This is a genomic window from Gordonia malaquae NBRC 108250, from assembly GCF_000344135.1.
Taxonomy (GTDB): Bacteria; Actinomycetota; Actinomycetes; order Mycobacteriales; family Mycobacteriaceae; genus Gordonia; species Gordonia malaquae.
In genome coordinates this window covers 55,669-101,607 of record NZ_BAOP01000018.1, presented here as the reverse complement: position 1 = coordinate 101,607, position 45,939 = coordinate 55,669, and the positions used below count along the sequence as shown (strand labels likewise).

Annotated in this window: 44 protein-coding genes (1 of these 44 only partly in view); 15 read left to right on the top strand and 29 right to left on the bottom strand. The window is 66.9% G+C overall.

From position 1 onward, the window contains the following. Positions 1–62: 62 nt before the first annotated feature. The 6 genes from mnhG to GM1_RS13390 are packed head-to-tail and all read right to left on the bottom strand — an operon-like array spanning position 63 to position 6,618. Positions 63–389, bottom strand: a complete 327-nt coding sequence (gene mnhG, locus GM1_RS13415) for a monovalent cation/H(+) antiporter subunit G (protein WP_008379617.1) — start codon at positions 387–389, stop codon at positions 63–65. Then, positions 386–646: a monovalent cation/H+ antiporter complex subunit F gene (locus tag GM1_RS13410; RefSeq protein WP_008379615.1), complete on the bottom strand. Its 261-nt coding sequence runs from the start codon at positions 644–646 to the stop codon at positions 386–388. Before GM1_RS13410 ends, mnhG begins: the two co-directional genes overlap by 4 nt. After that, a complete protein-coding gene (locus GM1_RS13405; protein WP_040520115.1) occupies positions 643–1,458 on the bottom strand; it encodes a Na+/H+ antiporter subunit E in 816 nt (271 codons plus the stop codon). The genes GM1_RS13410 and GM1_RS13405 overlap by 4 nt, the downstream gene beginning before the upstream one ends. Further along, positions 1,455–3,077: a Na+/H+ antiporter subunit D gene (locus GM1_RS13400; RefSeq protein ID WP_008379612.1), complete on the bottom strand. Its 1,623-nt coding sequence runs from the start codon at positions 3,075–3,077 to the stop codon at positions 1,455–1,457. Before GM1_RS13400 ends, GM1_RS13405 begins: the two co-directional genes overlap by 4 nt. Further along, positions 3,074–3,742, bottom strand: a complete 669-nt coding sequence (locus tag GM1_RS13395) for a Na(+)/H(+) antiporter subunit C (protein WP_008379610.1) — start codon at positions 3,740–3,742, stop codon at positions 3,074–3,076. The genes GM1_RS13400 and GM1_RS13395 overlap by 4 nt, the downstream gene beginning before the upstream one ends. After that, positions 3,739–6,618, bottom strand: a complete 2,880-nt coding sequence (locus tag GM1_RS13390; RefSeq protein ID WP_008379608.1) for a Na+/H+ antiporter subunit A — start codon at positions 6,616–6,618, stop codon at positions 3,739–3,741. The genes GM1_RS13395 and GM1_RS13390 overlap by 4 nt, the downstream gene beginning before the upstream one ends. A gap of 80 nt (positions 6,619–6,698) precedes the next feature. Here GM1_RS13390 and GM1_RS13385 point away from each other — a divergent pair, with 80 nt between their 5' ends. Next, positions 6,699–7,121, top strand: coding sequence for a hypothetical protein (locus tag GM1_RS13385; protein WP_008379607.1), 423 nt, complete (start codon positions 6,699–6,701; stop codon positions 7,119–7,121). Positions 7,122–7,494: 373 nt separating this feature from the next. On the opposite strand, the gene GM1_RS13380 is transcribed toward GM1_RS13385, so the two are convergent. The 8 genes from GM1_RS13380 to GM1_RS13345 form a co-directional block, all read right to left on the bottom strand. Next, positions 7,495–8,418, bottom strand: a complete 924-nt coding sequence (locus GM1_RS13380; RefSeq protein WP_008379606.1) for a type IV toxin-antitoxin system AbiEi family antitoxin domain-containing protein — start codon at positions 8,416–8,418, stop codon at positions 7,495–7,497. Between the two features lie 440 nt (positions 8,419–8,858). Then, on the bottom strand, positions 8,859–9,293 hold the full coding sequence (locus GM1_RS13375; RefSeq protein ID WP_008379605.1) for a hypothetical protein: 435 nt from the start codon (positions 9,291–9,293) through the stop codon (positions 8,859–8,861). Between the two features lie 109 nt (positions 9,294–9,402). Continuing rightward, positions 9,403–11,673 (bottom strand): AAA family ATPase, encoded by a 2,271-nt coding sequence (locus GM1_RS13370; RefSeq protein WP_008379603.1) that lies wholly within the window; start codon positions 11,671–11,673, stop codon positions 9,403–9,405. A 3-nt stretch (positions 11,674–11,676) separates the two neighbouring features. Then, on the bottom strand, positions 11,677–12,705 hold the full coding sequence (locus tag GM1_RS13365) for a CDP-alcohol phosphatidyltransferase family protein (RefSeq protein WP_081604283.1): 1,029 nt from the start codon (positions 12,703–12,705) through the stop codon (positions 11,677–11,679). Then, positions 12,705–13,412: a phosphatidylserine decarboxylase gene (locus tag GM1_RS13360; RefSeq protein WP_008379600.1), complete on the bottom strand. Its 708-nt coding sequence runs from the start codon at positions 13,410–13,412 to the stop codon at positions 12,705–12,707. Before GM1_RS13360 ends, GM1_RS13365 begins: the two co-directional genes overlap by 1 nt. A gap of 80 nt (positions 13,413–13,492) precedes the next feature. Beyond that, entirely contained in the window at positions 13,493–13,954 is a 462-nt protein-coding gene (locus GM1_RS13355; RefSeq protein WP_008379599.1) for an SRPBCC family protein, read from the bottom strand. A 122-nt stretch (positions 13,955–14,076) separates the two neighbouring features. Beyond that, a complete protein-coding gene (locus GM1_RS13350) occupies positions 14,077–15,192 on the bottom strand; it encodes an acyl-CoA dehydrogenase family protein (protein ID WP_008379598.1) in 1,116 nt (371 codons plus the stop codon). Between the two features lie 27 nt (positions 15,193–15,219). Beyond that, positions 15,220–16,416, bottom strand: coding sequence for an acyl-CoA dehydrogenase family protein (locus GM1_RS13345; RefSeq protein WP_008379597.1), 1,197 nt, complete (start codon positions 16,414–16,416; stop codon positions 15,220–15,222). Positions 16,417–16,481: 65 nt separating this feature from the next. On the opposite strand from GM1_RS13345, the gene GM1_RS13340 reads away from it, so the two are divergent. Together GM1_RS13340 and GM1_RS13335 are read left to right on the top strand one after the other, a co-directional pair. Further along, entirely contained in the window at positions 16,482–17,888 is a 1,407-nt protein-coding gene (locus GM1_RS13340; RefSeq protein ID WP_008379595.1) for an amidase, read from the top strand. Between the two features lie 358 nt (positions 17,889–18,246). After that, positions 18,247–19,752: an MFS transporter gene (locus tag GM1_RS13335; RefSeq protein WP_008379593.1), complete on the top strand. Its 1,506-nt coding sequence runs from the start codon at positions 18,247–18,249 to the stop codon at positions 19,750–19,752. A 66-nt stretch (positions 19,753–19,818) separates the two neighbouring features. On the opposite strand, the gene GM1_RS13330 is transcribed toward GM1_RS13335, so the two are convergent. The 11 genes from GM1_RS13330 to GM1_RS13280 all read right to left on the bottom strand — a co-directional run bounded on the left by GM1_RS13330 (position 19,819) and on the right by GM1_RS13280 (position 29,871). Beyond that, positions 19,819–21,444 (bottom strand): monocarboxylic acid transporter, encoded by a 1,626-nt coding sequence (locus GM1_RS13330; protein ID WP_008379592.1) that lies wholly within the window; start codon positions 21,442–21,444, stop codon positions 19,819–19,821. Then, complete coding sequence (locus GM1_RS13325; RefSeq protein ID WP_008379591.1) at positions 21,441–21,806, bottom strand: DUF485 domain-containing protein; 366 nt, start codon at positions 21,804–21,806, stop codon at positions 21,441–21,443. The genes GM1_RS13330 and GM1_RS13325 overlap by 4 nt, the downstream gene beginning before the upstream one ends. Before the next feature lie 275 nt (positions 21,807–22,081). After that, on the bottom strand, positions 22,082–23,761 hold the full coding sequence (locus tag GM1_RS13320; RefSeq protein WP_008379590.1) for a sodium/solute symporter: 1,680 nt from the start codon (positions 23,759–23,761) through the stop codon (positions 22,082–22,084). Next, positions 23,758–24,081 carry a hypothetical protein gene (locus GM1_RS13315; RefSeq protein ID WP_373278346.1) on the bottom strand — a complete coding sequence of 108 codons (324 nt, stop codon included), beginning with the start codon at positions 24,079–24,081 and terminating at the stop codon, positions 23,758–23,760. The genes GM1_RS13320 and GM1_RS13315 overlap by 4 nt, the downstream gene beginning before the upstream one ends. 58 nt (positions 24,082–24,139) lie before the next feature. Then, positions 24,140–24,925: a LytR/AlgR family response regulator transcription factor gene (locus GM1_RS13310; RefSeq protein ID WP_008379588.1), complete on the bottom strand. Its 786-nt coding sequence runs from the start codon at positions 24,923–24,925 to the stop codon at positions 24,140–24,142. Next, positions 24,922–26,160, bottom strand: a complete 1,239-nt coding sequence (locus GM1_RS13305; RefSeq protein ID WP_008379587.1) for a sensor histidine kinase — start codon at positions 26,158–26,160, stop codon at positions 24,922–24,924. The genes GM1_RS13310 and GM1_RS13305 overlap by 4 nt, the downstream gene beginning before the upstream one ends. A 28-nt stretch (positions 26,161–26,188) precedes the next feature. Beyond that, complete coding sequence (locus GM1_RS13300; protein WP_008379586.1) at positions 26,189–27,775, bottom strand: polyamine aminopropyltransferase; 1,587 nt, start codon at positions 27,773–27,775, stop codon at positions 26,189–26,191. Beyond that, positions 27,772–28,197, bottom strand: a complete 426-nt coding sequence (locus tag GM1_RS13295) for a DUF350 domain-containing protein (protein ID WP_008379585.1) — start codon at positions 28,195–28,197, stop codon at positions 27,772–27,774. Before GM1_RS13295 ends, GM1_RS13300 begins: the two co-directional genes overlap by 4 nt. Before the next feature lie 47 nt (positions 28,198–28,244). Beyond that, on the bottom strand, positions 28,245–28,739 hold the full coding sequence (locus GM1_RS13290; RefSeq protein ID WP_008379584.1) for a DUF4247 domain-containing protein: 495 nt from the start codon (positions 28,737–28,739) through the stop codon (positions 28,245–28,247). Further along, positions 28,736–29,242, bottom strand: a complete 507-nt coding sequence (locus GM1_RS13285; RefSeq protein ID WP_008379583.1) for a DUF2617 family protein — start codon at positions 29,240–29,242, stop codon at positions 28,736–28,738. The genes GM1_RS13290 and GM1_RS13285 overlap by 4 nt, the downstream gene beginning before the upstream one ends. After that, positions 29,239–29,871: a DUF4178 domain-containing protein gene (locus GM1_RS13280; RefSeq protein ID WP_008379582.1), complete on the bottom strand. Its 633-nt coding sequence runs from the start codon at positions 29,869–29,871 to the stop codon at positions 29,239–29,241. Before GM1_RS13280 ends, GM1_RS13285 begins: the two co-directional genes overlap by 4 nt. Before the next feature lie 119 nt (positions 29,872–29,990). Between GM1_RS13280 and phoA the strand changes: the two genes are divergently transcribed. From phoA to GM1_RS13265, 3 genes are all read left to right on the top strand, one after another. After that, entirely contained in the window at positions 29,991–31,478 is a 1,488-nt protein-coding gene (gene phoA / locus GM1_RS13275) for an alkaline phosphatase (protein ID WP_040520112.1), read from the top strand. Positions 31,479–31,684: 206 nt separating this feature from the next. Further along, entirely contained in the window at positions 31,685–33,310 is a 1,626-nt protein-coding gene (gene groL / locus GM1_RS13270) for a chaperonin GroEL (RefSeq protein ID WP_008379580.1), read from the top strand. A 221-nt stretch (positions 33,311–33,531) separates the two neighbouring features. After that, positions 33,532–34,368: a serine protein kinase RIO gene (locus GM1_RS13265; RefSeq protein ID WP_008379579.1), complete on the top strand. Its 837-nt coding sequence runs from the start codon at positions 33,532–33,534 to the stop codon at positions 34,366–34,368. Between the two features lie 100 nt (positions 34,369–34,468). On the opposite strand, the gene GM1_RS13260 is transcribed toward GM1_RS13265, so the two are convergent. Next, complete coding sequence (locus GM1_RS13260; protein WP_008379578.1) at positions 34,469–35,755, bottom strand: amidohydrolase; 1,287 nt, start codon at positions 35,753–35,755, stop codon at positions 34,469–34,471. Positions 35,756–35,813: 58 nt separating this feature from the next. Here GM1_RS13260 and GM1_RS13255 point away from each other — a divergent pair, with 58 nt between their 5' ends. The 5 genes from GM1_RS13255 (at position 35,814) to GM1_RS13235 (ending at position 40,043) form a co-directional block, all read left to right on the top strand. Beyond that, complete coding sequence (locus GM1_RS13255) at positions 35,814–36,653, top strand: tyrosine-protein phosphatase (RefSeq protein ID WP_008379577.1); 840 nt, start codon at positions 35,814–35,816, stop codon at positions 36,651–36,653. Continuing rightward, complete coding sequence (locus tag GM1_RS13250) at positions 36,650–37,213, top strand: TetR/AcrR family transcriptional regulator (protein ID WP_008379576.1); 564 nt, start codon at positions 36,650–36,652, stop codon at positions 37,211–37,213. The genes GM1_RS13255 and GM1_RS13250 overlap by 4 nt, the downstream gene beginning before the upstream one ends. A 52-nt stretch (positions 37,214–37,265) precedes the next feature. Beyond that, a complete protein-coding gene (locus tag GM1_RS13245) occupies positions 37,266–37,700 on the top strand; it encodes an SRPBCC family protein (RefSeq protein ID WP_008379575.1) in 435 nt (144 codons plus the stop codon). Between the two features lie 95 nt (positions 37,701–37,795). Beyond that, entirely contained in the window at positions 37,796–38,176 is a 381-nt protein-coding gene (locus GM1_RS13240) for a PPOX class F420-dependent oxidoreductase (protein WP_008379572.1), read from the top strand. Positions 38,177–38,246: 70 nt separating this feature from the next. Beyond that, entirely contained in the window at positions 38,247–40,043 is a 1,797-nt protein-coding gene (locus GM1_RS13235) for a hypothetical protein (RefSeq protein ID WP_008379570.1), read from the top strand. A gap of 35 nt (positions 40,044–40,078) precedes the next feature. Here the strand turns inward: GM1_RS13235 and GM1_RS13230 are convergent, their stop codons facing one another. Beyond that, complete coding sequence (locus tag GM1_RS13230) at positions 40,079–41,275, bottom strand: M20 family metallopeptidase (protein ID WP_008379568.1); 1,197 nt, start codon at positions 41,273–41,275, stop codon at positions 40,079–40,081. Between the two features lie 67 nt (positions 41,276–41,342). Between GM1_RS13230 and GM1_RS13225 the strand changes: the two genes are divergently transcribed. From GM1_RS13225 to GM1_RS13215, 3 genes are read left to right on the top strand one after another with little or no spacing between them, the layout of a single operon-like run. Then, positions 41,343–42,299, top strand: coding sequence for a TtfA family protein (locus GM1_RS13225; protein ID WP_008379567.1), 957 nt, complete (start codon positions 41,343–41,345; stop codon positions 42,297–42,299). Between the two features lie 29 nt (positions 42,300–42,328). Then, the gene (pyrE, locus tag GM1_RS13220) at positions 42,329–42,868 is read left to right on the top strand and encodes an orotate phosphoribosyltransferase (protein ID WP_008379565.1); all 540 of its coding nucleotides are present in this window, start codon (positions 42,329–42,331) and stop codon (positions 42,866–42,868) included. After that, positions 42,861–43,598, top strand: coding sequence for a TrmH family RNA methyltransferase (locus GM1_RS13215; protein ID WP_008379564.1), 738 nt, complete (start codon positions 42,861–42,863; stop codon positions 43,596–43,598). The genes pyrE and GM1_RS13215 overlap by 8 nt, the downstream gene beginning before the upstream one ends. Here GM1_RS13215 and GM1_RS13210 read toward each other — a convergent pair. Together GM1_RS13210 and GM1_RS13205 are read right to left on the bottom strand one after the other, a co-directional pair. Beyond that, positions 43,586–44,026, bottom strand: coding sequence for a nitroreductase family deazaflavin-dependent oxidoreductase (locus GM1_RS13210; RefSeq protein WP_008379562.1), 441 nt, complete (start codon positions 44,024–44,026; stop codon positions 43,586–43,588). The two genes, GM1_RS13215 and GM1_RS13210, sit on opposite strands and share 13 nt — an antisense overlap. A gap of 190 nt (positions 44,027–44,216) precedes the next feature. Beyond that, entirely contained in the window at positions 44,217–44,858 is a 642-nt protein-coding gene (locus GM1_RS13205; protein ID WP_008379561.1) for a TetR/AcrR family transcriptional regulator, read from the bottom strand. Positions 44,859–44,943: 85 nt separating this feature from the next. Between GM1_RS13205 and GM1_RS13200 the strand changes: the two genes are divergently transcribed. Beyond that, a protein-coding gene (locus tag GM1_RS13200) for a GMC oxidoreductase (protein WP_040520107.1) crosses the window boundary here: on the top strand, positions 44,944–45,939 show its 5' portion. It continues 603 nt past the right edge of the window; 996 of the gene's 1,599 nt are visible here — the first part of the coding sequence; its start codon is at positions 44,944–44,946; its stop codon lies off the right edge, out of view.

The following is a 45,939-nucleotide window of genomic DNA, read 5'->3' as shown; positions in this document are numbered from 1 at the left end:
AGAGTCTCCGTTCGCTCAACGAGCAGGGAGGCTCGGTTCGTCGTTCATGGAGCAGCGGAGGCTTATTTGGTGCCGCGGAGCTGCGACTCGTCGAGGAGCTGCTCGTCGATGCGCTGTTCGCGGTATACGAGGCGTCCGACGCGCTGAGCGATCACCGGAGCCGTGAGCAGGGTGAACAGTCCGGTCAGGATCAGCATTCCGCTGTCCGGGTGACCGCGCAGCTGGATGAGCGTGCCGATGAGCACGAGGATCATGCCGAACGTCTGAGGTTTGGTCGCGGCGTGCATGCGGCTCAATGTGTCGGGGAACCGGGCGATGCCGATCGCCGCGGTCAGCGCGACGAGCGAGCCGAACAGAATGAACACTGCGGAGAGGATGTCGCGGATCATTCGTCGTCCCTTCTGCGGAAGCGGGCCACCGCGATCGAGCCGATGAAGCTCACCAGGCTGAGCACCACGATGCCGGCAGCGATCGTGGTGTCACCGGTGGCCGCGACCCAGACTGCGAGTCCGGAGATCAGAATCGCGACGATCGCGTCGACGCCCACCAGGCGATCGAGGGTCGTCGGGCCGCGCAGGGTCCGATACGTGGTCAGGACGACGGAGATCAGCAGCATCGTGGCGGCGACTCCCCAGACGTATGTCACTTGTCGTCCTTCCGTCGACGCCGCATGCCGCGCGACGGCCTGTCGCGTTCGGCTTCCTCGGCGACGCGTTGGCGGTCGCTGAACGGGACGTGGTGGTAGTCGTCGTCGATGCCGTGGAACGGGCTGGGGTGCCATTCCGAGTCGCGCTCGAACGCCTTGATGAACTGGCGTTCCACGTACGCGGTCTGCTTGAAGAACGCGTCGATGTACTTCTGCTTGCTCACGTCGAAGATGTGGACGTACAGCATGCGTCGAAGATGATCGATCTCGACGACCATCGTGCCAGGCACGAGGTTGATGTAATTGACGGCCAGCGTCAGGACCAGGTCGGACTTGATGGCGACATGGACGCGGACCACCGCGCCGAGCGGCGGCGGCCCGGGTTTGACGGCGGCCCACGCGACCTGGGCGCTCGACTGCACGAAGTTCACCATCAGCGACAGCAGCAGGCGGATCGCCGCGAGCGGATGCAATCGACCTTCCACTGGGACGCGGGGGAGTGGGAGCACGGTCATCACGACCAACCCGAACACCAATCCGACGATGATGTTGCCCCAGGTGATGTCGCCCCAGAGGAGAACCCACACGAACGCCAGCCAGAACAGGCTCCACAGCCGCATCGCGAACTCGCGGAGGTCGCCGCCGGCCCACACGGGGAACTTCAGATGCGCGGAGAGCCACACGTACAGCTTGACGATCGGCCAGGCGAACCACAGCAGTGCCGAACGCCAGAGCCGACCGAAGAACGACGGGATCGCCCTCTTGCCGCGCGGTTTCACGTGGGGTCGGTCCGGGAACGGTGTGTTGCTCACGGCGCACCCTCCCCCGTCGATCCGCCCAGCACGGCACCGATATAGTCGGCGCGGTCGAGGACGGCGTGCGCGGCGCTGCCGGTGAATTCGAAGATGGGCCCGGCCCAGACAGTCAAGGCGATGCCGCACGCGACCATCGCCGCGGTCGGGACGACCATGGTCACCGGCATGCGGCCGACGTCCTCACGATCGTGGATCAGCACGTCGGTGCCTTCTTCGACGAGTGCCGACGGAGTGCTCGCCGCCATCTCGCCCTCCGGGGCGTCGGCGCGGGCTCGCCAGAAGCCCTTCGTCCAAATGCGGGCCATCACGTACAGGGTCAGCAGGCTGGTGATCACCGAACCGGCGATCAGGACCCACGACAGGACCGAACCCTGCGCGGCGCCTGCCTCCAGCAGTGCCACCTTGCCGAGGAAACCGGAGAACGGTGGGATGCCGCCGAGGTTGAGCGCGGGGATCAGGAACAGCACCGCGAGCAGCGGGCTGGCGATGAGTCCGCCGAGACGGCGCAGGGACGACGAGCCCGCCTGCCGTTCGATCAGTCCCACGACGAGGAACAGGGTCGTCTGCACGAGGATGTGGTGCGCGACGTAGTAGATGGCGGCCGACGTCGACTCCACTGACCCGACAGCGATGCCGAAGATCATGTAGCCGATGTGGCTGACCAGAGTGAACGACAAGAGACGTTTGATGTCCGCCTGGGCGATCGCACCGAATATGCCGACGAGCATCGTCAGGAGGCCGGCGATCATCAGGACGGTGTCCATCGTTCCGCCGGGGAACAACAGGGAGTGCGCCCGGACGATCGCGTACACGCCGACCTTGGTCAGAAGGCCCGCGAACACGGCGGTGACCGGTGCCGGCGCCGTCGGGTAGGAGTCGGGCAACCACGTCGACAGCGGGAACACGGCGGCCTTGATGCCGAACGCCACCAACAACACCGCGTAGAGCGCATTGCGGGTGCCGTCGGGCACGTCGTCCAACCGAACCGCCATCTCGGCGAGATTCAGCGTTCCGGTGGTCGTGTACGCGAAGGCGATGCCAGCGAGGAAGATCAACGACGACACCATCGACACCATCACGTACGACGCTCCCGCGCGGACGCGTTCGGCGCTGGCACCGAGTGTGAGGAGCACGAACGATGCCGCGAGGAGCACTTCGAACGAGACGTACAGGTTGAACAGGTCGCCTGCGAGGAACGCGTTGCAGACGCCGGCCGTGAGGATCAGGTAGGTCGGCAGGAAGATCGACACCGGCTGCTCGGTTGTGCCGTCCCGGATGCCCTGCCCGATCGCGTAGACGACGACGCACAGGAGCACTGTCGTCGACACGACGAGCATCAGGGCGGCGAGCCGGTCCACGACGAGAGTGATGCCGAGCGGTGAGTCGCCGCCGTCGCGTCCGCCCCAACCGCCGATGTTGACCGCGAACGTGCCGTGCACGCTTGTCAGATACAGCATCATCGCCGACGCGACGAGGGCGATCGTGATGGCGCCGACGGTCACCGGGCGTTGGAAGTTCGGACTGCGGCCCCGCAGCAGGGTCAGCGCTGCGCCGAGCATGGGGGCGAGGGTCGGGAGGACGATGAGCACACCGATCCAGGAGGCCTGCGGGATCATCGATCACCTCCGCCGGTGGTCTCGTCGTCGGAATCCTCGGGCATATCGTCGCCGTCCTCGGTGAGGTGTGCGAGGAGGTCGGCGTCCTCGGGCATGAGGTCGGTCTCGATGACGCCGAGGTGCACCTTCTCGAACTCCTCGGCGGTCAGCGGATTGCCGTGGTCGTCGAAGAAGTCGCCCGCGACGGTGTCCGCACCCGTGAGCGGGTCGTCGGAGCGGTCGCGGTCCGGGAATGTCTGGAGCGTGCTTGTTGCGATCTTCAGGTCTTCCGGGTCGTCCTGGACATCGTCGTCGACTGTCACTGCACCCTCGGTGGACGTCGGTTCCACGTCGGGGGCTGCGGTCTCGGGGCCGCGGCGGTTGATGACGAACAGGCGGTACGTCAGGGCCAACACGAACGCGGCGACACCCATGGTGATGACGATGGCGGTCAGCACCATGCCCTGCGCCAGGGGATCGGCGTCGGCGGTCTGGCCTGCCGACGAACGTCCGCGGATCGGCGGGTTCCCGGGCGGGCCGGAGAGGGTCACGATCAGCAGATTGATGCCGTTGCCGACCAGCATGAGGCCGAACAGCATGCGGATCAGGCTGCGTTCCATCAGCAGGTATACGCCGCACGCGGCGAGGACGCCCGCGATGACCAGGAGTCCGAGGTTCACGCTCACTTGACTGCCTCCGACGGCTCGGGGGCGGGGGCGTCCTCGGGTGTCTCCAAGCGAGCGCCGAGGCTGCGGAGCACGTCCAGAACCAGTCCGACGACGATCAGGTAGATGCCGAGGTCGAAGAACAGTGCGGTCACGATGTGGATGCTCCCGAACACCGGCAGTTCGAGATCGACCACTGCCGACGACAAGGCGGGCGCCCCGAGGAACAGTGAGGTGACAGCGGTCGTCGCCGAGACCAGCAGACCTGCACCGAGGATGGTCCCCGCTTCGACGGGCAGTGCTTCGCCGAGTTCGTAACGTCCACCCGCGAGGTAACGGAGGACCAACGCGAGGCCCATGACGAGTCCGCCCGCGAATCCGCCGCCGGGAGCGTTGTGGCCTGCGAAGAACAGATAGATCGACAGGATCACCAGTGTCGGGAACACGACGCGGGTGGTCGCTTCGAGGACCATCGTCCGGTGGCGAGGATCGCGGAACTCGCTACCGCGGAGCCAGGTGGTGCGGTCGGACACGACGTCGTCGTCGCTCAGACCGGCCTGGAGTCGGGCCGCGTCGGTGACGCGGGGAACGGCGCCGAAACGGCGGCTCCGGAACACCATCGACGCGACGCCTGTCGCGGCGACGATCAGCACGGACACTTCGCCGAGGGTGTCCCACGCGCGGATGTCGACGAGCAGGACGTTCACCGTGTTCGAACCGTTGCCGAATGTGTAGGCCGCATCGCCGAGGCGGAGCTGGAGGGGTTCGGTGGAGCGTGCGGCTGCGGCGAACAAACCGATCATGACCAGCATCGCCCCGAATGCGAGACCGATCAGGGCGCGGCCGGGCTTGAATCCGGTGGTGTGGCGGGATGCCGGTTCGGAGGGCAGTTTGCGCAGCACCAGCACGAACACGACAAGCGTGACGCTCTCCACCAGGAACTGGGTGAGGGCGAGGTCGGGTGCACCGTACATCGCGAAGAGCGCGCCGCAGCCGTAGCCGGTGAGACCGACCACGAGGGTCGCCGCGAGACGGTTGCGCAGGACGGTCACGGAGATGGCGGCCGCCGTCATCAGGACGCCGACCACCGCCTGCTCGACGTTGTCGAATCCGCGGACCTGCAACGCGTCACGATTGCCGAGGGCCAAAGCGATGACGGGCAACAGGACCGCGGTCGACAGGATCACGGCCTGGGTCAGGGGGAGGGAACCGCGCTGCGTGTACCGCGTCACGAAGAGCGACAGGGTGTCCGCACCGCGCAGAGTGGCGTCGTACACGCGGTCGGCGTTCAGCGGCGGCGGGTTCTTGAACACCTTCCGGCGACGCTTCCGCAAGAACAGGAACAGCGATGTTCCGCAGACCACGACGATGATCGAGAAGACGATCGGCAGTCCGAACCCGTGCCACATCGCGAGGTGTTCGAGTTCGTGACCGTAGTCGGGCAGTGTCTCGGCGTAGGGAACGAACTGTTCGCCGATCCAGCCTGCGGCGAACGCTGCGGCGACACCGGCGGCGGCCAGGATCGCGGGCGGCGCGAGGAACGCGGCATTCGGCGGATGAAGCGCGGCGACCGGCCTGGTCGGGAACGTGCGGACCTTGCGGCCGAACGCTCCCCACAGGAAACGCGTCGTGTACGCGAAGGTGATGATCGAGCCGACGAGCAGCGTGATGTCGACCGTGTAGGCGGCCCAGGTGTCGAGGGCGCCGGTGTTCCAGATGGCGCCGAACGCCGTCTCTTTGCCGACGAAGCCGAACGTGAACGGAAGTCCCGCCATGCTCGCGCCTGCGACTGCTGCGATGGCGGCGAGCGCCGGGAGACGGTGACCGAGGCGGGCGAGGAGTCGGATGTCGCGGGTGCCGGTGGAGTGGTCGATGATGCCGACGACCATGAACAGGCACGCTTTGAACAGCGCGTGCGCGATCACCATCGAGAGGCCTGCCATGGCCACGCCGGCGTCGCCGATCCCGACGAGGACCATGATGAAGCCGAGTTGGGACACAGTGCCGAACGCGAGGATCAGTTTCAGGTCGCGCTCACGGAGTGATCGCCAGCCGCCGAGCAGCATGGTGAGTGCGCCGAGGCCTATCACCAGCACCTGCCAGCTCAGCCGGTCGGAGAACGCCGGGGCCAGGCGAGCGACGAGGTACACGCCTGCTTTGACCATCGCCGCGGCGTGCAGGTACGCGCTGACCGGCGTGGGCGCGGCCATCGCGCCGGGGAGCCAGAAGTGGAACGGGACGATCGCCGATTTCGAGATCGCGCCGATCAGGATCAAAACGACGGCGACGTCGACGAACACTCCGCCTGCGGGCGGGTTCGCGAGAAGGTCGGAGAGCAGGTAGCTGCCGGTCCGTTCACCGAGCATGATGATGCCGACGAGCATCGCCAGGCCGCCGAACGTCGTCACCAGGAGTGCCTGCGTCGCCGCGCGACGCGACGTCGCGCGGACCATGTTGAAGCCGACGAGCATGAACGACAGGACCGTCGTAGCTTCCCAGAACACGTACAGGACCAGCGTGTTGTCGCTGACCACGAGCCCGAACATGGCGGCGGCGAATGCGACGATCTCACCGCCGAACGTCTCGACGCGGCGTCGCATGGTGTCGAAGTAGTTGGCGCAGTACACCAGGACGAGCGAGCCGACGCCGAGGATGAGCACCGAGAGGATCGCCGACAGCGTGTCGAAACGGACGTCGATGTCCATCTGCAGTGCGGGGACCCAGGTCAGGGTTTCAGTGCGAGGCTCCGCATGGGCTTCCGGCCAGTTCGCGATCACCCAGACGAGAGCGGCTGCGGGCATCAGCGCGAGGACGTAGAACCCTCGGGTTCCGCACAATTTCATGATCGGTGGTGAAACGAGCGCGCCTATTGCCAGCGCGATCATCACTGCGATCAAGGGGCCACTCCGTCGGTCAAAGGGGGCGGGCGGGGTGTCGGAACTCTGGTTCTGCTGCGCCCTACTCTACCGTTTCGACCATGACCGTCTTGTTCCGAGTATGTGCCGCGCTTCTCGCCGTTGTCGCAGGCGTCGCAGTTCTGACCGCTTGTGGGAGCGACGACACCACGTCGGACCGCGCCGGTGTGGAGCTTCCCGCCGACTTCCCGTCGGGCGACGTCCCCCTCGTCGACGGCGCACTTCTGGACGCGACCGGTAAGGACGGGACCTGGCGCGTCACGGTCCAGGCGGGCGCCGCCGACGGCAACGCGCTCGTCAACGCCACCAAGAAACTCACCGACGACGGTTTTGTCGAGTCGAGCCGGACCGGCGACACCGCCAACCAGACGGTCACGCTGTCCCGAGCTGTGGACGGCGGCACCCTCTGGGTGAATGTCGGCATCTCCGCAGACGCCTCATCCGGCCCGTCGACGGTCTTCTACCAAGTGGCCAAGACGAAGTAACTCTCCGCGGCCTTCGCTTGCGAACGCTGCCTTCGTCGACACAGATCGACGCTTCGTCGACAAACGCGGCCCTTGTGAAGGCCGCGTTCGTCAGTGAGGGTCGCGGCGAGCGCTTCGGCGGTTTGTTCCCGGCGTTTGATCCCTTCGGGATCAGTCAAAAGATGCTTTGACCAGATGCCAGCCGGACAAGGAGCGCTCGACCGGCAACCTCCGCTGTCCCCAGCATCTTTGAACCGAAGCCCGCCACCGCGCACCTCACGGCGGAGGCGCTCTCGCGACCCTCACCGACAAACGCGGCCTTCAGGAAGGCCGCGTTTGTGAACGAAGCGTCGGTCTGTGTCGAGGAACGCAGCGTTCGTCGTCGAACGTCGCGTTAGAGGTCGATGCCGAGGCGGGAGTAGTGAGCTCGGACGATGGATGTGACGCGGTGTGCGGTGAGGTCGGACCAGATCCATCGTGCGACGTCGAGTCCGAGGTCGCGGAGTTCGTCTTCGCGGATCTTCTCGCGGATCACGACGTCTTCCGGATCCTCGCCGTCGCGCATGTCTCGGCGGTATTTGACGAGGCCGTCGAACTCGGCGACGAAGACGTCGCGTACGCCGAAGTCGCAGCGGGCGGTCCGGCCTGATCGGAGCTGATATTCGACTTGGAGATCGGGGAGACGGAGATCGTCCTCGATCATCTGTGCACGGCTCCACGATTCGCCTGGCGATTCGGACCGTCCATCTGCGAAGCGCAATGCACGCCGGGCCAGGGACACGCCCCTGCGTGGAGTGGAGAAGGCGCGCTGCAAACTGTCGTCGGTGAGCCCGTGGGCGAGCCCTCCGTCGAGAACTGTCAGGGACTGAGCGAAGCGGGATGACGCGAGCGCGACGTCGACAACTGTCCGCTCGAGGCTGGTGACCAGCACGCCGTCGATCTCCACGACCTCGTCGTCGGAGAGGATCCCCGGATGCACGATTCTTCGTGCTCGCGTGTATCCGCCGCCCGAGAGTCCGTTTGTCAGATGCACGTGGACGGTGTCGGGATAGAGGAGCTCAAGTCCGTGGACGGCGGCCGCGGAATCGTGGCTGAGCACCAGACGTCCCGGTCCAGTCGCGGCGGCGATGCATCGTTTCCGGTACAGGAGTGCGGTCGGTTGTGCACTCTCGGAGAGCACTACGCCCGGCAGATACTGCCCGCGTCCGACGACCTGCAGCTCACCCGATCTGACTGCCTCGGTGATCCGACGTTCCGGTATCCCGGCGTCCAACGCCGACGCTCGATTGACGATCCCGTACCTGTTCACCGGCCACATGCCCGTAGTGAACTACGTGAACACGAAAAATGCACCCACGTTGTCCACAGGCTTGTCGCTCTGTGCCTCCCGCGGCCTTCGGCGACAAACGCTGCGTTCCTCGACACAAACCGACGCTTCGTCGACAAACGCGGCCCTTGTGAAGGCCGCGTTTGTCGGTGAGGGTCGCGGCGCGTGGTTCGGCTGTCGCCTCCGGTGTTCGATCCCTTCGGGATCCACTTCAAAAGACGCATTGACCAGATGCCAGCGGGACAAGGAGCGCTCAGCCGGCCACGTCCGCTGTCCCCAGCGTCTTTGAACCGAAGCCCGTCGCGGCGCACCTCACGGCTGAAGCGGTCGCCGCGACCCTCACTGACAAACGCGGCCTTCAGGAAGGCCGCGTTTGTCGATGAAGCGTCGATCTACGTCGACGAAAGCAGCATCTGTCGGCGAAGGCCGCGCTAGGCGGACGGGGTGGAGGGGGTCGCGGGAGTGTCGGTCTGATCGGGTGCGCCCTCCTGCGGACGCATCCGGAAGTTCGGGACCTCGCCCTGGCCCGGGAACTGTTGGAGGCCGGGGAACTGGCCCTGCTGATCCGATTGATCCCCGAACCGCATCACCTCGATCCGACCGTGACGACGCTCGAACTTGTCCCCGGAGTGGTCGCCGACGAGGAAACCCGCGCCGAACGACAGTCCGACGACTGCGAGGGCTCCGACCACGGAGCCCGCGATCAGAAACCGTCGCTGGACCGGGACCACAACCGGCTGCTTCGACGGGGCGGGCGGCACTGCGGGAGCTGCCGGTTCGGGTTGCCCGATGGGCTGGGTCGGCGCGGCCGCGGCGTCGGGTTCGGCGGCCGGGCTGTCGGGAGTCTGGTCCTGGGCGTCGCTCATCGTGATTCCTTCGTGTCGTGCGGCACGACTGCCGCTGTCGATTACGAGAGAACCCGCACAACCTGGCAGGAAGCTGGAGATCCCGTGCCAGTGCCCTGGAAGCCAGAGGCTAGCTGCGACGACGCTCGGCGTACGCCTCGAGTTCGGCCACCTGGTCGGGATCGAGGGACGGGCGGACCGCCGCTCGTGCGACGTCGAGATCGGCGGAGGTGACCGTCGCGGCCTCGATGTCACGACGCATCGCAGCGAGTGCCGCCTCACGCAGCAGCGCGGAGCAGTCGGCCGCGGAGTACCCGTCCAAGTCGGTGGCCAGTGCGTCGAGGTCGATCTCCGCGAGCGGGACGTTGCGCGACGACGCGCGCAGGATGTCCGCGCGGGCGGCGGCATTCGGCGGCGGGACGAATACGAGTCGCTCGAGGCGGCCGGGACGCAACAGCGCCGGATCGATGAGGTCGGGCCGGTTCGTCGCGCCGAGCACCACGACGTCCGACAGCGGTTCGACGCCGTCCAACTCGGTCAGCAGCGCCGCGACCACGCGATCGGCGACTCCGGAGTCGGTGGAACCACCACGACGCGGTGCGAGTGCATCGACCTCGTCGAGGAAGATCAACGACGGCGCCGACTCTCGTGCCCTGGTGAACAGGTCGCGTACGGCACGTTCGGACGCGCCCACCCACTTGTCGAGCAGTTCCGCACCCTTGACGGTGTGCACCGAGAGGCGTCCCGACGCGGCCAGTGCCCGAACGACAAACGTCTTGCCGCAGCCGGGAGGGCCGTACAGCAGGACGCCGCGCGGCGGGTCGACGCCCAATCGGGTGAACGTGTCCGGGTGCTGCAGCGGCCACAACACCGCCTCAGTGAGAGCCTGGCGAGTCTCGACCATGTCGCCGACGTCGTCGAGCGTGATCGAACCGAGAGCCACATCGGGCGACTCCAGCCGGGACGCCGGACGGACGACGGCCAACGCCTCGGTCAGATCGGACGTCCGCAGTGCGGGTTCTTCGGAGGTCTCGGCGGCCCGAGCCGCAGCGCGCAATGCGGCGTCGCGCACCACGGCGGCGAGGTCTGCGGCGACGAAGCCCGGAGTGTGTGCGGCGACGTCGTCGAAGTCGAGTTCACCGTCGACTGGCACGCTTCGCAGGATCGCGGCCAGCAGCTTTGCGCGCAGCGGAGCATCGGGGAGTCCGATGGTCAACGACCGGTCGCACAGGTCGGGTTCGCGCAGACGCGGATCGGCCTTCGTCGCATCGGCGCTCGTCGCGACCAGTGCGACGGTCCCGCTTCCGATCGCAGACCTGAGGTCGTCGAGGATCAGCGTGGACACCGGATCGGCATCGACCGGCAGCAGCGCGTCGACGTCGGTGATCAGCAGAACGCCAGGGCCCTGCGCGCGCAGGCGCGCGACGGCCGAGGACACCGCGGCACGGCGGCTCTCGGCGACGAGCGCGCCCGTGGTGGGCCCGTCGATCTCGACGAACGGCCGATCGGCGCACACCGACCGCACAACGGTCGCCTTGCCGACACCTGACGGGCCGGTCACCAGCACGCCGAGACGAGGCTGCGCGCCGAGTGCCGCCAGGATGTCGGGGGAGTCGAGGGTCACCGACAGCCACTCCGTCAACCGAGCGGTCTGCGAGTCGACGCCGACCAACTCCGCGACCGGGAGCGGCGGCAAGGCGTCTCGACTGCGCTCGACGGGCGGGGATGCGTCTCGACTGCGCTCGACGGGCGGGGAGGCGTCTCGACTGCGCTCGACGGGCGGCAAGGCGTCTCGACTGCGCTCGACGGGCGGGGAGGCGTTTCGACTGTGCTCGACGGGCGAGGAGGAGGCCCATACGACCGCCGTGTTGGTCTGCACGCTGACGGGGCCGGCAGGCTCGGTCGCGGTGACGGTCAACAGTTCGTTCGTCCAGGTGATGCCGAGAGCGCGAGCCATCGACTGTGTGGCTTCGCTCGCTGCGAGGTCGGGGCCGAGGTCACGTGGCAGGAGGGCGACGGCATCGCCCACAGAAACGATCTTGCCGAGCAGCGCGCGCCGCAGGGCTGCGTCCGCCACGGCCGACACCGCGGCAGACGATCCGCTCACCGTGACCTTCGACGCGCCGTACACGGTCACCGGGCCCACGATCACCTGGGTGTTCTCGCGGACGCCGAGATTGGAGAACGTGATGTCGTCGAGCAGGAGGGTGCCGGGTGGCACGTCGTCGGACGCCCTGGCCACCACCGAGGTCACGGTCCGCGCACCGGTGAGGCTGATCGCGTCCCACTCCCTCAGCGACAGTGCGGCCAGCACCTCAGGGTGAACGCGGACGAGTCCACGCCGCGAGTCGGCGGCCGAGGTGTTCAGACGTGCGGTGAGTGCCAACGACGGTTCCGTCACGTCTCAGTCCTCGACGATGTCGTCGGCGTGGCGTTCGGTTCGCGGCGTCGGACGCCGCAGACCCAGGCGTGCAGACGTGCGCGGGGCCACTCGACGTCGGCGGACGCCGTTGCCGCCGGCGGCACGACGCTCGTCTCGCCGCTGGAGGCGACGGTCACGCGCGGGGACCTCCCAGTGCTCGGGCCGGGCCGCGACCAACCGCTGCATCCGCCACGCGAACGGCATGTGTGCGAGGTACGCGAGAACGCCGATCACCATCAGCAGATACGGGAATGTCATCAGCAGTGCGGCGGCCGCAGCGACCACGATCAGCAACCCGGCGAGCGCACTCGGGCGCACCCGGGCCGTCTTGAACGACAACGTCGGGACGCGGCTCACCGCGAGCAGTGCGACGAACACCATCCACGATCCGACAGCGGCGGTCGACGTCCACCAGCCGGTTCCGAAGTGCTGCATCATGCCGACCGGGAGCAACGCCATCACGGCGGCCGCGGGAGCGGGCACGCCGACGAAGAATTCCTTCGTGTACGCCGGGGCGTCGTCGTCGTCGAGCAGGGTGTTGAACCTGGCCAGCCGGAGGACGATCGCTGCGCAGTAGATGAGGACGAGGATCCAGCCGACGTCCTTGCCCATGGAGTCGGAGTCGCGCAGCACCGCCGAGTAGACGATCAAGGCGGGTGCCACACCGAAGTTGATGGCGTCCGCGAGCGAATCGATCTCGGCGCCGATCTTGGTGGTCGCGTCCATCATGCGAGCGACGCGGCCGTCGAGGCCGTCGAGCACGGCGGCGATCACCAGTAGTCCGAGCGCGAGATCGATCTTGCCTTCGTCGGCGAAACGAACAGCGCTCAGACCTGCGCAGACGGCGAGAATCGTGAGTGCGGACGGCAGGAACATCCGGCCGTCCCGCAACGAATGGCGCCGCTCGCGGTCGCTGCGTCGCCGCATCTGGCCGGCGACGCGGGCACGACGACGCGGCGCGCCGTCACGACGGCGCCGGCCCAGCCGCGGGCGGGTCGGTCCGTCGGCCATCAGCTCAGGTCCGCGAAGACTGTCTCGGCACCGATGGCGCGCTGGCCGACCGACACCTTCGGCACGGTTCCGGCGGGCAGGAAGACGTCGACGCGTGAACCGAATCGGATCAGGCCGTACGTGTCGCCGAGGACCAGATCGTGTCCGACCTCGGCGTCGTTGACGATGCGGCGGGCGATCAGACCGGCGATCTGCACAACACCGACCTGCGGTCCTTCGGGGGTCGCGATCGTCATCGACGTGCGTTCGTTCGCCGTGCTGGCCTCGGGCAGATCGGCCGACAGGAACTCGCCGGGCTTGTGGACCACCGACAGGACTCGCCCGGCGATCGGGACGCGCTGCACGTGGACGTCGAACACCGACAGGAACGTGCAGATGCGCGGCAGCGGCTGATCGCCGAGACCGAGTTCGGGATGAGGGACCATCTCGTCGACGATCGCGATGGTGCCGTCGGCAGGTGCCACCACCAGCCCCGCGCCCGTCGGTGGGACGCGGGACGGATGGCGGAAGAACAGAGCCGACGCGCCTGCGAGCGCCATCGCAGGGCGCGAGATCCACGGCTTGCTGCGGCCCAGGACTGCGACCGCGGCGGGCGCCGCGACGAACGGGATGCCGCGCGGGTGGATCGGCGGGACTGTCTGATTGAACAGGTCGATCAGGTGTCCGACGCCGGTGCGTGCGTCGGGACCCTTGGGGCGTCGTGCCACCTTCAGGTTCCTCCTCGGTCGGGCTCCGGCGGAACTGCTGACCGGGAGCGGATTCATCGCCCCCGAGTCTAGGCCAGAGCTCAGACGCTTTCCGCGGCGCGCTTGATCTTGCCGAGCGTCTCGCGGATGCCTTCGCGGAGTTCGTCTTCGAAGGAGTCGTTGCCGCCGAACACCTTGTCGACGAGGAACGCCGACAGTGCGGTGGTCTTGCCGCCTTCGGCGACACGCGATTCGGTGACGCGCGAACCGGTCTCGGTGGCGTCGATCTTGTACGACCAGACGGTGTGGTTCTCGGAGATGCGGAAGGCGATCTCACGGTTGGTGTCGAACGTGACGATCTTCGCGCTGGTCGGCCACACGAGCGGGCCGCGGCGGTTCACGTTGAGAGTGCGCGCGCCCTGCTTGACCTCACCGCCGAACACGATCATCTTCTTGCACTGCGGGCTCCACTCGCCCATGCGCGGAAGATCGCTGATCACGGACCAGACGGCCTCGGGGGTTGCGTTGACGTCGATGGAGTCTTCGATGATGGGTTCAGCCATGGTCGTCACCCTAAACCAGTTGCTGTGACATTCGGTAGCGTGATCCACGTCTCGTAGTGCCGACACGTATTCCGCACTTCCGGAGCTCAGGGCCGGATACGTGTCGGTGCTACGAACGTCAGTCAGCCGACGGTCACCATGTCCCACTCGGACACCGAGCCGGAGAGCCGCGCCAGGTGCGAGTCGGCGTCGCCGAGGGTGTGCGAGATCGCGGTGAGGCGGCTGACGTAATGACCGACCGGGTACTCGGCCGTCATGCCGATGCCGCCGTGCATCTGGATGGCCTCCTGGCCGACGTGCCGTCCGCTGCGGCAGATCTGCAGCTTGGCCCGGGAGGCGATGATCGGGTCGTAGTCGCCGTCGGCAAGGGCCGCGGTGAAGTACGTGCTCATGCTCTGCGCGAGTTCGTTCGACACGTACATGTCGGCGGCGCGATGAGTGAGCGCCTGGAACGTTGCGAGCGGAACGCCGAACTGCTTGCGCGTCTTCAGATACTCGACCGTCAGCTGCAGGGCGCGGGTCATGGCGCCGACGGCCTCGGCGCACAGGGCCGACTGTGTGGCGACCTCGACGTCGGAGATCACCTGCGACGCGTCGCCGCTGCCCAGACGTGTTCCGGCGGCGCCGGTCAGCTCGATCTGCGCTCCGCGTCGGCGGTCGTGCGTCCGGTACGCGGTGCGGGCCAGGCCGTCGGCGTCCGCGGCGACGAGGTACAGCCCGATCGTCCCGTCCGACTCACGAGCGGAGACCACGAAGGTGTCGGCGACGTCGCCGTGGTCGACGAGGGTCTTGGTCCCGGTCAGGTTCCCGTCGACGGCTGTCGTCGTGACCGCGGTGTGCGGCCACCGGTCGCCGGGTTCGGTGTGCGCGAACGCGAGCAGACGTTCGCCCGACGAGAGGCCGCCGATGACGTCGGCGCGGGTGGCGTCGTCGGCGGTGCGGGCGACGAGCATGCCGGGCACGATCACCGATCCGAGCAGAGGTTCGGGAGCGAGGCTCGCACCCAGCTCGCCCATGACGACGGACAACTCCTCCGGGCCTGCGCCCATGCCGCCGTCGTCTTCGCTGAAGACGAGACCGAGGATGCCGATCTCGGCGAGCGAGTTCCACACGTCGCGGCTCCAGCCGAGGTCGGTGTCGGTGACGGATCGGAGGGTCTCCACGTCGTAGGTGGAGGTCAGGACGTCGCGGACGGTGTCGCGCAACATCACCTGTTCTTCGGAGAGGTCGAATTCCATTTGTGTTCCCTGGTGAGTCTGGCGGGCCTAGAGGCCCAGCACGGCCTTGTCGATGATCTGGCGCTGCACTTCGGACGAGCCGCCGTAGATCGTGACCTTGCGGTAGTTGAGGTAGGTCGGAACCGTGAGCTGGGCCCATTCGGGAGAGGCCACGTCGGCGGTGCCGTTGGCACCTGCGGCGTCGACTCCCGCGACGGGCAGCGAGTCCGGACCGGCGATGTCGGCGAGGAGCTCCATCGCCTGCTGCTGCAGTTCGGAGCCGCGCAGTTTCAGGAGCGACGACGCCGGGTTCTGCTTGCCGTTCGCCGAGCCCGCGACCACACGGAGCTGCGTGATCTCGAGGGCCAGGAGCTGATTCTCCAGGTCGGCGAGGCGTGATGCGATCGCCGGATCGTCGAGGAGCGTCCCGTTCGGCGTGGTGATCTCGCTCGCGAGCTTCTTGGCTCGAGCGAGCTTCGTCTTCGTGTAACCGACACGGGCGATGCCGGACCGTTCGTTGCCGAGCAGGAACTTGGCGATCGTCCAGCCCTGGTTCTCTTCACCCACGAGATTCTCGACAGGCACGCGCACGTCGCTGAAGAAGACCTCGTTGACCTCGTACCCGCCGTCGATCAGCTGGATCGGGCGCATCTCGATGCCCGGGGTGTCGAGGTCGATCAGCAGGAAGCTGATGCCCGCCTGCTTCTTCACGTCGGGATCGGTGCGGACCAGCATGAAGATCCACTTGGCGAACTGGCCGAGGGTGGTCCACGTCTTCTGGCCGTTGACGACGTAGTGGTCGCCGTCGCGGACGGCCCGCGTCTTCAGCGACGCGAGGTCACTGCCTGCCTCGGGCTCCGAGAATCCCTGGCACCACCAGAGGTCGAGATTGCGGGTGATCGGGAGGAAGCGTTCCTTCTGCGCGTCGTTGCCGAAGTGGGCGATCACCGGTCCGACCATGCCCGCGTTGAACGGCAGCAGGTCGGGGACGAAGTTGAGCGCCATCTCCTCGCGCCAGATGTGATGCTGCACCGGCGTCCAGTCCTGGCCGCCGGCTTCCACCGGCCACGCGGGGACTGCGATGCCGCGCTTGTTGAGGATCTGCGTCGTCGTGACGATGTCGTCCGGGTAGATGGTCTTGCCTTCGGCGTTGCGCCGTCGGATGTCCTCGGGGATCTCGGTGGTGAAGAACTCCCTGAGCTCGGTCCGGAAGGCTTCTTCCTCTGGGGTGAATCTCAGCTGCATGCTTCAATTCCTACCCGCTGATGTGCGTCGCGTCACGGGTGTCGAACGAAGTACGCTGCGTAACCATGAAACACGTGCATTCCTTCACCGACGACGCGCTCGGCGACCTCGACGCGCTGGGCGTCGCGCAGCGGATCGCATCCGGCGAAGTCAATGCCGCGGAAGTGCTCGACGCGGCCCTCGCCCGACTGGATGTCGTGGAGCCGGCGATCAACGCTCTTGTCGTCGACGATCGGGAGCGTGCACGGTCGCGGGCCGCGGGCACGTTCGACGGTGTCTTCGCGGGTGTGCCGTCGGCGATCAAGAACAACACAGCGTTCGCGGGGATCGCCACGCGGAACGGTTCGGCCGCGACGCCGGACGTGAAGGCGACCGAGAACGAGGAGTTCTCCGACCAGTTCGTCGGAACCGGCCTCAACGTGATCGGAGCGTCGACCACCCCGGCCTACGGGCTGACGGCCACCACCGAGTTCGTCGACCGCGAACCGACCCGCAACCCGTGGGACACCGACTTCTCGTCGGGTGCGTCGTCCGGCGGTGCAGCCGCGCTCGTCGCCGCGGGCGTTCTGCCGCTCGCACACGGCAACGACGGCGGCGGCTCCATCCGTATCCCCGCCGCGGCGTGCGGTCTGGTCGGTCTGAAGCCGACGCGCGGGCGGACGGCGCCGTCGAAGATGGCCAAAGACCTGCCGATCGACCTGGTCAGCAACGGTGTCATCACGCGCAGCGTCCGCGACAGCGCGGCTTTCCTCGCCGACGTCGAACGACTGTCACCGGCGAAGAATCTGCCGCCGGTCGGTCACGTCGAGGGACCCGGTGACAAGCGCCTCCGGATCGCGCTGGTCAACGTGCCGATCACCGGACATCTCCTCGATCCGGCGACAGACTCCGCACTGAACGACACCGTCGAGCTCCTGGAGTCGCTCGGTCATTCGGTCACCACAGTGCCGCTTCCGGTCGACAGGTCGTTCGTCGACGACTTCGCCGACTACTGGGCGTTGATGGCGTTCGGCATCGACAGGCTCGGCAAGTTCACCGTCGGCAAGGGCTTCGACAACTCGCAGATCGATCCGTTCACGCGTGGCCTGTCGAACCGATTCCTGCGTCGCTTCTACCGCCTCCCGTTCGCGATCCGCGGACTGAACCGCGGGACCAAGGCGTTCATCGGCCTGACGAGGGACTTCGACGTCGTCCTCTCGCCGACGCTCGCTCATGTGACGCCGGAGATCGGTGTCCTCTCCCCGTCGGGCGACTTCGACGAGGTGTTCGACAAGCTCACGCGCTATGTGTCGTTCACGCCCGCCAACAACGTCAGCGGAACGCCCGCGGTATCTCTGCCGCTCGGGCAGACTCCGGACGGTCTGCCGATCGGCATCCACTTCTCCGCCGACATGGGCGCCGAGCGCACGCTCCTCGAACTCTCCTACGAACTCGAAGCGGCCCGCCCGTTCGCGCGGATCCAAGACGCCTGACTTTCCGCGTCCAACCATTACCACTCAGGGGAGTAGGCGTGCTTACGTGCCTTCTTCCGCTGCTCGGTGATGGTTGAACGCGGTCTCGAGTAGTTCGCGTCGCCCCGTCGACGGTCATCTTGCGAAGGTTTGGCCGGCAGTTCTGGGCTGCGAGGACGAACCGTCAGACCGGGCGTGATCCTCGTCGAATGCCGGATATCGCCGTGACCTGGGGGGTTCGTCAGCGGGACGTAGTCGAGGGATGTCCCGGTGGTTGGGACGGTGTGTAGTGGGGCACATCTGCCGTGGATTGTGATGTCACCGACACGAAGGGGCTGAGGCCCCGGCTGTCGATCCCTTCCCCACGAAAGGACCTCTGATGGTCTCGCCCTCCCTCCCCGGCTCGACCGGCGACGTAGATCAGCGGTGGACGCCGCGACTCGTCATCTCTCTCCTCTCGATCGTGCTGCTCCTCGAAATGCTCGCGATCAGCTACATCATGATCGCCACCGCCCTCCCTTCGATCGCGGCGCACTACCAGACGACGCAGGGCGCATGGCTGCTCACCTCGTTCCTTCTGCTCGGGGCGGTCGCGGCACCGCTCGTCGGCAAGCTGGCCGACATGCACGGGAAGCGGAAGATGCTGCTCGTGTGCGTGGCGCTCGCCCTCGTGGGATCACTTGTCTCGGCGGTGGCGCCGTCGTACGGCGTGTTGATCGTCGGACGCGCATTGACCGGGTTCCTCGTCCCCTGCCTGTTCTTGAGTTACTCGCTGATTCGTGACGTCTTCCCGGCGAAGACGGTCGCACTCGCGGTCAGCATCGCGACGAGCGGCATGGGCATCATCGCGATCCCGGCGCCGTACATCACCGGTTGGCTGGTCGACGGGTGGGGCTTCCGCTCGATCTTCTGGTTCGCGGTCATCGCACTCGTTGTTCTCGGCGGCCTGATCTTCGCGACGACGAAGGAGAGTTCGGTGCGGGTTCGCTCGCGGCTCGATCTGGTCGGCGCGGTGCTTCTCGGCGCCGGTGTGGCGGGCATTCTGGTCGGCGTCAGCTTCGGCCCGACCTGGGGCTGGTCCGCGGGCTCGACTCTCGGCTTCCTGCTCGGCGGCATCGTCCTGGTCGTCGCCTGGTTGGTCAGCGCCAGCGTGATCGCCGAACCGCTGATCGACATCAAGGTCCTCCGCGAGCGGTCGGTCGCGTTCACCGTCACCGCGGCCGGATTCATGTACGGCGTGAGCGGGTTGTTCACGATGCTGCTCCCGATGCTGGTCATGACGCCGGGAATGCTCGGGCTGGGGTACGGCTTCGGTGTCGACGCCAAGGGAACGGCACTGTTTCAGACTCCGATCGGACTGTTCACCATGATCGGCGGCGTCATCGTCGGTGTCCTGGTCGGCCGCGACGCTCGTCCGCGGATGACGCTCGCGGCCGGTGCGGTCTCTGCGGGACTCGGCTGTGGCCTCGCGGCGTTCTCTCACGACAGCAAGGGACTGTTGATCGTGTTCGGCAGCCTTGTCGGACTCGGCATGGGGCTCGGCTACGCGTCGATCCCGAATCTGCTGATCGAAGCAGTTCCGCCGCAGCTGCAGGCGTCGACCGCGAGTATCGCGGGCGTCTTCCAGAGTGTGTTCCCGGCTGTCCTCCCGGTGATCGCCTTCACCGTGATGAACAACTCGTACATCGCGCAACTCCCGCCGCAGGTGATGCAGGCGTTGCCTCCAGGCACAGTCATGTACACCAGTGACGGATTCAAGGCCGCGTACCTGATTGCGGCGGCGGCGGCAGTCGCGTGCCTGCTGGCAGCGCTCGCCCTTCCGGCGCGCATCCGCCAGATCGGTTCTCCCGAGTCGGTCGACGACGAGATCGTCACCGTGGGTTGACGGTCCTCATGCAACGAGCCGCCCCGCAGATCGTGCGGGGCGGCTCGTTGTGTCGAGGGGCGGTGGTCAGTGGGCGACGGCTCCCTCGGCGCCGACTCCGGTGAGGGAGCGGACCTCCATCTCGGCGTTCTTCGCGGGCTGGCCGCGGTCCTTCGACGTCAGCGTGCCGACGATGCCGAGGATGAACGCGAGGGGGATCGACACGATGCCCGGGTTCTCAAGCGGGAACCAGTGGAAGTCGGATCCCTTGATCATCGACTTCGCGGTGCCGGAGACGGCAGGCGAGAACACGATGAGCACGATGCACGAGATCAGGCCGCCGTACATGCTCCACAGCGCGCCGCGAGTGTTGAAACGACGCCAGTACAGCGAGTACACGATGGTCGGGAGGTTGGCCGACGCCGCGACCGCGAACGCCAGGGCCACGAGGAACGCGATGTTCTGACCGTTTGCGAGAATGCCGAGGACGATGCTCAAGATGCCCAGCACCACAACGGTGATCCGGGAGACGCGCACCTGATCGGTCTCCGACGCCTGACCACGCTTGATCACCGACGCGTAGATGTCGTGTGCGAACGACGCCGACGCGGTTATCGCGAGACCGGCGACGACAGCCAGGATGGTCGCGAACGCGACGGCCGAGATGATGCCCATCAAGACGGTTCCGCCCAGTTCAAGCGCGAGCAGAGGTGCCGCCGCGTTCTCGCCGCCCGCGGCGCCCAGGATCTTCTCCGGGCCGACGAGCGCAGCCGCGCCGTAGCCGAGGACCAGCGTGAACAGGTAGAACGCGCCGATGAGCGAGATCGCCCAGACCACCGAGCGTCGTGCTTCCTTCGCGGTGGGGACGGTGTAGAAACGCATCAGGACGTGCGGCAGACCTGCCGTGCCGAGGACCAGCGCGAGGCCGAGCGAGAGGAAGTTGATCTTCGACTCGGTGGAGCCGCCGTACTTGGCGCCGGGGGCGAGGACGTCACGCGTCGCGGTCTTCTCGTTGCCCGTGATCATGTTCTGGGCCTCACCGAGGAGGCTCGACATGTTGAAGTCGAACTTGACCAAAACGATCGCGGTCATGATCGCAGCGCCCGCGATGAGCAGCACAGCCTTGATGATCTGCACCCAGGTGGTGCCCTTCATTCCGCCGACCAGCACGTACACGATCATCAGGACACCGACGACGGCGATGACGATGGACTGTCCCGTCTTGTCGTGAATGTTCAGCAGGAGTGCGACGAGGCCGCCCGCTCCGGCCATCTGCGCAAGCAGGTAGAACAGCGACACGACAAGAGTCGAGATCGCGGCGGCCATGCGGACCGGGCGTTCCTTGAGTCGGAAGCTGAGCACGTCGGCCATCGTGAATCGGCCCGTGTTGCGGAGAAGCTCGGCCACCAGCAGGAGCGCGACGAGCCACGCGACGAGGAATCCGATCGAGTACAGGAAGCCGTCGTAGCCGTAGACGGCGATGGCGCCCGCGATGCCGAGGAAGCTCGCCGCCGACAGGTAGTCGCCCGCGATGGCGACGCCGTTCTGGGGGCCGGAGAAGCCGCCGCCCGCGGTGAAGAACTCAGACGCGGAGGTGTTCTTGCGGCTGGCGCGGATCACCACGAACATCGTGACCGCGACGAACGCGATGAAGATCGAGATGTTGACCGCAGGATTGCCGACCGCCTCTGCGGCGGCGAGATGGGTGATCATCGGGTGGCCTCCGGAGTGTTGTAGCCGCCGTCGGCGAACTTCTGGCGGATCGCGTCCGCCTGCGGGTCGAGGTCGCGGTTCGCGAACCGCACGTACGCGAAGGTGATGGCGAATGTGGTCACGAACTGCAGCAGTCCGAGGATGAGGCCGACGTTGATGTTGCCCCACACCTTGGTGCCCATGAAGTCGGTGGCGAACGCGCCGAGCAGGACGTACACGGCGTACCAGAGGAGGAAGAACGCCGACATCGGGAAGACGAAGCGCCGCAGTGAGCTGCGGAGCTTGTGGAACTCAGGGCTGGCCTCGGCTACGAGGAACTCGTCTGGTGACGGTTCGAGCCTGGCGGGAGGCTGGTCGGACACGATCACTCCTTCGCTGGGTTGACGGTGAATCGCATGCGATGAGCATGAACGAGACGACAGTCACATGGAGTACAGGTTGTGATCTGATCGACCAGGCCGGTCGACGGTGCGATGAACGGTCTCTCGCTACCGATGAACGGTCGTCGGACTTGGCACTCGCGGCCGGTTCAGGACCGGCTGCGGGTGCCGACGGTGTCGTGCCATCGTGCCCGACAGAACGGTGACGACCAATAGCGGGACGAAAAGGAGCACCAGCGCGGCACCACCGGCACCCATCAGGGAGTCCTCTCCACGCCGAGGCCGAGGCGTTCGGGTACATGCATGGCTGCGAAGACAGCGGCGACCCGCGGGGGAATCGTCGCGCGTGTCATTCGGCTGACTCCGATCATCACCGCGAACGTCAACGGCACGGTGACGGCCGCGGGGTAGTCGACGACCACCCCCGGCCAGCCGGCGAGGAGGTCGCCAGTTCCGAGCGCCACCGCGGCGATCGAGGTGGCGCCGCCGACGACGAGTCCGGCGACGGCGCCGGTCGCGGTGAGTCCGCGCCACCAGATGCCCAACAGCAGCAGCGGGCAGAACGTGGCGGCCGACACCGCGAACACCAGGCCCACCGAGCGGGACAGTTCGAGCGATCCCGCGCCGAGTGCGAGACCGATCGGGACCAGTCCGCCGATGACGGCGCTGATCCGGAAGCTGCGCACCCCGGCGGGCAGCAGATCGGTCGACATGACGCCCGCGATGGACACCAGCAGGCCCGACGACGTGGCTAGGAACGCGGCGCTCGCCCCGGCCGCGACGAGCGCGCCGAACAGCGTCCCCCACACTCCGCCGAACGCGGCGTCGGGCAGGAGTAGGACGGCCGCGTCGGCGTCGCCCGTCGTCAGGATCTGCGGCGTCCAGATCCGGGCGAGCGCGCCGAGCACCGTCGGGAACAGGTAGAACACCGACAGCGCGGCGATCACGTTGAGCGCCGTCCGCCGGGCGGCGCGGCCGTCGGGGTTGGTGTAGAAGCGCACGAGCACGTGGGGGAGTCCGATCGCGCCGAGGAACGTCGCGACCATCAGCGACAGGACCTGGTAGAGCGGGTGGTCGCCGCCGAGGCCGCCGCCGGACGCCGCCCACCCCTGCCCGGTCTGCGGGACTCCGGACACCACGGGTGTCTGCGCACCGGCGTCGAGCGTGATGGTGGAGCCCTCGTCGACGGTCGTCGTGCCGGCCGTGGCGGGCATGCGGTCGATCCGGACGCCCGCTGGGTCGGTGATCTCGACGGAGACGGTCCGTCCCACGTCGACGGTGGTGGCGGTCTGGACGTGTGGAGGAAGCGGTTCGCCGAGGTCGTGCGAGCCGGTGAGGAACAGTGCCGAGAGCGCGAGAGCCGGGACTGCGATCGCCGTCAGTTTGAGCCAGTAGGTCGCCGCCTGCGCGAACGTCACCGACCGCATACCGCCGCCGACGACGTTCACGATCACCAGCAGTCCGATGGTCACGACACCGATCCACGGGGGCAGGCCGAGGAGGATGTCGAGGGTGAGGCCCGCGCCCTGCAGCTGCGGGACCAGGTAGAGGACGCAGACACCGACCACCACCAGCATCGACACGCGGCGGGCCAGGGGAGAGGCGAGGCGGAACTCGGCGAAGTCGGGGACGGTGTACGCGCCGGACCGGCGGAGCGGCGCGGCGACGAACAGCAGGAGCGCGAGGTACCCGGCGGTGAACCCGATCGGGTACCAGAGGGCGTCGGCGCCGTATTTGGCGACGAGCCCGGCCACCCCGAGGAACGATGCAGCCGACAGGTATTCGCCTGCGATGGCCGCGGCGTTCCAGCCGGGTCCGATACCGCGCGAGGCGACGAGGAAGTCGGACGTCGAACGGGCGCCCCGTCCCGCATAGGCGCCTGCGGCGAGGGTTCCCGCGGCCGCGGCGACGACTGCCGCGAGAGTCCAGCCGGTCACCGGTCGGCGCCCGGCTCGTCGGAGGTGAGGCGTTCGAAGTCGCGTTCGGCTTGTTCCGCGAGACGCAGATACAGCCGTCCTGCGAGGTAGAGGACCGGATACGGTGCGACTCCGAGGATCAGCCAGTTGAGCCTGATTCCGAAGACGGTTGCCGTGGCGAACGGTTCGACAGTGGCGCCGAGGATGGGGATCGCGACGAACAGCAGGGTGACGGCGACCCCGAGACGCAGAGCGAGCGCGAGCTGCGCGCGGACCAGACCCCGCACCAGGTGTTCGCCGACGCCGCTCTGCTCGGCCACCTGGACGCGAGTGCGCACCATTCGTGCGCCGCGTCGCTGCGACAGGACAACGCGTTCGCGGGGCGGGACGTCTGGCACGTCAGCCCCCGGTGTCGCCGCGGATCGTGCGCATCGGGTCGCGGACGAGACGGTCCTTCAGTTCGCGGACCTGGCGGCGGCTGACGGGCAGTTCGACGGCCGCAGACCGCCCGTTGGCCTGGACTCGGACCATCGTGGTGGCACCCGCCGACCGGAGTCCGACGACCATCGGCAGATTCACGAGGTAACTGCGATGCACGCGGGCGAACCCGGCAGGCTGCCAACGGGTTTCAAGTGTGGACAGGGTGACCCGCACGAGGTGCGCGCCGGTGTCGCTGTGCAGACGGGCGTAGTCGCCGACGGACTCCACCCATGAGATCGAGTCACGTCGCACCAGCGAGGTGACACCGCCCGACTCGACGGGGATCACATCGTCCGGCTCCACGGCCTCAGGCTCCGACGGTTCGTCGTTGCGGGCGGTCACATGCGCGACCACGCGGTCGATCGCCTGGGCCAGGCGGGCGTCGCGCAACGGTTTCAAGACGTAGTCGAGGGCACCGATGGCGAAAGCGTCGACAGCGCGGTCGTCGTGCGCGGTGACGAAGACGACGGGCGGGGGCGATGCGTAGTTGGCGAGAACCCCGGCGAGCTCCATGCCGGACAACCCCGGCATCGAGATGTCGAGGAAGACGGCGTCGATGGTGTGGTCGGTGAGTTCCCGGAGCGCGCTCGTCGCGTCGGAAGCGGTGATCACCTGGCCGACGGAGTCGTGCCGGTTGAGGAGGTATGCGAGTTCGTCGAGGGCGGGGGCCTCGTCGTCGACGGCGAGGATTGTCAGTCCGGTCATCGGTGGTGGGCCTCTCTCCCGTCTGTCGCCGGATCGGCTCGGATGCCGGACGCGAACTTCGGGATCCGCATGCTGACCTTGGTTCCTGCGCCGACGGCGGTGTCGACCACTAGACCGTAGTCGTTGCCGAACGCCGATCGGAGACGTTGGTCGACATTGGTGAGTCCGACGTGCGCGCCGTCGGACTCTTTCGGTCCCGCGGGGTTGAGGGCGTCGATCGCGCCGGTCCGCAGCAGCTCCGGATCCATCCCGACGCCGTCGTCCTCGATCGACAGCAGGCAGTCGGGACCCGCGTTGCGCGCGATGATGCTGATGGTGCCGGCTCTTCTGCCCGCAAGGCCGTGGCGGACGGCGTTCTCCACGAGCGGCTGCAGGGCGAGGAACGGCACGACGACACCGAGTACTTCGGGCGCCACCTGCAGTTTCACTGTCAGGCCGGGTCCGAATCGTGCACGTTCCAGGGTCAGGTAGCGGTCGATGTTGCGGAGTTCGTCGGCGAGCGCCGTGTACTCGCCCGCCGCGCGGAACGAGTAGCGGGTGAAGTCGGCGAAGTCGAGGATCAGCTCGCGTGCCCGGTCGGGGTCGGTGCGGACGAACGATGCGATCGTGTTGAGGGCGTTGTAGATGAAGTGCGGGCTGATCTGTGCGCGGAGCGCGAGCACTTCGGCCCGGTCGAGGCGGGCCCGAGACGCGTCGAGTTCGGCGAGTTGCAATTGGCTGGCGGCATAGCGTGCCACCTCGGTGATCGCACCGATCCGGCCTGGTCCGGGTTCGTCCAACGACGCAACAACCAGCACGCCCGCACTGATGTCGTCGGTGAGCAGGGGCGCGGCCAGCAGGTGTCGGGCGAGAGCCGACGCTCCGCCGGGGCCGGGAGCCGCCAGCGGACGCTGATCCTGCAGCGCGTCGGCTGCGAGTCTCGCCGACGACGCGAGGACGGGCGACGTCCAGAGGTCGGCCTCGCCGTCGCTCGCGAGGAGTTCGGCGTCCGGACCGTACAGCGCGACGCCGTCGGCCGAGGTCAGCGCCAGCAGCGGGCCGACGGCCTCGGCCGCCGACTCTTCGGTGAGTCCGTCGCGCAGTGGTCGCGCCGCCAACGCGGCGGTCTGCAGGGTGTCGTAGACGGCCCGCTCGTGCGGGGTCACGACCACGCGTCGGGTCCGCAGTGCGATGACGATCAGCAACGCCGCCAACACGGTCCCCAAGATCACGATGGTGATCAGTTCGCCCGACATGTGTTCTGACGGTAGTTGGTATCCGGCGTCAGTACGCGGTCCATTCCGATTGTGCGTAGCGAAGAATCCGCGGATCCATCAACGTCGAGGCCGGAACGTTCATCGGACCCCGGTCGGGTGGAAAGGAGCCCGCGGCAGCGAGCGTCGACGCGTCGAGGAAGCGAAGCGGGGACGGCGCATTGAGTCGCAACGCGGGAGCGGTGCGGCCGGCGAGGTGGAAGCCCCAGTCGCCGAAAGCTGGGACGTCGACGTGAAAGGGGACGGTTCGGAGTCCGGCCTCGGTGAGCGTCGAACCGATGCACCAGAACGACTGCGGAGCGAAGTACGGCGACCCGGATTGAACCACGATCGAGCCGGTCGGATTGAGGTGTGACCGGACCATCCCGTAGAACTCGGCCGAATAGAGCTTCGCGGTCGCAGTGTCGTCCGGGTCGGGCATGTCGATGATGATCACGTCGAAACTGTCACGGGATTCTCGGATCCAGGAGAACGCGTCTGCGGTGACGACGGAGGCGCGAGGAGCGTCGAGCGATCCCTCGTTCAACCGTTTGAGTCGCGGGTCGGTCCGGCTGAGACTGATCATCTCCGGGTCGAGTTCGACCAGCGTCACGGCGTCGAGGTTCGGGTACCGGAGCACCTCGCGCAGAGCGAGACCGTCGCCGCCGCCGAGGATCAACACGCGGCCTCCGCGGTCGGGAAGCGCCGCCATCGCGGGATGCACCAGCGCCTCGTGATACCGGTACTCGTCGACTGAGGAGAACTGCAGGTCGCCATTCAGGAACAGTCGGGTGTCGGGGCCGGACGCCGTTCGACGCTCGGTGATCACGATCTCCTGGTACGCCGTACGCTCGGCCGCGACAACGGGGTCGCGGTAGAGCGCTTGACGTGCAGTGACCTCGAATCGGTCGGAGAACACCATGGCGCCGATCAATGCCGCGACGACGAGCAGGGTCGCTCCTCCGAGAACGGCTCGCCGGACCCGGCTCAACATCGGCGCGAACACGACGAACACGAGGAACGCGCTGGCTGTGGCGTTGACGAGGCCGACAACAAGGGCGCCCCGCAACTGCCCGAACATCGGGAGCAGGAGGAAAGGGAAGCAGAGCCCGCCGACGAGTGCCCCGACATAGTCGACGGCGAACATGTCAGCGACAGCCGATCCTGCGTCCTGCCGTCGGATCTTCTGCAGCAGAACCATGAGGAGGGGGATCTCGGCACCGATCAGGAGACCGAGGACAAACGCGATCACCACCATCGCCGAGGTATAGATCGAAAGATAGGCGAAGGCTGCGTACAACGCGAGAACGGACAGTCCACCGATGAACGCCAGGAGCAGTTCGATGATCGCGAATGCGGTGGCGGGCCATCGCTGCAGCGGCTTCGCGGCGAGCGACCCGATGCCCATCGCGAACACCATCACCGACAGGACGATCGACGCCTGCGTCGCGGTGTTGCCGATAAGGAAGGAGCCGAGCGAGATGAGTGCCAACTCGTATGCGAGGCCGCACGCCGCGCAGATGAACACGACCGCGAGCAGAGCGCTGCGGGCGAGTCTCGGCCGGAGCGTCGACAGTGGCGAATCGGCGGTAGACGTCTCGGTCGTCTCCGGCGTCACAAGATCGACGCGCAGATGATCAGGGCGATTCCGATGTGCGTCACGGCGTGAACCCAGACGGCGGGGTGCGGGTCGGGGTGCACGACGAGGTCGCCGAGCTTGCCGGGAGTCAGCATGTCGACGACCAGGAACGCGATCGACATGGCGACGATTCCGATCACCGAGTACGCGAAGGTGTACACGAGTCCCTCGGCGAGCCGTCCTTCGCTGGCGTTGATGGACGCCACGATGACCAGTGCCGTCGCCGCGAGGTTCGACCCGACGAGGATCGCCGCATTGCGGTTGCGGTCGAACCACACCAGTCGTCGGAGATCGCCGGGGGTCAGGGCGTCGATGACGGCGAACGCCGCGACCATCAGCAGCAGTCCGGTGCCGATGTACGCGGCGGCTGAGTACGAGTTTCTGAGCAGATCGATGAGCACCGAAGTCTCCTAGATGTTGTTGTCTGTTCGTGGGCGGATGGTCGCGGTCATTTGCCGCTGCCGCTTCCGCCGCCCCGATAGTCGGAGCCGCTGCCGGAGTAGCGGGGTGTCGACACCCAATGGCTGCCGACGTAGTGGTGATAGTGGTTGTATCCGCTTGTGTAATCGCGGGAGACCATCACCTTGGTCTTGCCCGACTGATAGGGAAACAAGGCGATGAGGTAGTCGGGGTACTGCATGAAATGCGACCCGTCCAGCGTTCCGTCGGCCCCGGCCCCGTCGAGCTCGTCGACCGGTTCTTCGACGTCGCTGATGGCCGCGGCCACACTGCTCGGCGTCCCGTCTGCCACGTACGCGCTCTCTCCGGACTCGTCGAGGGCCGTCGTCCTCTGGTACTCCCGCGTGATGTGTTCTTTCGCCGACGACGGGCGTGACGCCCAGGTCACGATGATGGCGATCGCCGCGATCACGATGATCACTCCGACGAGAATGTTCCGGATCAGGAAGAGATCCTTGCGCGGATCCGGATCGGATGTGCTCATGATGCGATCCTGAACTCGGATCGGGTGTGGACGATCTGAGTGTCCTGCGGGTAGGTGTGCCACGTCTCCCACACGGCCACTGTGGTGCTGACGTCGGCGAAGATCGCCGTGACGGCGTGCGGTTCGCGTGGGAACCGGCCGATCAGGCAGGAACCGTTGGCGCGGTCGGCACGTCGGATCAGGTCGTCGACCAGTGCGGCGAACGTCGGGCCATCTGGTGCGGTGATCTCGGAACGGAACTGAAATCCGTCCCTCGTGAGGTCGGACGGAAGCGCAGCGTTCGCTTCAGGCAGACACGCGACCGTCTCGGACAGCGTGCGGCTGCCTTCGACCACGATTTGATGACTCGCACCGAGGAGTCGCATCGAGACGACGATGCCTGCAACCGCCAGGTCCTGACGGGCGAGGTACGGAAGCTCGGGCCCGTCGATAACCAGTGCCAGTTGGTCGGCGCGGGTGTCTGCGTACGGGACACTCAGCGGGCGGACGATCGACGCGGTCATGTCGTCGGACCGGAGTCGGCGGGGTACACGCGGTACTCGGAGTGGTGGAGCACCTGGCCCTTTCCGCATTCCCATCCGAAGCCGTAGTCCTCGAACGTGAGCCTTTCGTCTCCGGCCTCGTAGTCTTGATACGCCATTCGGCCGGTCCCGGCGACGCCTGTCGTGCCCAGTGAGGAGAAACGCGCCGACCCTGCTTCGTCGAACCGGTATCGGCGTCCGTCGAGATCGACTGTGATTTCACCGGGCACTACGGTGACTCCCTTCTGCTCTTGCCAGAGCACCACTTCGAGATCGGGGTCGTCCTCCACCGAGATCCACGCCTTGGATCCGGTTCCGGTGTCGATGAAGTGTTCCACCCAGGAGAATCCGTCCTGTGTCAACGTCATCGTGCCGCGTACTGCGTACGTGGTCCCGCGGATCTCCACCATGTCGCCCGGCTCGAGTTCGCGCGGGTTGCCGTGGACGGCGTCGTCGTCGGCACTGGAGAACGGATCCGCCGGCGCGTAGGCCCGCTGGCGGATGCCGTCGGCTTCCGCTTCGCGCAGCTTCCGTTGGCCGAGGATGTGGAATACGACGAATACGGCGATGATCGCCAAGAGGGCGATGATCAGTATGAGAGCAATGTCCACGGCATGACAGTAGTCGGTGATCGGGGTCTCGACGGCAGTCGACGCTATGACGCAGTCCGTATGTCATCTGTTCAACCGACCGGTTCCGTCAGTTCATATTCGACTGTTGCCATACGTCCATGGCTCAGAAACATGGCAAGAAGAGGGTGCGCGCCATCAGCGCACTCGGAGCGGTGGCCGTCCTCGGTGCGGCCGGCGTCCTCGGCGCCTGCTCGTCCGACGACGCGGCCGGCAACGACGGCGACAAGGTCGCGGGCGTCGACATCCAACGCGCGGCGACCGGCGACATCACGAAGAACGGCGGCGCACGCCGTCTGTCCGAGGATCAGACGCAGATGATCGCCGACTCGATTCAGAAGTCCGGTGCGAAGAACGTCATCCTCGTGATCGGGGACGGCACCGCGAACCAGGAGTACACGCTGGCGCGCGACTACGAGTACGGCGCGGCCGGACAGCTGCCCGGCATCGATCAGCTTCCCTTCAGCGGCGACTACACGACGTACTCGCTGAACAAGGATTCCCACAAGCCCTCCTACGTCACCGACTCGGCAGCGTCGGGTTCGGCGTGGTCGACCGGTACCAAGACGTACAACGGCGGCATCAGTGTCGACGTGAACGGCAAGGCGCAGCGCTCCATCCTCGAGATCGCGAAGGCCAACGGGCTCAAGACCGGCGACGTGACGACGACCGAACTGCAGGACGCCACCCCGGCCGTCCAGGTGTCGCACGTGTCGCAGCGCAAGTGCTACGGACCGAAGGCGACCCTGGAGAAGTGCCCGGAGAACGCCCTGGAGAACGGCGGCCTCGGCTCGATCACCGAGCAGCTGCTCGCCACACGACCTGACGTCACCCTCGGCGGCGGTTGGGAGACCTTCAACGAGACCGCGACGGCAGGCGAGTACAAGGGCAAGACTCTCGACGTTCAGGCGAAGGAACGCGGCTACCAGGTGGTGCGCAGTGCCGACGAGCTGGCCGGCGTCAAGGCCGCCGATCAGGACAAGCCGCTGCTCGGTGTCTTCGCCGACGGCAACCTGCCGCGCATGTGGTCCAAGGCCACGGCCGTCAAGGACGGCAACAAGCAGCCGGCGGTCAAGTGCTCGCCGAACGCAGAGTTCACGTCAGCAGTTCCGAAGCTCGGCGCGATGACGACCAAGGCGATCGATCTCCTCAAGGGCGACAAGGGATTCTTCCTGCAGGTCGAGTCGGGCTCGGTCGACAAGGCGAATCACGACGCCGACCCGTGCGGTCAGATCGGTGAGACCGTCCAGCTCGCCGACGCAGTGAAGGCCGCCCTCGACTTCGCGAAGGAGAGCAAGGACACGCTCGTCATCGTCACCGGGGACCACGCGCACTCCAGCCAGATCGCCGAGACCGACGCGGAGCTCCCGATGCCGGGTCTCACCCGCAATCTGACGACCAAGGACGGCGAGACCATCACCGTCAGTTACGGCACGTCGCTCGAAGCCGGCGAAGAGCAGCACACCGGTGGCCAGGTCCGCATCGCCGCGTACGGCCCGGGCGCCGTGAATGTCACCGGACTGAGCGACCAGACGGATCCGTTCTTCTACATCACCGACCAGCTCGGCTTGGACCGCGACAAGAAGTAGCCGGCCGCCGCGCCCGATCGAGAGGCCTCTGATCGACCTTGCACTCTCCATGGTCGAGTGCTAAAACGGAGATTGGCACTCGCGGCATGTGAGTGCCAGGTCGGAACGATGAGATCGGTTCACTAGACACCCCGATCGTCCGTCGCGGGCATCGAGTCCGGCACTACAGAACTTAGTGTCACCCCCCACCGGAGGATCACTTACCAATGGCAAAGCAGATTGCTTTCGACGAAGAGGCCCGTCGCGGACTCGAGCGCGGCCTGAACAGCCTCGCCGACGCCGTCAAGGTCACCCTCGGCCCCAAGGGCCGCAACGTCGTCCTGGAGAAGAAGTGGGGCGCCCCCACGATCACCAACGATGGTGTGTCCATCGCCAAGGAGATCGAGCTCGAGGACCCGTACGAGAAGATCGGCGCAGAGCTGGTCAAGGAAGTCGCCAAGAAGACTGACGACGTCGCAGGCGACGGCACCACCACCGCCACCGTGCTCGCACAGGCGCTGGTCCGCGAAGGCCTGCGCAACGTCGCGGCCGGCGCGAACCCGATGGTCCTCAAGCGCGGCATCGAGAAGGCCGTCGAGGCCGTCACCGCCTCGCTGCTCGCTTCCGCCAAGGAGGTCGAGACCAAGGAGCAGATCGCTGCGACCGCAGGTATCTCGGCAGGCGACCAGAGCATCGGCGACCTGATCGCCGAGGCCATGGACAAGGTCGGCAACGAGGGTGTCATCACCGTCGAGGAGTCGAACACCTTCGGCCTGCAGCTCGAGCTCACCGAGGGCATGCGCTTCGACAAGGGCTACATCTCCGGCTACTTCGTCACCGACGCAGACCGCCAGGAAGCCGTTCTCGAAGACCCGTACATCCTGCTCGTCTCGGGCAAGATCGGCACCATCAAGGACCTGCTCCCGCTGCTGGAGAAGGTCATCCAGGCCGGCAAGCCGCTGCTGATCATCGCCGAGGACATCGAGGGCGAAGCTCTCTCGACCCTCGTCGTGAACAAGCTCAAGGGCACCTTCAAGTCCGTCGCCGTCAAGGCTCCGGGCTTCGGCGACCGCCGCAAGGCCATGCTCGCCGACATCGCCATCCTCACCGGTGGCGAGGTCATCAGCGAAGAGGTCGGCCTCTCGCTGGAGACCGCAGGCCTCGAACTGCTCGGCACCGCCCGCAAGGTCGTTGTCAGCAAGGACGAGACCACCATCGTCGACGGTGCAGGTGACGCAGAGGCCATCGCAGGCCGCGTTGCACAGATCCGCTCGGAGATCGAGAAGAGCGACAGCGACTACGACCGCGAGAAGCTGCAGGAGCGCCTGGCCAAGCTGGCCGGCGGCGTTGCAGTCATCAAGGCCGGCGCTGCCACCGAGGTGGAGCTCAAGGAGCGCAAGCACCGCATCGAAGACGCTGTGCGCAACGCCAAGGCCGCCGTCGAAGAGGGCATCGTCGCCGGTGGTGGCGCTGCACTGCTGCAGTCGGAGCCCGCAATCGAGGGTCTCTCGCTGGACGGCGACGAGGCCACCGGTGCGAACATCGTCAAGGTCGCGCTGTCGGCTCCGGCCAAGCAGATCGCGATCAACGCAGGCCTCGAGCCCGGCGTCGTCGCCGACAAGGTTCGCAACTCGCCGGTCGGCACGGGCCTCAACGCCTCGACCAACGAGTACGAGGACCTGCTCGCCGCAGGCATCAACGACCCGGTGAAGGTCACCCGCTCGGCACTGCAGAACGCAGCGTCGATCGCGGCTCTGTTCCTCACCACCGAGGCCGTCATCGCCGACAAGCCCGAGAAGAACGCCATGCCGGCAATGCCGGGCGGCGACGAGATGGGCGGCATGGGCTTCTGATCTCCTGATCAGAAAGTTCACTGCAGAACTCACCGAAGGCCGGTCACCCCGAAACGGGTGGCCGGCCTTCGGCGTTAATTCAGTTGCCCAGGGCCCGGCCGAGCGGCACTATCTCTGTGTCGGACGAGCAACACGGCTCGCTCCAAGGAAAGGAAGTGACATGCATATGACTGCCGTCGGCGTGACCTCGAACCGCCACATCACTTCTCCCTGGAGCCACCATGACTTCGCCCAACGAGGCGTCCACCGACGCTGACCTCTACACCTTCGACTACCGCCCTATCGACGATCCGGGCGACCACCAGCGGTTCACCCGGTACTGGGACCTCGAACCGCTGCAACGCGGCCCGCAACCCGTCCCCGACTGGCTCGTGACCGATCGCGCCGCAGTCGAAACCGACCTCGGTGTCCTCAAGACAGGCAAAGAAGCCGACGTCCATCTCCTCGAACGCTCGGTTGCCGGATCGAGCTGTGTTCTCGCAGCCAAGCGGTACCGAGACGACGACCATCGCTCGTTCCGCCGCACCACGACCTACACCGAAGGGCGTCGCGTTCGGGACTCCCGCGTGACGCGGGCGCTGGCGAAGAAGTCGTCATTCGGCCGCGAGGTCGCCGCGGGCCAGTGGGCGCAGGCCGAATGGGAATCGCTGCGACGCTGCTGGACGGCGGGTGTGCCGGTGCCGTATCCGGTGCAGATCGACGGCACCGAGATCCTGATGGAACTCGTCACCGTCGACGGGAATCCGGCGCCTCGACTGGCTGCCGCACGTCCCGATCGAGATCGCCTCGAACACTGGTTCGACCAGCTCAGGACCGCCATGACAGTCATGGCCGGAGAAGGTTTCGTCCACGGTGATCTGTCGCCGTACAACGTTCTCGCGGCTGCCGACCGGCTCGTGATCATCGACCTCCCGCAGATGATCGACCTCATCGCCAACCCGAACGGCTCCGAGTACCTGCTGCGCGACTGCGTCAACATGTGCGACTGGTTCGTCCGACGCGGTTTGAACGTCGACCCGCAGGAATTGTTCGGCGAGGTGATCGCCGCAGCCTGGTGACGCGACCCTCGCTGACAAACGCGGCCTTCAGGAAGGCCGCGTTTGTCAACGAGGCGTCGGTTTGCGTCGCCGAAGGCAGCGTTTGTCAGGGAACGCCGCGTCAGCTGCCGTCGACGAGGCTCAGCACAGAGTAGGCGGCGATCTTGGTCCCGAAAGCGACGGCGGCGAGGTCGACCACGTAGTTCGGGTTGTGCGGGTAGTACGGGACCAGTTCGCCCCGGGACAGGGCCTCCGCGAACACCTCCGGCGCGGCGACGCCGACAAGCAGGTAGTTGAACGGCAGATCGGTGTGTGGGCCGCGCAGCATGTGCGCGTCCTCAGATCCGGTCACTGCGGGCATGTCGGTGATGACCTTGTCGGCGCCGATGATCTCGCCGAGGGATGTCGACATGGATACGGCCAGGTCGGGGGTGTTCACCAGCGGCGGGGACCCGCCCTTCATCACGATTCCGGGCAGCTTGTCCTCATCGACCCCGGCCGCCCGCGCGATGGAGTCGGAGACGGTGCGGATCGCGCCGAGCAGCGCTTCGCGGACGTGCGGTTCGAACCACCGGAGATTCGCTTTGACCAGGGCCTCAGACGGGATCACGTTGTTGTCGGCACCCGCTTGGATGGAACCGACAGACAGGACGGCCGTCGCACTCGGTTCGACGGTCCGAGCCACGAGAGAGGAGAACTCGAGCGTCGCCTGAGCTGCCATCCGGACCGGATCCTTGGTCTTGCTCGGCATCGAACCGTGCCCACCGACACCGTGGAAGTGAACGTCCACCTGATCCGTCCCCGCCATCCGGGTGCCGGGCGGATTGATCACCGTGCCGACCGGGCCGGGCGCGGTGTGCAGTCCGATCAGGACGTCGGGCGTCGGGATGAAGTTGTACAGGCCGTCGTCGAGCATCGCCTGTGCGCCCATGATGAGTTCTTCGGCCGGCTGGCCGATGAGGACGACGGTGCCAGACCAGGAGTCGCGGACCGACACCAAGGCGTTCGCCATGCCGATGAGCCACGTGACGTGTGCATCGTGCCCGCAGAGATGCCCGACGGGCACTTGTGTGCCGTCATCGCGGGTGGCGGTGACGGTGCTGGCGTAATCGAGCCCGGTCTCTTCGCGGACGGCGTTGGCGTCCATGTCGGCGCGGTACATGACCACCGGGCCGGGGCCGTTTCGGAAAGTGGCCGCGATGCCGGTCTTCCCGATGCCCTTCGTGACGTCGAAGCCGAGGTTCTGCAGGGCCTTCTCGATCAGCCTGGCGGTTCTGATCTCTTCAAATCCCAGTTCGGGGTTTCGGTGAATGTCTTTGAACAGGTCGACGAGTCGGACGCTGTCGGCGTCGATGATGTCGTCCACGCGGGCGATCAGATCCTGGGGCAGGGAGCGTGCAGTCACCATGTCTGCCAGCGTATCCGTGCCGCGCAGGGAGTCTCTCGCGAATACGACTCACGGCATAATGGCGGTCATGTCCCCAGACGTGAACACGCCCGCGACCGTGGCATCCCCCGGGGCGCCGAGCCCGGTCGGATCGCTCGTGAACCTTCGCGACCTCGGCGGCTGGACGGGTTCGGACGGCCGAGCCGTCCGGACCGGGATGCTGTTCCGGTCGGCGGACTTCCGTCCCCTCACCGACGACGACGCGCCCGCATACCAGGCACTCGGCGTCCGCACCGTCTACGACTTCCGGTCGGCAGGCGAACGCGAATCAGCGCCCGACCCGACGTTCGACGGCGCGTCCAACGTAGGACTCGACGTGTTGGCCGACTCGTCGATGGCTGTTCCCGCGAATCTCGCCGAGTTCTTCAGCGACCCTGCACTCGTCGCGAAGGCGGGCGAGCAGCTCAGCGGCGGCAAAGCAGTCGAGGCCATCACGTCCACCTACCGCGACCTCGTGACCCTGCCGAGCGCGCGGGCCTCCTACCGGCAGTTCTTCGCCGGCCTCGCAAGCGGTGCCAATCCGTCGCTGTTCCACTGCACCGCGGGCAAGGACCGGACCGGATGGGCCGCGGCCGCCTTCCTGACGCTGCTCGGCGTGAGTCACGACGACGTGTTGACCGACTACCTGCTCACCAACGAGCGACTCGTCCCGTCGTTGCAGCCGATCTTCGACAAGTTCGCCGCTGCCGGTGGCGATCCGGCTGTGCTGCTCCCGGTCTTCGGCGTCCGCGAGGAGTTTCTCGCCGCGTCGTTCGACGAGGTCGGCAACGTCCATGGATCCATTGAGCAGTACTTCGCCGACGGCCTCGGCATCAACGCCGACACTCAGGCGACGCTCCGCGCGACCTTCCTGGCATGACGTCGCAGCGCGTGAAGATGGTGGCCGCGGCGGCCGACCTCATTGCGCGCAAAGGCGTCGCGGGGACATCGATCGGCGACGTCCTGTCTGCGGCCGACGCGCCGAGGGGCAGCGTGTACCACCACTTTCCCCGCGGTCGTGCGGAGGTGATCGGGGCTGCGGTCGAACGAGGCGCGTCGCGGCTGGACGATGTGATCACGCAGGGCGCGCGGGTGTCACCGTCCGACGCCGTGGCCGACATGACGTCGATGTGGCGACGGATTCTCACCGACTCCGACTTCGAGGTCGGCAGCATCGTCGCCGCGGCAGCTCTCGCTCGGGACGCCGCACCGAACGCGGCGAACATCGCAGCGGCCCGGTACATCCGGTGGGAGCAGTTGCTGTCCGTGAGCCTCCGGGCCCACGGATTCGAAACAGACCAGGCCTTATCCGTTGCCGGCACGGTGCTCGCCGCATTGGAGGGAGCGGTGATCCTGTGCCGCGCACGACAGAGCGTGGAACCCCTCGATCGGGTCGCTGACCAGTTGCAACAGATGGTGAGATCCCCTGCGGGCCGGTGAATTCGGGCAAGGGGCGCAGCCTCGGTCGTGACTGCGGGGTAAGTTCTTCCTCATGGCTGTCTCTGCAAGCACCGAATTCGACATCGACGCACCGCCGTCGGTGATCATGGAAATCCTTCTCGACGTCGAGTCCCTGCCGGAATGGTCGGGCCCGCACAAGTCCGCGAAGATCATCACCGAACACGAGGACGGAAGCCCGGCACGCGTCGAAGCGTCCGTCAGCGCCGTCGGCATGACCGACGACCAGGTGCTCGACTACACCTGGACCGACAACTCCTGCTCGTGGAGCCTCGTCGAGAGCTCACAGCTCAGCGAGCAGCAGGGCACCTACACCGTCACGCCGAAGGGCGACGGTTCGCACGTCAAGTTCGACCTGAGCGTCGAGCTCAAGATCAAGCTGCCCGGGCTGATCGTCAAGCGTGCCCAGAAGATGGCCGTGGACACGGCCAAGAAGGGCCTGACCGAAGAGGCCAAGCGCCGCGCTTGATCTGACTTCTGACCAGAGGCCGCCGAGACGAGAGTCCCGGCGGCCTTTGCCGTCCGAGCGGGTCGAAAGGTCAAGAACCTGCGTACCCTGCAGGTATGAGCGAAACAGTTGGGGCGATCGCCGAATCCACCTACGTCATGCTGACCACCTACCGGAAGAACGGGACGGCGGTACCGACACCGTTGTGGGCGGCGCGGGACGGCGACGACCTCGTGATGTGGACGGTCGGCGACTCGTGGAAGGTCAAACGTCTGCGCCGCGACAATCGGGTGCTGGTGCAGACCTGTGACGCACGGGGCAAGAAGACGTCGGGGCCGGAGGTTGCGGGCATCGGTGAGGTGATCGACGATTCGTCGCGTGCCGCCGATCTGATCGTCAAGAAGTACGGGATTCTCGGGCGTCTCACGGTATGGGGTTCGAGGATTCGCCGAGGGGCGGATGCGACGGTGGAGATCCGAGTCCGCGACGTGGTCTGAGGCGACACGAAGATGTAGTCCGATTGGACTAATGCGTGGTCCGCGCCACTCTGCGGTGTTTGCTCTTCTCATGAAGCTCGACGAGGCGGACACCGCACCGGTCCGTGAGATACGTCGATTCAGGGCCGTGTGGACGGGTGTGCTGGCCGGATCGATCCTGGTCACGGTAGGCGTTGTCGCAGTCGCCGTCGTGTGGGCCGCGCCGATGTGGCATCACTCGCCCGGCGACTTCCCCGGCGAGGAGCTGAGGTGGTTCCTCGTCGGAGCGGGCGTCGCCGTCGCGGTCCCGGTGCTCGTGCATGTCGGCGCCCGCCTGCGCCCGTCGGCGACGTTCGATCGGGTCGACGTCGCGGTCACCGTCGTCGGCGTCGCAGCGCTGGTGGCGATCCTGATCGTCACATCCGACGACCGTCGAGCCGCATCGACAGTCCAGTCGTTGCCGGGTGTCGTCGGCGCCGGGCGAGTGCTGATGTTCGTCTGCGTGCTCGGCGTGATCATCGGGCTGGTGAACCTCCTCGCCCGACGTGCACGGGTCGAGCACCGGAGCCGCCACCGACTGCGCAGACGGTTCGGAGCGGCGTTCGCCGCTTCCACTGCGCTGCTGGCGACCGTGGCGGCTGTCGTCGCGTGGCCGCAGGGGGTGTCGCCGACAGTCGACCAGGCGACTGCGCGTGGAATCGGCTGGGTGCCTCAGGGGTTCCAGAACGACGTCCGCCGTATCGACTGGCATTCCACTCTGCGGCCGGCCGCCTGGACGTCGATCGCGCCCGCCCCGATCGCGGGTGGCTTCGCCGTCGCGGACGACACATCGGTCACCGCGTTCGTCGGCGCGACACAGTCGTGGCGAATCCAGTTCCGGCGTCCGGTGATCGGACTGTGGGGTCCGGTCGTCGACGCCTCCAACACGGCCTCGCCGGTTGTGGTCCAGGTCCGCGACCTGGCCACCCGAACGTTGCTGACCTACGGGGTGGACGGCGAAACCGGTCGGATCGACTGGGTGACGGATGCCGTCGACGACATCAAAGCGGGTCGCTTCGACGACGCGGGCGCGATGATCCTCACCTGGAGTGACGACCGCAGCGTCTCCGTCGGCGAACTGAGTCTGGCGGACGGTGCCTACGCCGGACGGGTGTCGGTGCCGCCTACGGACCGTCAGTGCGAGCGTCCCGAACGCTTCGACTTCGTCGACGGCGCGGTTGCTCTCCCGGTCGTGTGCGGTCACGGACCCCGAACGGTCGACGCATACGACTACTCGACCGGAAAGCGGGTGCACACCTACACCGGTCGCGACTTCGGCGCCCCGGATGCGAGCGTTCGCGTGTCGGCGTCCGTCGGCAGTGTCGCGGCTCTCGCGGTTGAGGACGGAGATCGACGGAAGACAGTCTTCGTGGCATCGCGGGGGACCGCGGCGCCCGATGGACTTCCCACCGGGTGGACCGTCACCGGACTGGCTCGGTCGAACGACGATTGGACGATCACCGGCGTTGATCCCGCAGGTCACGCCGCGGTCATCTACTCCAATCCCGTGCGTCGAACCCGATCGACGGGCTCGACGCAGGCGGTCGGCGATCGCTTCGCGTCCGCGTGGACCGGCTTCGGCGACTCCCTCGTGACCACCGTCGCCTATGCGACGCCGATCGAGGTGGACGATCGAACTTCATTCCCGCAGGTTGCGCCCCTCACCTTCGTCGGTCCGTCGATTCCCGGAAGTGGAACTCTCCAGCCGCCACCGAACGTGACGATGAAGACGTCTCCGTGCCGGCTCACCCGTGACTCGACGAGCAGCGTGTTCACCGTGGGAGGTGGAGTCCTCATCCGGTGCAACGGCGGTTCTCCGGAATCGCGCGAGCTCTTTCTCCTCCGCTGATCCACACCGCTTGCACGGCCCTGACGTGGACGTGACTATTCGGCCTCACCCAGCAGAGCGACCGCCGCCCGGACGTACGCGCGTGCGGCGTCGGCGAGTTCGGAGAGGCGGACCGATTCGTCGGGCTGGTGTGCCTGGCCGTTGATGTCGCCGGGACCCATCACCACTGTCGGGATGCCGAGCGCGGTGCTGATGAATCCGCCGTCGCAGGCGGCGGTCCATCCGCCGACGGCGCCTCCGCTCGCGTCGGCGGCGGCGGTGACCAGCGGGTGGTCGCCGTCGGTGGCGAATCCGGGAAGGAACATCGTGGGCGTGACGGTCACCGTCACGCCGTCCGACTCGATTCCCGCGGCGCGGATCGCCGCCTGTAGATCTCGGCCGATCTGCTCGACGTCTTCACCGGGCATCAGGCGTCGGTCTACGCCGAGGGAGCACGACGGCGCCACCACCGATATGCCTTGACCGCCCTCGATGGTGCCCACGTTCCACGTGCCGAACCCGAGCAGCGGATCGGGATCTGCGGCGAGACGCTCCTGATCCGCCCGGATCACCTCGATCACCCGTGCGGCGGCGTCGATGGCGCTCACCCCGTCGCTGGGTCGTCCCGAATGAGCGGCGCGACCGGTCACCTCGATGTCGAAATACGACGCGCCGCGACACCCGCGAACCACCTCCATCCGCGTCGGCTCCGCCACGATGCAGCCCGCGAACTCGCGGTCGACGCCGCGGGCGACGAGCTGTCGGACGCCGGTTCCGTGCTCTTCCTCGTCGACGGTCACCACGAGCTGGACGGGACCGGTGAGGGCGACGCCGAACTCGGCGGCGCGTTGCAGAGCAGACATGGCGGCGACTGCGGAGGCGATCCCGCCCTTCATGTCCGACGCGCCGCGGCCGATGATCAGGTCGCCGTCTCGGCGCGGCACGAAGGGATCGGCCGTCCATCCGGGTCCGGCGGGCACCACGTCCGAATGGCCGAGCAGCATGAGACCGGGTCCGTCGCCGCCCACCTGGGCTGTCGCGACCAGGTTCGGCCGTCCCGGAGCGGCGTCGACAACCTCCACGGCGAACCCCGCGGATCTGCACGCGTCGGCGAGGACCGTGACCGTCGACTCCTCGGTTCCTCCGGGGTTGACGCTCGGCTCGGCGATCAATGCGCAGGTCAGCGCGTCGATTGCGGAGACGTCGACGCTGTCGACGAGGCGCTGCAGGGCGTCGTCGCGTCGTTCGGTCATGGGGTTTCCCTTCTCTGGCACACGCGTCGGCATGGTTCGCAGGGCGTTCGATAGTAGGCTATCGGTGATGACCATTGTCTATTTCGTGATTGCGGCGCTCGCACTTGCCGGTGCGGTGGTACTGCTGTGGCTCGACCGTAACCGGTCCGAGCAGGTACACCACCAGCGGGCAGTGTGGGGAGAGACGCACTCCTTCAAGTTCCGCGACAGCGATTCCAAGCTGCGCACCGTCTTCCAGCGTGCCGCGATGGACGCGCCCGACCACGTCGTGGTGCGCAACGTCGCCTACGGCGTCTACGAAGGCGCCGAGGCCGTCGTCTTCGACCTCGAGGAGACGGCCACCGTGATCGCCGTCCGACGTCCCACGGCATCGGCTGTGACCGTCGACCTGCGGTACGAAGACGTCCTCGCGCCGGCGGAGGACGACGTCGACCTGCTCGGTGCGATGGGCTCGCGTGTCATGTTCGCGTCGAACCTCGACGCTGCGCGCCGCATCTGCGACCGCCGCATGGTGACGCTTGCGACCGAGGCGCCCGACTACGTCGAGATCCTGTGGAACGAGGGCAACTGGGTGCTCGGGTCCATGCCGCTCACCGCGGACGACACCAAGCTCGACGTAGCGCTCGACACGGTCCGCCGTTTCGCCGACCTGCTGCGCGTGCTGCCTCCGGCAGTCGATCCGCAGGATGCGCCCGACCCGCGCGATCCGCACGGCCCGGCCCGCGAGGAGTTGGCCGACAAGAAGACGGAGTCGTTGCGCGACAAGGAACGCCGCCGTCGTCTCGAAGAGGCCGCCGCGGAGGCTCCGCGATCGGCGCCTCCCGTAGCCGAGAGCGTACGCACGCCGTCCCGCCCCGCGGCCCGCCCGCAGCCCGCGTCCGACGAGCGGTCGCGTGTCGAACCGATCCGCCGCGCCGCGCCGCGCCCGCAGGAACCGACGACCGCGATTCCGGAGCAGCAGCCCCGGCGTGAACGTGTCGCGCCGCCCAACCTGCCGCCGCTGAACGACCCGCGTAATCGCTGACGCATCCGCGTCACCTCTGAAGGAGCTTCATGTCGGACGCCGACCGTGCCCGCCTCGCCGAACTGGTCACCGAACTAGCCGTCGTCCACGGCAAGGTGACCCTGTCGTCCGGCAAGGAGGCCGACTACTACGTCGACCTCCGTCGTGCGACGCTGCACAACGAGGCGAGCCGCCTCATCGGCAAGCTCATGCGTGACCTGACCGCGGACTGGGACTACGCGTCCGTCGGCGGGCTCACCCTCGGTGCAGATCCGGTTGCGACGTCGATCATGCATGCCGACGGTCGCCCGATCGACACATTCGTGGTGCGCAAGGCGGCCAAGACGCACGGCATGCAGCGTCGTATCGAGGGGCCGGACATCGCCGGCAAGCGAGTGCTGGTCGTCGAGGACACGTCCACCACCGGCGCCTCGCCGTCGCAGGCTGTGGAAGCGGCACGGGAGGCAGGCGCGGAAGTGATCGGCGTGGCGACTGTCGTCGACCGTGCGACCGGCGCGGACCAGGTGATCGGCGCCCTCGGCGTGCCCTACCGCTCGCTGCTGGGACTGGCCGACCTCGGCCTTGCCTGACGTTCCCCGCCCGTCGAGCGAGTCTTCCGCCGCGTCGAGCGAGTCGTCCTGCCCGTCGAGCGCAGTCGAGACGCCCGGACCAACCGAGTGGGTCACCGGCGTCGGCCCCGCAGTCGGAGTGGGCCCGTGGGCTGTCGAACGTCCGGGTCAGTCTCCCGACGATCCGCGGCTCGACCCGGAGCTCGTCGCGGACGGGGACCGGCGCAACGTGGTCGACGACTACAGGTACTGGCGGCGTGAGGCCATCGTCGCCGACCTCGACACGCGTCGCCATGCCTTCCACGTAGCCATCGAGAACTGGGCGCACGACGCCAACATCGGGACGGTCGTCCGTACGGCCAATGCGTTTCTGGCTGCGGAGGTCCACATCGTCGGTCGCCGCCGCTGGAACCGTCGTGGAGCGATGGTCACCGACCGCTATCAGCACCTACGGCATCACGACACCGTCGACGAGCTGATGGTGTGGGCGCGGGAGAACGATCTGGCTGTCGTCGCCGTCGACAACACGCCGGGATCGGTCCGTCTCGAGACGACTGAGCTCCCACGTCGTTGCGTCCTGCTGTTCGGGCAGGAAGGCCCGGGTGTCAGCGACGATGCGCAGGCGCGCGCCGATCTCACCGTCTCCATCGCGCAGTTCGGGTCCACGCGCAGCATCAACGCAGGTGTGGCGGCGGGGATCGTCATGCACTCCTGGATCGCCCGTCACGCAGACCTCGATCAGGCCTGGTAGCTCCCGGGGCAGACGCGGGTAAGAGCCAGCACCGGGATCACGCGAATGCCTGCCGTCTTCTCCGCGTATTCGGCGAACCCGGGGTAGCGGCTCGCCTGCTCGGCGAAGATGCGGTCGCGGTCGGCTCCTGTCACCTCGGCGACGGTGACGTCATAGGTCTCGGTGCCGCGCTCCACGCTTGCGCTTCCGGCTGCGACGAGGTTGAAGTACCAGGCCGGATTCGTCGGTGCACCGCCCTTGGACGCGAAGACGTACACCGTCGACGGGTCGTCGTCGGATTGCAAGTACATCATCGGCGCGATGCTCTGCTTGCCCGATTTCCGTCCGACATGGTGGACCAGGATCATCGGGGCGCCCTCGAAGGGGCCTCCGACGTGCCCGTCGTTGGCGCGGAACTCGTCGATGATTCCGGCGTTCCAGTCACTCACAGCAGTCTCCCGTTCGTTCGTCGACGACACCAGCGTAGACGGATTCAGTCGAGCAGCGATGCACACATGGTGATGCGTGTCGCATTGTCGGCGCGGTCTTCCATTTCTAAGTCGCATGACTGAACATGGACGAACGTGTTGCGGGCAAACGTAGTCCTGAGAGGGAGGTGATCGCCGATGCGACGTCCGGTCAGCGAGTGGTGACCGGCGCGAGCCAGAGGCCGACGAGGCTGTCGACCATCGAATCGGAGAATCCTGACCACGACGTGGTGTCGAGGGCGCCGAGTTCGTTCCTGTTGCGTTCGAAGTCGGCGAAAGTCGCGATCAGGGTGTTCTGCGACATCAGATTCCGGACATGGACGGTCGACTCCGGCAATGCCGGAAGACTGCGGTACATGCCGTCGAGAATCGTGGCCAACGGTTCCGAGGTGAACGCTTCCTGGTGCACCAGTGCGACCGAGATGGGATCATTCAACAACTGACGCCAGAACTGTCCGTAATACGTTGGATCGGGACTTGTTCCGATGTGCTCGAGTTGGGGTTGGACCAGGCATCTCAACCAGTCCCGGAGTTCGGCGACGTACCCGATGTCGGCCACCATCCGCTTGCGGATCACGTCGATCGGCTCCTGGTGCGCCTTGAGTAAGGCGAGTACAAGATCGGCCCTGGTGCCGAAGTGGTAGCCGACGGCGAAGTTGTTGCCTTGACCTGCTGCTTCGCTGATCTGTCGATTTGAGACGGCGGACAGGCCGCGCTCGGCGAACAGGCGTTCGGCAGCGCTCAGTAGACGCGCGCGAGTCTCGTCTGCCCTGCTGCTGCGGTCGGCGCTCACCGGACCATGATCCCTCACTGAGTGTCGGCCGACGCCGCCGGTCGAATTTTAAGTCATCTGACCGAATAGTTGAAAGGTGTGTTTCATGCTCTTACCCACATCGGAGGGCATCAGCCGACGCAGTCTCCTTGCCGGAACGGCGGCCCTGGTGGCTGGTGCAGCGGGACTGGCGGCTGTCGGAAAGGCTGGTGCATCGCCGAGTCGTGTTCGCACGTCGACGTCGGACCATCGTGTGATTGTGGTCGGCTCGGGTTTCGGGGGAGCGATCGCGGCACTGCGTCTCACTCAGGCGGGAGTGCCCGTGTTGTTGCTGGAACGTGGTCGAGCATGGAGGACCGGGCCGAACGCAGACACCTTCCCTGACCCGGCCTCACCCGACAAGCGGGCGCTATGGCATCGCGGCGATCCCCAACTGTTCGGCAGGCCTGTAGCGTTCGATCCCTATGTCGGCCTGATCGACGCCGTCGTCGGAGACGGTATGACTGCGGTGACTGCGGCAGGACTGGGCGGCGGAAGCCTCATCTACCAGGGCATGTCGTTGCAGCCGAAGGAGGAGATCTTCAACGAGTGCCTTCCCGAGTCGCTCGACTGGCCGACGATGAATCGCGTCCACTATCCCCGCGTTGCGAAGATGCTTGGTCTCCAGACGGCGCCGGATTCCCTTGTACGGCGACCGGAGTACCGCGCAGCGCGCATCTTCGCCGACCGCGCCAGGAAAGCGGCACTCCCGATCTCCAAGATTCCGATGCCCATCGACTGGAGCTACGCGCAGGCCGAGATCGACGGAAGGATGAAGCCGTCCTACACCGACGGATCCGGTGCCCTCGGGGTCAACAACGGGGGCAAGCACAGCGTCGACACCACATACATTCGGAAAGCATTTGCCACCGGGCTGCTCACCGTCGCCACCCTGCACGAAGTGCTCGACGTGGAGCGTCTGAGCGACGGGAAGTGGGGCCTGGACGTCGTGCAGACCGATGTCAACGGTACGACCGTCGCCCGCAAGAAGCTCGTCACGCCGTCGCTGATCATGGCCGCAGGCAGTGTCCACACGACGCGCCTGCTCATGCGTGCTCGGGCG

What these genes read in the sequence shown, in the direction of transcription:
- mnhG (WP_008379617.1), bottom strand. Translation starts at nt 389, where the DNA reads ATGATCCGCGACATCCTCTCCGCAGTGTTCATTCTGTTCGGCTCGCTC.
- GM1_RS13400 (WP_008379612.1), bottom strand. Translation starts at nt 3,077, where the DNA reads ATGATCCCGCAGGCCTCCTGGATCGGTGTGCTCATCGTCCTCCCGACC.
- GM1_RS13385 (WP_008379607.1), top strand. Translation starts at nt 6,699, where the DNA reads ATGACCGTCTTGTTCCGAGTATGTGCCGCGCTTCTCGCCGTTGTCGCA.
- GM1_RS13380 (WP_008379606.1), bottom strand. Translation starts at nt 8,418, where the DNA reads ATGTGGCCGGTGAACAGGTACGGGATCGTCAATCGAGCGTCGGCGTTG.
- GM1_RS13375 (WP_008379605.1), bottom strand. Translation starts at nt 9,293, where the DNA reads ATGAGCGACGCCCAGGACCAGACTCCCGACAGCCCGGCCGCCGAACCC.
- GM1_RS13365 (WP_081604283.1), bottom strand. Translation starts at nt 12,705, where the DNA reads ATGGCCGACGGACCGACCCGCCCGCGGCTGGGCCGGCGCCGTCGTGAC.
- GM1_RS13355 (WP_008379599.1), bottom strand. Translation starts at nt 13,954, where the DNA reads ATGGCTGAACCCATCATCGAAGACTCCATCGACGTCAACGCAACCCCC.
- GM1_RS13350 (WP_008379598.1), bottom strand. Translation starts at nt 15,192, where the DNA reads ATGGAATTCGACCTCTCCGAAGAACAGGTGATGTTGCGCGACACCGTC.
- GM1_RS13345 (WP_008379597.1), bottom strand. Translation starts at nt 16,416, where the DNA reads ATGCAGCTGAGATTCACCCCAGAGGAAGAAGCCTTCCGGACCGAGCTC.
- GM1_RS13340 (WP_008379595.1), top strand. Translation starts at nt 16,482, where the DNA reads ATGAAACACGTGCATTCCTTCACCGACGACGCGCTCGGCGACCTCGAC.
- GM1_RS13335 (WP_008379593.1), top strand. Translation starts at nt 18,247, where the DNA reads ATGGTCTCGCCCTCCCTCCCCGGCTCGACCGGCGACGTAGATCAGCGG.
- GM1_RS13330 (WP_008379592.1), bottom strand. Translation starts at nt 21,444, where the DNA reads ATGATCACCCATCTCGCCGCCGCAGAGGCGGTCGGCAATCCTGCGGTC.
- GM1_RS13315 (WP_373278346.1), bottom strand. Translation starts at nt 24,081, where the DNA reads ATGGTGCGCACTCGCGTCCAGGTGGCCGAGCAGAGCGGCGTCGGCGAA.
- GM1_RS13310 (WP_008379588.1), bottom strand. Translation starts at nt 24,925, where the DNA reads ATGACCGGACTGACAATCCTCGCCGTCGACGACGAGGCCCCCGCCCTC.
- GM1_RS13305 (WP_008379587.1), bottom strand. Translation starts at nt 26,160, where the DNA reads ATGTCGGGCGAACTGATCACCATCGTGATCTTGGGGACCGTGTTGGCG.
- GM1_RS13290 (WP_008379584.1), bottom strand. Translation starts at nt 28,739, where the DNA reads ATGAGCACATCCGATCCGGATCCGCGCAAGGATCTCTTCCTGATCCGG.
- GM1_RS13285 (WP_008379583.1), bottom strand. Translation starts at nt 29,242, where the DNA reads ATGACCGCGTCGATCGTCCGCCCGCTGAGTGTCCCGTACGCAGACACC.
- phoA (WP_040520112.1), top strand. Translation starts at nt 29,991, where the DNA reads ATGGCTCAGAAACATGGCAAGAAGAGGGTGCGCGCCATCAGCGCACTC.
- groL (WP_008379580.1), top strand. Translation starts at nt 31,685, where the DNA reads ATGGCAAAGCAGATTGCTTTCGACGAAGAGGCCCGTCGCGGACTCGAG.
- GM1_RS13265 (WP_008379579.1), top strand. Translation starts at nt 33,532, where the DNA reads ATGACTTCGCCCAACGAGGCGTCCACCGACGCTGACCTCTACACCTTC.
- GM1_RS13260 (WP_008379578.1), bottom strand. Translation starts at nt 35,755, where the DNA reads ATGGTGACTGCACGCTCCCTGCCCCAGGATCTGATCGCCCGCGTGGAC.
- GM1_RS13255 (WP_008379577.1), top strand. Translation starts at nt 35,814, where the DNA reads ATGGCGGTCATGTCCCCAGACGTGAACACGCCCGCGACCGTGGCATCC.
- GM1_RS13250 (WP_008379576.1), top strand. Translation starts at nt 36,650, where the DNA reads ATGACGTCGCAGCGCGTGAAGATGGTGGCCGCGGCGGCCGACCTCATT.
- GM1_RS13245 (WP_008379575.1), top strand. Translation starts at nt 37,266, where the DNA reads ATGGCTGTCTCTGCAAGCACCGAATTCGACATCGACGCACCGCCGTCG.
- GM1_RS13240 (WP_008379572.1), top strand. Translation starts at nt 37,796, where the DNA reads ATGAGCGAAACAGTTGGGGCGATCGCCGAATCCACCTACGTCATGCTG.
- GM1_RS13235 (WP_008379570.1), top strand. Translation starts at nt 38,247, where the DNA reads ATGAAGCTCGACGAGGCGGACACCGCACCGGTCCGTGAGATACGTCGA.
- GM1_RS13230 (WP_008379568.1), bottom strand. Translation starts at nt 41,275, where the DNA reads ATGACCGAACGACGCGACGACGCCCTGCAGCGCCTCGTCGACAGCGTC.
- GM1_RS13225 (WP_008379567.1), top strand. Translation starts at nt 41,343, where the DNA reads ATGACCATTGTCTATTTCGTGATTGCGGCGCTCGCACTTGCCGGTGCG.
- pyrE (WP_008379565.1), top strand. Translation starts at nt 42,329, where the DNA reads ATGTCGGACGCCGACCGTGCCCGCCTCGCCGAACTGGTCACCGAACTA.